This window comes from Amycolatopsis sp. NPDC049688, assembly GCF_040674975.1.
Taxonomy (GTDB): Bacteria; Actinomycetota; Actinomycetes; order Mycobacteriales; family Pseudonocardiaceae; genus Amycolatopsis.
Genome location: NZ_JBFANY010000016.1, coordinates 107,868 through 162,409 on the forward strand (window position 1 = coordinate 107,868; position 54,542 = coordinate 162,409).

Genomic DNA, 54,542 nt, shown 5'->3' on the forward strand with positions numbered 1-54,542 from the left:
CTCGTGGGCGGGCACCCGGACCGGCGCGGCCTCGACCGCGCCGCGCCGGGCATGCTCGTGCGGCTGAAGCACACGTCCGGGCACATGACCGTGGTCAACACGGCCGTGCTCGACCAGCTCGATCTGGCGCACGTCCCGGTCGGCGGCGACGTCGTGCTCGACGACGGCGGCGCGCCGACCGGCCTGCTGCGCGAGCAGGCCCAGCTGCTGCTGCGGCCGCTGACCTACCCGACGCCGGTCGACCGGGTCGTGCGCGGGCTCGAGCGGGCGTCCGAGCGGTACCTGGCCGAGGGCATCACCAGCGTCCAAGAGGCCGGCATCGGCGGCGGCCTGGTCGGCGAGACGCCCGCGGAGCTGGCCGCCTACCAGCAGGCGCGCGACACCGGCGTGCTGCGCGTGCGCAGCACGGTGATGGTCGCCGCGAGCGTCCTGCACGACCTGCCCGACGACGCCGGCTTCGGCCTCGACCTCGGCCTGCGCACCGGCCTCGGCGACGAGTGGCTGCGCGTCGGCCCGATGAAGTTGTTCGCCGACGGCTCCCTGGTCGGACGCACGTGCGCGATGCACGAGCCCTTCGACGGAGAGCCGGACAACCGCGGCTACTTCCAAGTGCCCGAGGACGAGCTGGCCCGCACGATCCGCCGCGCCCACGAGGCGGGCTGGCAGATCGCGACGCACGCGATCGGCGACCGCGCGATCACCGTCGTCCTCGACGCCTACGAAGCCGCGTTGGCCGCGTCGCCGCGCACGGACCACCGGCACCGCATCGAGCACTGCGCGGTGCTCCAGCCCGCAGAGCTCGCCCGGCTGGCCTCGCTCGGCATCATCCCGTCGCCGCAGGGCCGGTTCGTCAACGAGCTCGGCGACGGCATGCGCGCCGCGCTCGGCGAGTCACGCGTGCCCTGGTGCTACCGGCTGCGAAGCGTCCTCGACGCCGGTTGCGTGGTTCCGGCGTCCTCGGACCGGCCGGTCGTGAACGGCGCGCCGCTGCTTGCGCTGGCCGACATGGTGCGTCGGCGCACGGCGTCAGGCGCGCCCTTCGCACCCGAAGAGGCGCTGACGCCGGAGCAGGCGTTGCGCGCGTACACGTACGGCTCGGCGTACGCGACCTTCGCCGAGCGCGACCTGGGCACGCTCGAACCCGGGAAGCTCGCCGACTTCGCCGTGTTGTCCGGTTCGCCCCTGGACGAGTCCGCTTTGGACGCACTCGGCGTGCAAGGGACCGCCGTCGGCGGTGAACTGCGTTACCAATCCTGATGACTCACTTCCTTCCGACGAACTCGAGTGCTTCTTCGGCCAGGGCGGACCACGGTTGCGGCGACCCGGCGTCCAGGGCCAGCCACTCCTTCATCGGGGTGCCCTTGTTGGCGTCGAACCGCACCCCGTGCCCGCCCTCGACCAGTTCGTCCACCCGGAGCTCGGGCAGCTTCAGCACCAGCTGCCCGCGGACGAACATGGCGAAGATCCGGCCGTGCGTGCGCAGGGCGCTGCGCCCGAACCCGCCGGTCGCCCCGGGTGGCGTGATGCCCGGACGTCCGGTGAACTCGTCGACCAGGACCTCGAACTTCTCCTCTGGTGACATCGACCACCTCCACCCCCGACCGTAACGACCACCACCGACAAAACCGGGAGGCGAGATGCCCGTCCGCGACGCCGTCTTCGAAGACATCGAGGAAATCTGCGCGCTCATCGAGGAGCACGCCGTCTACGAGGACAACCACGACCTGAAGCTGGACCGCGCCGAGATGAGCGGGCACCTGTTCGGGCCGGACCCGAAGGCGTGGGTGCTCATCGCGACCCCGCCCGGCGAGCCCGGGACGGTCGCCGGGTTCGCCTTCTGCAGCTGGAACTTCTCCACCTGGGAGGCCCGGCCGGGGATCTGGCTGGACGACCTGTTCGTCCGGCCCGCGCACCGCCGCTTCGGCCTCGGCAGCGAGCTGCTGGACGAGCTGCGCAACCGCACGAGCGGCCGCGTCGAGTGGGACATGCAGGAGGGCAACGAAAAGGGCGCGGCGTTCTACGCCCAGCTCGGCGCCGAGCCGGTCCCGGGCTGGATCCGCTACCGCTGGCGGCCGTGAACTTTCACGAGAAAGTACGCGGCCCCGTATCGTATGCGGTATGGGAGATGGTTCGGTCCGGAGGTCCTCGTCGGTCGAGGACTACGTCCGGGTGATCTACGGCCTGGTCGAGCGGGGTGAGGCGGTCACCAACACGTCGCTCGCCGGCCGGCTGGAGGTCAGCCCGTCCTCGGCGTCGGGGATGGTCACGAAGCTGTCCCAGCTGGGCCTGGTCACCCACGTGCCGTACCGCGGCATCGAGCTGACGGCCGACGGCAGGCTCCTGGCGCGGTCGGTGCTCCGGCGGCACCGGCTGATCGAGACGTACCTGGTTTCGGAGCTCGGCTACACGTGGGACGAGGTCCACGCGGAGGCGGACGCGCTGGAGCACGCGGTGTCGGACAGGCTGGTCGAGCGCATCGCGGCGAAGCTGGGCAACCCGGTCCGCGACCCCCACGGCGACCCGATCCCGGCGCCCGACGGCAGCGTGGAGGAGCTCCCGGTCCGCATCCTGGACGACCTGCAGCCGGGCGCGGTCGGCGAGATCGTCCGGGTCTGGGACACCGACCCGGAGCTGCTGCGGTACCTGACGGAACACGCGATCAACCTGGGCGAACGCATCGAGGTGGTGGAGCGCCAGCCGTTCGGGGGGCCGATGGTGGTGAAGGTGGGCTCGCCGCCGGACGCGGCCACGCACGCCATCGGCAAGGAGATCGCGCAGGCGTTGTCGGTCACCCTGCGCTGAGAGGCGTACGCGCGGGTGACGTCGTGAAGCGGATGTGGTGACAACCCCCTCCGCAAGACCATGGCCCCATGAAACCCTTCCGCTTCGGCATCGTCGCCGGTTACGCGCCGGACCTCACCTCCTGGACCGCCCAGGCCGAACGGGTCGAGAAGCTCGGCTTCGACACCCTGCTCGCCACCGATCCCGTCGGGACTGCCGATCCCTTCGTGCTGCTCGGGGCCGCCGCCGCGGTCACCATCGACCTCACCGTCGGCACCTTCGTGCTCGCCGATCCCTTCCGCTCCCCGGAAGTGCTCGACTGGCAGGTGCAGACCCTGCACCGGCAGACCCGCGGCCGGTTCGAGCTCGGGCTCGGCGTCGGGCGGCCCGGCGCCGGCGAACACGCGAACGCTCTCGGGCGCGAGTTCCCCTCACCGGGTGAGCGCATCACACGGATGGCCGCCACCGTCGCGCACCTGAAGCGAACAGCCGATCGGCCGCGGCTGATGCTGGCGGGCGGCGGGCCGAAAATGCTCGCGCTCGCCGCGCAAGAAGCCGACATCGTCACCTTCAGCTGGCCGCCGCGGACCACCGAGGCCGAAGCGCAGTCCATTGTGGATCGATTCCGTGCCCTCGCCGGGCCGCGGCTGCCGGAGATCGAGCTCGGGCTGAACCTGATGGCCGTGGGCACCGAACCGTCGCCCGCGATCGAGCGCTGGGCCGGGGTCGACGTGCCCGAACTCGCCGCCGGTGGCGCGGTCACCGTGCTGCCCGTGAATCCCGTGCAGGCCACGGAAACGCTTCTCCGGTGGCGGGAACAGTGGGGGATTTCCTACGTCACGATCAACTCCGGCTACGCGGAACCGTTTGCGGCGATCGCCGACGAGGCACGCAAGGCAGGTGGGTGAGAGCCCTTCCGATCTTGGGAAGCTGCGCCTACGCTCCAATGTTCTGTAAACGGGAGTGCTTCGGAGCGTTGTCATGACCGGTCAGCGAACACGCACCATCGACCGGGGGGAACAGGCGGAGCTGAGCCGGCTGCTGGCAGCCGGACCGTTCGACGTGGCCCTGCGGGCGGCGATCCGGGCCCGCGGCCTCGGCCTCGAGCGGATCCGCTATCGCTTGCGCGGCAGGGGAACCACGGTCAGCCTGGCCACCCTCAGCCACTGGCAGTCCGGGCGGTGCCGGCCCGAGCGGCCGGAATCGTTGGAGGCCCTGCGGAATCTCGAGGACATCCTGAACGTGCCCGACGGCTCGCTCAGCAAGCTCCTGGGCCCGCCGCGGAGCCGGACGAGGTTCCACGCGCTCAATTGAGAGCCGGTTAGGCTCGCGCCATGCGAGCTGTGGTCATGGAGGAGTTCTGCGTCCCGCCCGTCGTGCGGGACGTGCCCGAGCCGGTGGCCGCGCCGGGCGGTGCGGTGATCGAGGTCGACGCCACCGGCGTCTGCCGCAGCGACTGGCACACCTGGCAGGGCCACGACACCGCGGTGACGCTGCCGCACGTCGCCGGGCACGAGCTCGCCGGCCGGGTCGTCGCGCTGGGCGAAGGCGTCCGCGGCTGGGAGCTCGGCGCGCGCGTCACCGTGCCGTTCGTCTGCGCGTGCGGCACCTGCGCCCAGTGCGCCCGCGGTGACCAGCAGATCTGCGACCGCGAGTTCCAGCCCGGCGCCACGCACTGGGGTTCCTTCGCCGAACGCGTCGCCGTCGAGCACGCCGAGACGAACCTGGTCGCCCTGCCGGACTCCCTCGGCGCCGCCGAGGCCGCTGCGCTCGGCTGCCGGTTCGGCACGGCGTTCCGCGCGGTGCTGCGGCAGGGGCGCGTCACCGCGGGCCAGTGGGTGTCGGTGTACGGCTGCGGCGGCGTCGGGATCTCCGCGATCCTGCTGGCCGTCGCGGCGGGCGCGAAGGTCGTGGCGGTCGACGTCTCGCCGGCCGCCCTGCAGCTCGCCGCGAAGTCCGGCGCCGCCGTCACCGTCGATTCCTCGGTCTTCGACGGCCCGGAAGCCGTCGCCGCGCACGTCCGCGAGCTGACCGGTGGCGGCACCCACGTTTCGCTCGACTGCCTCGGCTCGCCGTCCACCTGCGCGGCGTCGGTCGGCAGCCTCCGCAAGCGCGGCCGGCACGTCCAGGCCGGGCTGATGCCGCCCGCGCAGGGCATCGCGCCGATCCCGATGCACCGCGTCATCGGCGGTGAGCTGGAGCTGGTCGGCATCCACGGGCTGCAGGCGCACGAGTACCCGGAGCTGCTGCGCGTGGTCGAGACGGCGGGGATCGACCTCGCCGCGCTGATCGGGCGGCGGATCGGGCTCGACGACGTGCCGGCCGCGCTGGCCGCGATGAACGACCCCGTGCCGGCGCAGGCGGGCGTGACCGTCGTCACGTTCCGCGACTGATCGGCGGCACCGCGGTCAAGTGACCCGTTCGTAGCTGATCCACGCTGGTGCTGTGACATTCGGGTGTGGGAACGTCTACTTCATGGTGGCCCAAGGCGAGGGGATTCGGCCGCAGGAGCCGCCCGTTGGACCATTCGGGCGGCTCCTGCGGCTGTTCACCAGTGCGGGCGTCACGTTCCGCGGTCACCGCGTGGTCCCCTCGACGACCACCGAACGTGCCCGGCGGGAGTCTCCGGCACAATCGAGGTGATGGACGCCCTCCTGCCGCGCCCGCGCGCCGAGATCGCGCCCGGCGCCGTGCACCTGCCCGGCTGGCTCGGTTTCGGCGAACAGCGCGAGCTCGTCGCCGCCTGCCGCGGCTGGTCCGGCTACCGCCACACGCGGCTGCCGAACGGCGGCGTGATGTCGGTGAAGTCCGTCTGCCTCGGCTGGCACTGGTACCCGTACGGCTACTCGCGCACGACCGGCGAAGGCACGCCGGTCCTCCCCTTCCCGGACTGGCTCGGCGACCTCGGCCGCCGCGCGCTGGCGGACGCGTACGGCGAGGCGCGGCCTTACGAGCCGGACATCGCGCTGATCAACTTCTACGACGCCGCCGCGAAGATGGGGCTGCACCAGGACAAGGACGAGCGCAGCCTCGAACCGGTGGTGTCGGTCAGCCTGGGTGACGCCTGCGTGTTCCGCTTCGGCAACACCGAAACCCGCGGCCGGCCGTACACCGACGTCGAGCTGCAGTCGGGTGACGTGTTCGTCTTCGGCGGCCCGTCCCGGCTGGCCTACCACGGCGTCCCGAAGATCTTGCCGGGCACCGCCGACCCGGCGCTCGGCCTGGACGGCCGGTTGAACATCACGCTCCGGGTGTCCGGCCTCTAGTCCTCTGTGGACTCCTCGTCCGGCACCACGATCAGCCGGACGGCCAGCGAACGCGAGCCCTCGGGGTGCTGCCCCGGCTCGGTGACGTACTTCCACACGAGGTTCTGGTACTCCTCGACGAAGGACACGACCTGCTCCTTCGTCAGGTACAGCCCGGCGCGGTAGATCTGGTTCCAGCCCTCGGCGTTCTCGTACCCCGCGTAGGCCCGGGTGACCAGGCCGAGGTCGTGGCTCATCTTGAGCGCGCCGAGCTTGAGCATCGCTTCGCGCTCGTCCGGGGCCAGCTCGAGGCCGGGCGGGGTGTAGATGTCCTTCGAGCGCGACTTCCACCAGCGCTCGCGGCCGTCCCCGCGGTCCGTGAGTTCTTCGATCAGCTCCAGGTCGGCGAGCTTGCGGAGGTGGTAGCTGGTCGTCCCGGTGCTCTCGCCGAGGGCTTTCGCGACGCTCGTCGAGTTCGCCTCGCCGTGTTTTCCCAGGTAGCTGAGGATGTCCCGGCGGACCGGGTTGGCGAGTGCCTTGTAGAAGGCCTTGAGGTCGGCGCCGGTGAGCACGCGCCTCTCGGGACGTTGGACCATGCCGTGAGCCTACTACAGAGATTGTTTGCAAAGAATCTCTGCAGTCCGCTACCTTGGGGGCGGAGAACGGGGGTTCGCATGAAAAAGCTCTTCTGGGCAGCGGGACTCACCCTGCTGCCGTGGATCGCGGTACTGGGGATGACGCTGCCGGACGTCGTGGCCGCGCAGCACTGGCGGCTGGCCTGGACGGGCTTCGACGCGGCCGAGGCGGCCGGCCTGCTGCTCACGGCCTGGCTGCTCGGCCGCGGCGACGCACGGACGCCGCTGGTCGCCACGGCCACGGCGACGCTGCTGCTCGCCGACGCGTGGTTCGACGTCGTGACGGCCGGCGACGACGTGGTGTTTTCGCTGCTCATGGCCGCCCTGGAGGTGCCGCTGGCGCTGGCGTGCCTGTCGGTCGCCGCGCCACGGCCGGTGCCGGCGCATGTCTGAGCTGGACGCGCGCCTGCGCGACGAGATCGACGACCAGGTCGCCGAGGCCCTCGACGTCTACCTGGCCGAACGCCGGCCGCGCCGGGCGCCGCGAGCGTGGCCGCTGGTGGTGACGGTGGCACTGGGGGTCGCCACCACCTGGCTCGCGCCCGGCGTGGCCTGGGCGGCGTGGCTCGCGATCGCGGTCACCAACGCCGCCTGGCTGGTGGCCTGCCGCGGCCGGTCGTGAGTGGGAAACAGTGTTCTAACACTGTTTCTCACTCACAAGGCGGGACGGAAGCGGACGGTCTGGCCGGGGCGCAGCTGGGCCGCGAGGTCGAGGTCGGCCTCCTCGACGACGGCGATCACCGGGTAACCGCCGGTCGTCGGGTGGTCGGCGTGGAACAGGATCGGCCGGCCCGACGGGGGCACCTGGAGGGATCCGGGCACGCACGCCTCCGACGGCAGCTCGTCGTGACGCGCTCGCGAAAGGGCCGGGCCGGTGAACCGGATGCCGACGCGGTCCGAGTCCGGCGAGACCGTGTACACAGTGGACAGCAGCTCGTCCGGGGCGGTGAACCAGTCGCGACGCGGTCCCGGTGTCACGCGCAACACCGGTTCCGCCGGCCACGCCGCCCGGGGCGCGAGGTCCACGACGGGGAAAGCCTGCGGGGCCGGGCCGATCGGCAGCAGCATCCCGGCCGCCAGCGGCGGCGGGCCCAGCTTCCCGAGCGTGTCCGTCGCCCGGGACCCGAGCACCGGCGGCACGTCGATCCCGCCGCGTACCGCGACATAACTCCGCAAACCCGACTCGGCCGTGCCCAGCGACAGCTCCTCGCCGGGCCACAACGTGATCGGCCCGTTCAGCCCGCCTTTCGAAAGCGGACAAAGAGCACCGGTGACCGCCACCGTCGTGACGGCCGACGTGCGCAACACCAGCCCGCCGAGCGTCACCTCCAGCGCCGCCGCTTCCGGCGGGTTGCCGACCAGCCGGTTGGCCAGCCGGAACGACCCGCGGTCGGCGGCGCCCGACCGGCCGACGCCGAGGGCCGCGTGGCCCGGGCGGCCGAGGTCCTGCACCGTCGTCGAAAACCCGGGCCGGACGACTTCGAGCTTCACGACGGCACCGCCGTGAACCGCACGCGCGTGCCCGGCGGCAGCAGGTTCGGCGGATCGCGCTCGACGTCCCACACCGGCGCGTCCGTCCGGCCCAGCAGCCGCCAGCCGCCGGGCGACGCGCTCGGGTAGACCGCGCTGTACTCGCCCGCGACCGCCACCGAGCCCGCCGGGATCCGGGTCCGCGGCGACGACCGGCGCGGCACGTGCAGCACCGGGTCCGACCCCGACAGGTACGCGAAGCCCGGCGCGAACCCGCAGAACGCCGAGACGTACGCGCCCGCGGTGTGCCGCTCGATCACCGAAGCCACGCTGAGCCCCGTCTCCGCGGCGACGTCGGCCAGGTCTTCGCCGTCGTACACCACCGGGATCACCACCTCGCCCGCGTCCGCCACCGCACTGTCCACAGGAGACACCCGGCGCAGCACCCCGCCCAGCCGGCCGGCGTCGGTCACCGCCGGGTCGAACCGGACCAGCAGCGTCCGGGCCGCCGGGACCAGCTCTTCGACGCCGTCGGGCAGCGACTGCGCCAGGGCCGCCTGGAAACCCAGCACGTCGGCGGTCTCCACCAGCACCGCTCGCCGCCCGCACGGCAGCAGCCGGACGGTCATCCGGTGAACGCGGTCAGGGAGACGTCCGCGGTGGCCAGGCCGTCGCGGATGCGCCGGGCCAGCTCCACCGCGCCCGGCGTGTCCCCGTGCACGCAGAGGGAATCCGGGCGCAGGTCGAGCTTGCCGCCGTCGGCCGTCACGACACCGCCGCCGGTCGCCATGCCGACCGCCCGCTCGGCGACCACGTCGGCGTCGTGCAGGACCGCGCCCGGCTGCTTGCGCGACACGAGCTTGCCGTCCGCGGTGTAGGCGCGGTCCGCGAACGCCTCCGCGTACGCCACCACCCCCGCCGCCTCCGCCTGCCGCTGCATCTCCGAGTTGGGCAGGCAGAGCAGCGCCAGCTCCGGGTCGTACCGGCGCAGGCCGTCGACGATCGCCGCGGCCTGCTCGGCGTCCACCGCCGCGGTGTTGTACAACGCGCCGTGCGGCTTCACGTACGTCACGCGGCTCCCGGCCGCGCGGGCGAACGCGTCGAGCGCGCCGATCTGGTACAGCACCTCGTCCGCCAGGTCGTCCGGGGCGATGTCGAGGGCACGCCGGCCGAACCCGGCCAGGTCGCGGTAGCCGACGTGCGCGCCGATCGCGACGCCGCGCCCGGCCGCCAGCTCGCACACCCGCCGCATCACCGACGGGTCGCCCGCGTGGAACCCGCACGCGATGTTCGCGCTGGTCACGATGTCGAGCATGGCTTCGTCGTCGCCCATCTTCCAGGCGCCGAAGCCCTCGCCGAGATCGCTGTTCAGATCCATTTCAGCCCACCCGGTATTCGCTGTCGTACCGATCGGTGATGAACATGTACCCCGGTGCGTGGGTGATCGCAAAGGGAGGCCGCGACGCCATCAGCGCCGCCTGCGGGGTGACGCCGCAGGCCCAGAACACCGGGACGTCGCCGGCTTCGGCGTCCACCGGGTCGCCGAAGTCCGGCCGGGACAGATCGTCGATGCCCAGCGCGCGCGGGTCGCCGATGTGCACCGGGCCGCCGTGCACCGCGGGCATCGCGCGGGTGATCCGGATGGCATCGTCGACGCGGTCTTCCGGGATCTGCCGCATCGACACGACCATCGGCCCGAACAGCCGTCCGGCGGGCTCGCACGGCCGGTTCGTCACGTACATCGCGACGTTGCGGCCCTGGTCGACGTGCCGCAGCGGGATGCCCTCGGCGGCCAGCGCCGTCTCGAACGTGAAGCTGCAGCCGATGGAGAAGGCGACCATGTCGCTGCGCCACAGGCCGGTCGCGTCCGAGACCTCGCCGGCGAGGACGCCGTTCTGCCAGATCCGGTAGCGCGGCAGGTCGGTGCGCAGGTCCGCGCCGTCGGCGAGGCGGGTGGCCGGGTCGCCGGGGTCGGTGACGTCGAGCAGCGGGCACGCCTGCGGGTTGCGGGTGCAGAACAGCAGGACGTCGTAGGCCCAGTCCTCGGGCACGGCGATCAGGTTGGTCTGGGTGAAGCCGTTGGCCCAGCCGGTCGTGGGGTGGGCGGTGCCGGTGCGGAACGCCGCCCGGGCCTGGGCCGGGGTGTAGGTGGCCGGTTCGTCGAAGGTCGTCATTCCGCCCCCTCAGTCCACGAGTTCGATGCCGCGGGTCTCCGGCAGGCCGAGCAGGGCCAGCACCGCGATGCCGTACCCGAGCGCGCCGAACACGATCGCGCCGCCCGCGCCGAGGAAGCCCACGATGGTCGGGAAGATCGCCCCGACCGCGCGCCCGAAGTTGTACGTGAAGCCCTGCCCGGTGCCGCGCAGCGCGGTCGGGTACAGCTCGGCGAGGAACGCGCCGAAGCCGCTGAAGATCGCGGACATCGAGAAGCCGAGCGGGAAGCCGAGCACCAGCACGAGGCCGTTGGCGCCCTTGGGGATCTGCGTGTACGCGACGATCAGCGCGGCCGAGAGCAGCGCGAACGTCAGGAACGTCTTCTTGCGGCCCAGCAGGTCGGTCAGGTAGCCGCCGCAGACGTAACCGACGAAAGCGCCGGTGATGAGGAACGCCAGGTAGCCGCCGGTGCCGATGACCGTCAGCTCGCGCGTCTTCTTCAGGTACGACGGCAGCCACGTCGAGATCGTGTAGTAGCCGCCCTGGACGCCGGTGGCCAGCAGCGCGGCGAAGAACGTGGTGCGCAGGAGTTCGGCCTTGAAGATCTTGCCGAGCGTGCCCTTCGGGCGTTCGGCCTTCAGGCGTTCTTCGGCGCGCGGCGCGTCCTGGACGCTCTTGCGGACCCACAGCACCAGCAGCGCCGGGATGACGCCGGTCCAGAACATGATCCGCCAGGCCACGTCGTCGCTGGCCACGCTGAAGACGACGGTGTAGACGATCACCGACAGGCCCCAGCCGACCGCCCACGCGCTCTGCACGAACGCCACGGTCCGGCCGCGGTACCTGGCCTGCGAGTACTCGGCGACCAGGGCCGCGCCCGCCGCCCACTCGCCGCCGAAGCCCAGGCCCTGCAGCGCGCGGAAGACCAGCAGCGTCTCGAAGTTGGGCGCGAAGCCGCAGAGCACGGTGAAGATCGTGTACATCGCGATGGTGATCTGCAGCGTGCGGACGCGGCCGATCCGGTCGGCCAGCATGCCGGCGCCGACCCCGCCGACGGCCGACACGACCAGCGTCGTCGTGCCGAGCAGGCCGGCTTCGCCGCTCGAGATCCCGAAGTACGCGGTGATCGCGGCCAGGCCGAGCGGCAGGGTCTGGTAGTCGAACGAGTCCAGGCCGTACCCGCCGAACGCGCCGGCGAAGGCGCGCCGCCCGCGTTTACCGAGCGTGCGGAACCAGTCGAACGGCCGGGCCTCGGTGGCGGTAGTGGCAGTCATGGGGCACCTCCTGGCCAGTGTCTCTCATCGTGGCGTGCCTCACACGGTAGGGATTGTTGAACAATTCCACAAGATGGCAATTGGATCGTCCCCCGAGTGGCGGGTAGCCTGGATCACGTGGTCATCGAAGACAGCGGCGCCGCCGGCCTGGAAGCCGACCGGGGCCTGGTCACGCGCAAGAGCACGGCCGAGCGCGTCGCCGGCGTGCTCCGCAAGCGCATCGCGGAGGGCTTCTTCCTGCCCGGCGGCCGGCTGTCGGAGCAGGACATCGGCAACGCGCTCGGCGTCTCCCGCAACACGCTGCGCGAGGCGTTCCGGCTGCTCACGCACGAGCGGCTGCTGGCCCACGAGCTCAACCGCGGCGTCTTCGTCCGCATCCCGAGCGTCGAGGACGTCGTCGACATCTACCGGGTGCGCAAGATCATCGAGTGCGCGGCGGTCCGCGGGGTGACGGCGAAGCCGGCGTCCTTCGCGCGGATCAAGGAGAAGGTCGACATCGGCGACGAGGCCGCGCGCACCGGCAACTGGAAGGACCTCGGCACCGCGAACGTCTGGTTCCACCAGGAGCTGGCCGCGCTGTCGGGCAGCGAGCGCGTCAACGAGCTGGTCGGCCGGCTGACCGCCGAGCTGCGGCTGGTGTTCCACATCATGGCCGAGCCGCGGCGCTTCCACGAGCGCTACCTGCCGCGCAACCACGAGATCCTCGACCGCATCGAAGCCGGCGACGGCCCGGGCGCGGAGCAGCTGCTGATGAAGTACCTCGAGGACGCGGAGGAGCAGCTCGTCGGCGCGTACGCCGACCGCGCGGAAGCGGCCCGGGCGGCCGTCGCGGCGGAGTGACCGGGGGCGTTCGGGCACGCTTGACGGCCGGACGGCCCGAGCGCGAGCCCGGCGCGACATCCGGTCGATAACCTCGGGAGCGTTCCGCCGCCGGAGACCCCCAGCGGCCGGCGGGACCCCTCGCTGCCGGGTCGCCGCTTCCCCAGAGCGCCGCGGCCCGGCAGCCCACGACCCGCGATGGCCCGGCCGGAACCCCGGCCGGGCCAGCGTGGTGCCGGGTCAGCCGGCGTAGCGGGCGAAGATCCGCGTGAAGTCCCACGCCTGCTGCGAGACGCCCGAACAGGTGTCGTTGTTCGGGTAGCCGCCGGGGCAGGGGCGGTCGCGGTTCGCCGACCAGAACGTCAGCCGGGCCAGGTGGTGGGAGTTCGCGTAGCCCAAAATGGTGGTGAAGTCGGCCAGGGTGACCGTCTCGTTGTTGTCGGTGATGCCGTTCATCGACGAGATGCCCATGTGCCGGTAGGCCGTGTCGTCGTCGTAGCCGTACGCGCTCTTGACGACGTTCTTGAGGCCCTCGGCCGCCCGCTGCGTCAGCGTGCCCATGTTCTGGCCCGCGCCGCCGAAGTCGAACGGCATGATCACCCAGCCGTCCACCGTGAGCCCTGCCTGCGCCGCCCGGTTGACCAGGCTGTTGTCCGGTCCCGACTGGCCGGTGCCGAAGGTGACGTACAGCTTGATGCCCGGGTTGTTCGCCCGGACCGTCTTCAGCGCGTCGACCGTGCGCTGCTGCACCGCCGGGTTGCTGTAGGCGTCGGCCTCGATGTCGATGTCGATCGCCTTGAGGCCGTAGGCGCCGATCACCTTCTGGTAGGCCGCCGCCAGCTCGCCCGCGCTGCCGCACGACGACTCCAGCTTGTTCCCGGAGTAGCCGCCGAACGACGGGATGACGTCGCCGCCGCCCGCGCGGACCGTGTTGATGGTGGTCTGGTCCACGCCGCCGGTGAGCGCCCGGCCGCCGTCCCACTGCGGGTTGCAGTAGCCGTTGGACAGGACGAACGCCAGCGTGAACCACTTGACGCCGGTGGCGTTCTGGATCGTCGCCGGGTTGGGCGGGTCGCCCCAGCCGTTGTAGAGGTAGGGCGCGACGGCCATCACGCCCGGCCCGGGCGGCGGGGTGGTGCCGCCGCTGGGCAGCGTCCACTGCTGGTTGGCCGTGCTCGCGCACGTCCAGATCTGCAGCCGCGTCCCGTTGGCGCTGGAGTTGCCGGTGGCGTCGAGGCACTTGCCGGAGCCGGTGTTGACCAGGTTCTTCGCCGCGTTGGCCGTCCACTTCTGGGCATTGGAGCCGTTGCAGTCCCAGAGCTGGACGGTGGTGCCGTTGGCGGTGCCAGCGCTTGTGACGTCCAAGCACTTGCCCAGTGCCTGCAGGGAACCGTCGCTGCCGACCGTCCACTGTTGAGCGTTCGTGGCGTTGCAGTCGTAGAGCTGGATCGCGGTGCCGTTGGCGGTGCTCGCGGCGTTGACGTCGACGCACTTGCCGCCGATGCCGGTGATGGGCCCGGTCGCCGCCTGCGCGACGCCCGGGGCGAGGACCATCGCCGAGGCGGCGATCAGGGCGCCGAATGCTGCTCGTTTTCTCATGCGGGCACGTTCCACTTCTGGTTGGCCGCGCCGGTGCAGGTCCAGATCTGCAGCCGGGTGCCGTTGGCGCTGGAGTTCCCGGTCGCGTCGACGCACTTGTTCGAGCCCGTGCCGACGATGTCCTTGGCCGCGGTGGCGGCCCACCGCTGGTTCGCCGTGCCGCCGCAGTCCCAGAGCTGGAGCTGTGCTCCGTCCGCTGTGGACTGCCCGGTGACGTCGAGGCACTTGCCGAGCGCCTTCAGGGTGCCGTCGGTGCCGACGGTCCACTGCTGGGCGCCCGAGCCGTTGCAGTCGTAGAGCTGGACCGCGGTGCCGTTGGCGCTGCTCGCGCCCGCGACGTCGATGCACTTGCCGCCGAGGCCGGTGATCGGCCCGGTCTTGCCGGTGCCGCCGCCGTTGCCCTGGGTGCCGTTCCACGTGAACGTCGCCGACGTCCGGCCGGGCAGGGTGTAGGTGAACGACGAGTTGCCCCAGTTCACCCGCACACTCTGGTTGCCGGTGCCGGAGTTGTACGCGATCAGCGCCTTCGAGCCGTCCGGGTTCTTCCAGGCGACGTTGCGCACGGCCGAGCTGTCGTTCGAGTCGATCCGGTAGGCGCCCGGTTTCACGAACTTCGTCAGGTGGCCCATGGTGTAGTACTCGACGGTGTAGTCGACCTGCCCGCTGCGCGAGTCTCCGTTGTGGACGGTGATCAGGCCGGTGCAGGTGCCGCAGCCGCCGTTGTGCGGGCCCATGTTCTGGTCGACGCCGAGGCTCCACTTGACGAAGCTCTTCGACCAGTTCCGGGTGTAGTCCACGATGTTGTTCATGTCCTCGGCCTGCTGGTTCGAGATCCAGGTGCCGCCGGAGTGCTCGGTCGAGTAGGCGTTGACGTTCGGGTACTGGTTGTGGACAGTCGTCTGCTGCGCGATGTCACCGCCGTAGCCGTGCCACGCCACGCCGCCGAAGTTCGGGTGGTTCCGGATCGCCGCGTCGTCCATCGTGGGGGCGCCGTAGGAGGCGTAGGTGTCCCAGTTCCAGTCGAGCGCCAGCACCTTTGTGGACAGTCCGGCGTTCTGCAGCGCGGGCAGGAGGTTGTTCTTCGCGAAGTACGCCAGGCCGGCGCCGTTCCAGTTGGTCGACGGGTAGCTCGAGCAGCACGTCGGCTCGTTCTGCATCGAGACGTAGTCGATCGGCACGCCGGCGTCCCGGTAGGCCTGGAGGTACTTGACGAAGTACTGGGCGTAGGCCGGGTAGTACTGCGACTCGACCCAGCCGAGCAGGTAGCTGTCGTTGTCCTTCATCCACGGCGGCGCGCTCCACGGCGACGCCATCACCTTGACCTGCGGGTTGAGCTGCCGGGCCTGCTTGGTCAGCGGCAGCACGTCCGCCTGGTCGTGGGCGATCGAGAAGTGCGCCAGGTTCGGGTCGGTCTGCCCGGCGGGCATGTCGTCGAAGGTGTAGCTGTAGCGGGCCAGGTCCGACGCGCCGAGCGGGTTGCGGATGAAGCTCAGCCCGATGCCGTTGTTCGGGTCGAACAGTTTCCGCATCGTGTCGTCGCGGGTGGCCTGGGACAGCGCGCCGCTGGAGTTCAGCAGCCAGGCTGCGGTGTCCGTGAAGGACGCTCCGCCGCCTTCGAACTGCTGGTAGGTCGTGTTTTCGTTGACGTTGATGGTCACGCCGCCGGTGCCGGTGCCCGCGGCGAACGTCACCGGCGTCTGCTGCTGCAGGCCGCGGGTGACCGTCCGGCCGCCGGCGTCGCTGGTGGTGGTCAGCCAGACGTTGACCGTCTCGCCCGCGGCCTGCGCGGGCGCGGCGAACGTGGCCGCGGCGAGCGCGGTCACGCCCACCAGGGTGAGCAGTTTCCTCATGGGAGCGTCCACTTCTGGTTCGAGCCGGAACCGCAGGTCCAGATCTGCAGCCGGGTGCCGTTGGCGCTGGAGTTGCCGGTGGCGTCGAGGCACTTGCCGGAGCCGGCGTTCACGAGGTTCTTCGCCGCGTTGGCCGTCCACTTCTGGGCGCCCGAGCCGTTGCAGTCCCAGAGCTGGACGGTGGTGCCGTTCGCGGTGCCGGCACTCGTCACGTCGAGGCACTTGCCGAGCGCGCGGACGGAACCGTCCGAATTGACCGTCCACTGTTGAGCGGTGGTGCCGTTGCAGTCGTAGAGCTGGACGGCGGTGCCGTTGGCGTTGTTCGCGCCGGCGACGTCGACGCACTTGCCGCCGATGCCGGTGATCGCGCCGGCGTTTTGCGTCGGGGGTGGGGTCGTGCCGCCCGCGAACTGCGTCGCGACCTGTTCGCCGAGGCTGACGGCGTTGGCGTGGTTCTCGATCGGGTTGACGTGCGTGTTCGGGAACACGATGTACGTCACGGGACCCTCGGTGCCGCCGTTCTTCGGGTCGGGGTTGATGCCGAGGCTGACCGCGGTGGCGTAGGACGCTTCACCGATGATGCTCGTCGGGCCGGTGTCGCCGACCACGGCGTAGGTCACCTGGTTGTTGTAGATCACCGCCACGACCGAACCACCGTCGATCCCGTAGTTGCGGTAGTCCCAGGTGGACGTCGGCTGGGGAAGGACGATGTAGGGCAGCTGCGCCGCGTTGAGCGGCTGGTCGGTCGAGGTGTGGAACGCGGTGTCGGGGTAGAAGCAGCAGTCGGTGTTCTCGTTGCACTGGGTGGTGCGGACGCCGTCGCAGTCGACGTCCATGTCGGCCGTGAAGAACACCGCGCCGTTGCCCTGGCAGACGGGCACGGTGGCGGCGCCGCCTTCGTCGAAGGAATACTTGCCGTTGGAGATCTGTTGGCACGATTGGGTTTTGGCGAGCAGCTGGCTCGCCGACGGACCGGCTTCGACCGCCGCCTGAGCCGAGCCGGTGGTAAGGGAAAGCGCTAACAGGGCACACCCCATTAGCGCGACGAAGATTCGCCGCACTTCGGTTCTCCTTATGGGGTCGTGAGTGCGTAACAGTGTTAGAACACTGTTACGCACTCACGAGGGCGTGGGGTCAGGGAGTGGTCCACTTCTGGTTCGCGCCGCCGGTGCAGGTCCAGATCTGCAGGCGGGTGCCGTTCGCGCTGGAGTTCCCGGTCGCGTCGAGGCACTTGTTCGCGTTGGGGTTCACGATGTCCTTCGCGCCGGTCACGACCCACTGCTGCGCACCGGTTCCGTTGCAGTCGTAGAGCTGCACCGCTGTCCCGTCCGCGGTACCGGCGCCACTCACGTCCATGCACTTGCCGAGGGCGCGGATGGTGCCGTCGGTGCCGACGGTCCAGCTCTGCGCGGCGTTGCCGTTGCAGTCGGTGATCTGGATCGGCGTGCCGTTGGCGCTGTTCGCGCCGGCGACGTCGACGCACTTGCCGCCGATGCCGGTGATGGTCCCGGTCCGGCCGCCACCCTGGCTCGAGGAGTTGGTGACGTGCACGTAGTCGACGACGAGCTGCTGCGGGAACTGCGTGCTGCTGTTGGGATCGCCGGGCCAGTACCCGCCTACGGCCAGGTTGAGGATGACGAAGAAGTTGTGGTCGTACACCCAGCGGTTGCCGTTGAGGTCCGCCGGCGTGCGCGTCTGGTACAGGTTGCCGTCGACGTACCACTTGATCTGGTTGGGCGCCCAGTCGATGGCGTAGGTGTGGAAGTCGTCGGAGAAGTTCGGGCCGTTGTAGGCCGCGCCGATGCCGCCGGAGCCGGAGTAGCCGGGGCCGTGGATGGTGCCGTGCACGGTGTTCGGCTCGAACCCGACGTTCTCCATGATGTCGATTTCGCCGTCGGTGGGCCAGTTCCCGCCACCGAGCATCCAGAACGCCGGCCACATGCCCTGCCCGCGCGGGAGTTTCATGCGCGTCTCGAAGTGGCCGTAGGCCTGGCTGAACTTGCCGGCGGTGTTGAGCCGGGCGGAGGTGTACTCGCAGCGGCCGTACCAGCAGTTGTAGTTGCCGGGGTTTTCCTTCTTGGCCGTGATGACGAGGTGGCCCTGGCCGTCGAGCTGGGCGTTGTTGGTGCCGGAGGTGTAGTACTGCCGTTCGTGGTTGTTGACGTTGTCGCCGGTTTCGAGCTGCCACTTCGACCCGTCGACGGCGGCGCCCGCGGGGCCGTTGAAGTCGTCGGTGAAGGTGGCCGCGGCTTCGGCGGGGGTGGTCGTGAGGGCTTGCTGCCCGAGGACGAGCAGGGCGCAGGCGGCGAGGAGTGCCGCCCAGCGGTTCTTCTTGGAGGTGGACATCGTTGTCGCCTCTCTCACCGTGGGGACCGGCGTTCCGCGCGCAGCACGGAACGCGGGGGAGGGGAGGTGGCCGCGCATGCCGGGGCGGCGGCAGGCGTGACCGTGCGTTCGCCGGGGCCGCGCGGTGGGGCGCGGGGGCGGCGGGGGGTGGTGCGTTTGTTGTGCTTGGCAACAAAGTATGCATGGTCCAGACAAGGCGGGCAACACTCGGGTGGGTCATTTTTTTCAACCCGAATTAAGGGATGGTGGAAGGGAGAAGGAGTCCCGCTCAGTGGGGCACGGGATCCGGCTGCCGGACCTGTGTGCTCTCGCCATGACAGTTGCGTTGGGTTCTTCCGGCACCCCGAAGCCGGCATTGTGACTACGGCCGGCAGCGCCGCGTCAAGGCGGGAAAGCGTGCCTTGACCCGGCGCTGCCGGCCGTGTTCTGGCTTCGGATCGGGGTGCCCGGGGAGGTCTGGGTTCTCGTCGGTGCCGGTTTTCGTGACCGCTTGCGTCGGGCGGTCGGTGGGCGGCTTGCGCCGCCGCTGATCAGGCTGCGTCGGAGTCCGGGGCTCCCGGCTTGGCGATTCTCGACGTCGCTCCCTGCTCCAGCAGGTCCGCTACCGGCAGGGTTGCCGCGCCCGTCGCCACCGCGTCCAGGCCCAATGAGCCCAGCTGGATCGATGTCTGGCTGAACGGGTGGCGCAGGGCGTGCTCGCCTGCCGCCTCGCGGATTCTCGGTAACAGCTGCTCGCCCAGGGCCAGGCCGGCCCAGCCGCCGATCACGATGCGCTCCGGGTTGAACAGGTTGATCAGGTTCGCTATGCCCGCGCCCAGGTAGCCTGCCGTTTCGTCGAGGACGCGCGCGGCCGTCTTCGACTTCGGGGCCGCCGCGAGCAGGGCCGAAAACTGGGCCTGCTCGTCCTCGCCCGGGATCTCCTTGCCGCGGGCCCTCCGGTAGCGGGCCAGGACCGCGCCCGCGCCGATGTACGCCTCCAGGCAGCCGTGCGAGCCGCAGCGGCACTCCTGGCCGCCGTACGCGATCGTCGTGTGGCCCCACTCGCCCGCGCTGCTCGTCGATCCGCGGTACGTCGTCCCGTCCGTCACCACCGCCGCTCCGACACCCGAGCCGAGCAGCGCTATCACCGCGTGGCGCGCTCCGCGGCCGGCGCCGAACCACATCTCCGCCTGGCCCTGCGTCTTCGCGCCGTTGTCCACGAACAGCGGCAGCCCCACCCCCGCGTCCTGCAGCAGCGAGGCGAACGGCACCCCGTCCCAGCCGACCGTCGGGGCGTGGACCAGCACCCGGGACCCCTGCTCGACGGTCCCCGGCACGCCGATGCCGACGCCCAGCACGGCCGATTCGTCGATGCCCGCGCTCGCGAACACCTCACGCAGTCCCGACGTCACCTGCTCGACCGCCGTCGCCGGGTCCGGGGCCTTCGGCAGGGGGTGCTCGACCGTCGCCAGGCGGCTCATCGCCAGGTCGAACAGCTCGACCTTGACCCCCGTCTCGCCGATGTCGACCCCCGCGACGTGCCCGTACGCCGGGTCGACGCGCAGCAGCACGCGCGGCCGCCCGCCGTCCGACTCGACCTGGCCGGCTTCGGTGATCAGGCGTTCTTCGCCCAGTTCGGCGGTCACGTTGCTCACCGTGGCGGCACTCAATCCGGTGAGCTGGCTGAGTTCGTGCCTCGACAGCGGGCCGTCGAAGTACAGTTTCGACAGCAGCAGGGATCGGTTGTGCCGCCGCAGATCACGGACGGTGGTGCGCTTGCTCGCCATGGGCAACCCATCTAACTTCTTACCGGCTTCTGACAGGATGCCTGATCGCCGTAAGTTGTGGCTATGTATTAAGTGGTGAACTAAGTCCCGAACCCATGGTGGCGGGGCCGCGGTCTGGCAGAATCCTCCCGGTGACCCAGGTGGTGCGCCAGACGACCCGTGACCTCAGGCGGCACAACCGCGCGGCACTGCTCTCCTCGCTCTACCTCCGCGGTCCCGTCAGCAGACTGGAACTGGTAGCTGAATCGGGACTGTCGGCCGCCACCGTTACCAACGTCGTCTCCGAACTCATCGCCGACGGCGTCGTGGCCGAGGCCGGATCGGTCGAATCGGACGGCGGGCGCCCCCGGACGCTGCTGGCCGTGCGGCCGGAGTTCGGGCACGTCGTGGGCGTCGACGTCAGCGAGACGCACGTCGAGGTCGGCCTCTTCGACTGCGCGCTCGGCACCCTCGGCACCGTGCGCCACCCGCTCGTCGGCACCCGGCTCGACCCGGACGAGGTGGCCGGACTGGTGCGCACCGGCATCGCCGAAGTGCTCGAAGACGGCGATCCGGACGCGGTGTTCGGCGTCGGCATCGGCGTGCCCGGCGCGGTCCGCGACGGCGGGATCGTGCACGCCCCGACCCTCGGCTGGCAGGGCGTGAACTTCGCCGAGCTGATCCACCCGCACATCCACGCGCCGCTGCACCTCGACAACCGCGCCCGCACGCTCGGCCAGGCCGAGACCTGGCGCGGCGCCGGCCGGGGCGCCGAACGCGCCATCGTCGCCCTGCTCGGCGTGGGGGTCGGGGCCGCGGTCGCGACGGCCGGGCGGTCGCACCCCGGCATCACGACCAGCGAGTGGGGGCACACCGTCGTCAAGGCGGCCGGGGCGGCGTGCCGGTGCGGCTCGCACGGCTGCCTGGAGGCCTACGTCGGCACCGAGGCGATCGTCCGCCACTACGCCGCCCGCGTCGGCAGGGAACCGGTCATCGGGGATGAAAGCGACGGCGAACTGGCCCGGATCGTCGAGGAGGCGGCCACCGGCGGTCCGGCCGCCGACGTGCTCGCCGAGACCGGCGAGTACCTGGGCATCGGCATCGCCAACCTGATCAACCTGCTCAGCCCCGATCGGGTGGTGCTTTCCGGCTCGGCCGGGGCGATCATGGGGCAGGCGATCCTCCCGGCCGTCCGGGACGCCGTCGAGCGGCACGCCCTGGACTACCTGGCCGAGCGCACCGAGGTCGTCCTCGGCCGGCTCGGTCCCGAGGCGGTCGCGCTCGGCGCCGCGACCCTGCCGATCGCCCAGCTGCTGGCGAACGGCGGCCGCAACGGCTGAAACCCTTGCGTCGCAAGGAGTAGTTCGATCAACAGGTCCAGACCGCCAGTTCTTTCAGTACTTAAACTTAGGCACAAAAAGTTACCGCCGTGTTATTGACGTGACCCGAGTCACCCGGGTTGACTTCGGGACGTCGTTCGGTCGCCGGCGGTCGGGGCTCGCTACCAGTCGACAGCAAGTAAGTCGTCGATGACCAGGAGGAACCGATGCGAGTCAAGCGCTCCATCGTCGCAGCGCTCGTTGCCATCACCGCCTTGAGCGGGCTCACGGCGTGCTCGGGCGGGAGCTCCAACGCCGCCCAGAGCAACCCGGACGCCGTGCTCAACGTCGGCAAGCCGGACGGCCCGCAGGCGGAGAACAACAACCCGTTCCTGGAGACCTCCGCCCTGTCGAACATGGGCTACCGGTGGATGATCTACGAGCCCCTCGTCATGCTGAACCGCGTCAAGCCGCAGGAGCCGGGCAAGCCGTGGCTGGCCACCAAGTGGGACTGGTCGGACAACTACAAGAAGCTGGTCCTGACCGTCCGTGACGGCGTCAAGTTCTCCGACGGCCAGCCGATGACCGCCGAGGACGTCGCCTACACCTTCCAGCTGCTGCGCGACAACAAGGCGCTGAACGTCGACGCCGTCCCGTACAAGGACATCACCGCGGCCGGCAACCAGGTCACCCTGGCCTTCGACGGCTCGCAGTTCGTCAACCAGGTCAAGATCCTGCAGACCCTGGTCGTGCCGAAGCACGTCTGGAAGGACGTCAAGGACCCGGCGCTCGACCTGGTGAAGAACCCGATCGGCACCGGCCCGTACACGCTGAAGTCGGCCACCCCGCAGACGATGATCGTCACGCGGCGCGACAGCGGCTACTGGCAGGAAGCGCCGAAGGTCAAGGAGATCCGCTACACCTCCTACACCGACAACAACGCGCAGGTGAACGCGCTGGTCAACGGGGCTTCCGAGTGGAGCTTCGTGTTCATCCCGAACTACAAGGCCGTCTACACCAACAAGGACCCGCAGCACTACAAGCTGTGGTTCCCCGCGCAGCTGGCCGTCCACGGCCTGTGGTTCAACACCGAAAAGGCGCCGTGGAACGACCCGAAGCTGCGCCAGGCGATCAACAAGGTGATCAACCGCGACGACGTCTTCAACCAGGGCGAGGCCGGCTACTTCTACCCGAAGAACGACCAGGTCACCGGCATCCCGACCCCGGCGGGCGACCCGTTCATCGCGCCGCAGTACAAGGGCCAGTCGGTCCAGGTCGACGTCCCGGGCGCGAAGGCGCTGCTGACCGGCGCGGGCTACAAGTTCAACGGCGACAAGCTGGCCGACCCGAGCGGCAAGCCGGTCACCATCAAGCTCACCGTCCCGTCGGGCTGGTCGGACTACATCACCGACCTGGAGATCATCAAGGACAACCTGGCGCAGATCGGCATCACCGCCACGGTCGACAAGATGAACCAGGACGCCTGGATGAAGTCGGTCGACACCGGTGACTTCGAGGGCCTGATGCACTGGACCAACGACGGGTCCACGCCGTACGACATGTACCGCGACGTCATGGACGGCAACCGCTACAAGCCGACCGGCCAGGGCGGCATCAACGGCAACTACGGCCGCTACAAGAACGACGAGGCGACCAAGGCGCTGGAGACCTACGCCAACGCCGAGGACGACGCCGCCCGTACCGCCGCCATGGCGACGCTGCAGAAGATCATGATCGAGCAGCAGCCGATGATCCCGACGTCGGCGGCCAACTCCGGCGGCGAGTACAGCACGAAGAACTGGGTCGGCTGGCCCGACGACGCCAACCCGTACGCGCCGGCCCAGCCGACGCTGCGCAACGCGCTCGACATCGTCCTGCACCTCAAGCCCGCGGCCTGACGATGGCGGACTCACTGATGACCGAACACGGGGACGGCCGCGGCGACGCGGCCTCCCCGGCCCCCTCCGACCCCGTCGCCGTCGGGTCGGAGGGGGACCTCCCCGTGGTCCTCGAAGCCGCGGGCCTGACGAAACACTTCCCGGTCCGCCGCAAGGGGCGGGCGGCGCTGACCGGTCCGCGCCGCGCCATCCAGGCCGTCGACGACGTGAACCTGACGCTCCGGCGGGGCCGCGTCACCGCGCTCGTCGGCGAGTCCGGCTCGGGCAAGTCGACGGTCGCGCGGCTGCTCGCGGGCCTCTACCCGCGCACCGGCGGGGACATCCGCCTGCACGGCGAAACGGTGAACGTCAAGCACGGCAGGGCGTTCCGGGCCTACGCTCGCCGGGTCCAGATGATCTTCCAGGACCCCTTCGCGTCGCTGAACCCGGTGCACACCGTGCGCTACCACCTCACGCGGGCGCTGAAGATCCACGGCCGGGCGGGTGACGACCTCGAGGAGTCCCTGCGCGACCTGCTCTCCCGCGTCCAGCTGACCCCGCCCGAGCGGTACATCGACAAGTTCCCGCACGAGCTGTCCGGCGGTCAGCGCCAGCGTGTCGCGATCGCGCGGGCGCTCGGCGCCGACCCGGAGGCGCTGCTGGCCGACGAACCGGTGTCCATGTTGGACGTCTCGATCCGGCTCGGGGTGCTGAACCTCCTGCGCGACCTGAAGGAACGCCTGCACCTGGCGATCCTGTACATCACCCACGACATCGCGTCCGCGCGCTACTTCGCCGACGAGACCATGGTGATGTACGCGGGCCGGATGGTCGAGGGCGGCGACAGCGAAACCATCACGCAGCGGCCGGCGCACCCGTACACCCGGCTGCTCATCGAATCCGCGCCCGACCCGGACCGGATCGCGGGCGGCGGCGACCCCTCGGAGACGCCGGCCGAACGCGGGTCCGGCGAGCCGCCCAGCCTGATCGACCCGCCGTCCGGCTGCCGGTTCCACCCGCGCTGCCCGGTCGCGATGGCGCGGTGCGAGACCGAGCTGCCGCCGCGGTTCGACGTCGGCGACGCGCCCGGCCACTGGGCCGCGTGCTGGCTCTACGACGGAGCCGCCCGATGAGGTACCTGCTGCAGCGGCTGGGCTTCTACGTCTTCACCGCGTGGGCCGCCGTCACCATCAACTTCTTCATCCCGCGGCTGATCCCGGGCGACCCGGTGCAGTCGCTGATCGCCAAGAACCAGGGCATGATCAGCGCGGACGCCATCGAGTCGCTGTACGTCCTGTTCGGACTCGACAAGAACGAAAGCCTGATCTCCCAGTACTTCGACTACTGGGGCCAGCTGTTCCGTGGCGACCTCGGGATCTCGTTCACGTTCTTCCCGACGCCGGTGTCCGACCTGCTGAGTGACAGTCTGCCGTGGACGATCATCCTGGTCGGCATCACCACCGTCGTCGGCTTCGCGATCGGCACCGGGCTCGGCGTGGTCGCCGGCTGGAAACGCGGCTCGTGGGTCGACGGCCTGCTGCCGGTGACGACGTTCCTGTCGTCCATCCCGTACTTCTGGCTCGGCTTGATCGCCCTGACGATCCTGGCCGGCCCGGGCAGTTTCTTCCCGTCGTCCGGCGGTTACGACCCGGGCACCGTGCCCGGCTGGGACGGCTCGTTCATCGGCAGCGCGATCCAGCACAGCCTGCTGCCCGCGCTCACCATCCTGATCAGCTCGATGGGCAGCTGGATCCTGGGCATGCGCAACATGATGGTCACCGTCGCGTCGGAGGACTACGTGACCGTCGCGCACGCCAAGGGCCTGCCGGAACGCCGGGTGATGGTCGGGTACGCGGCACGCAACGCGCTGCTGCCGAGCGTGTCCGGCTTCGCGCTGGCGCTGGGGTTCATCGTCGGCGGCACGCTGCTGGTGGAGATCGTCTTCTCCTACCCCGGCGTCGGCTACCAGCTGTTCCAGGCCGTCGGCTCGCAGGACTACCCGCTGATGCAGGGCATCTTCCTGATCATCACGCTCTCGGTGCTGGTGGCGAACCTGCTCGCCGACGTCGCTTACCTGGCGCTCGACCCGCGCACCCGGAAGGAGGGCTGACATGGCCGTACCCGCGGCGGACGTCAAGGCCGCCCAAGCCCTCCCGCTCGAAGCGGTCGCCCGCCGGCGCCGCTTCCGGTTCCTCGCCGGCGGGAAGACCGTCACCGGGGTCGCCGTCATCGGCTTCTTCCTGGTGATCGCGGTCATCGGCGACTGGATCGCGCCCTACGACCCGTCGGCGCGCAGCAGCGACCTGCTGGAACCGCCGTCGGGCCGGCACTGGTTCGGCACCACCCACCTCGGCCAGGACATCTTCAGCCAGGTCGTGGTCGGCACCCGCAGCGTCATGCTGGTCGGGCTGGCCGCCGGGATCGTGGCGACGATCCTCGCGGTGATCGTCGGCGTGACGTCCGGCTACCTCGGCGGCACCCCCGGCGAAGGACTCTCGGCACTGTCCAATGTGTTCCTGGTGATCCCGGCCCTGCCGCTGATCATCATCATCGGCAGCGCGGTGCCCACCGGCGGCGACATCCTGGTCGCGGTGATCATCGGCTTCACGTCGTGGGCGTGGGGCGCGCGGGTGCTGCGGGCGCAGACGTTGTCGCTGAGAGGCCGGGAATACGTCGAAGCGGCCCGGGCGACCGGCGAGTCGACGTGGCGGATCATCTTCTTCGAGATCCTGCCGAACCTGACCGCGGTGATCGCGTCCAGCTTCGTCGGCACGGTGATCTTCGCCGTGATGTCGGAGATCACCCTGGCCTTCGTCGGTGTCTCGGGACTGTCCAACTGGAACTGGGGCACGATCCTGTTCTGGGCGCAGAGCCAGCAGGCACTGGCGCAGGGCGCGTGGTGGTGGTTCGTGCCGGCCGGGCTGGCGATCGCCATCCTCGGCACGGCGTTGTCCCTGCTCAACTTCGGCATCGACGAGTTCGTCAGCCCGCGGCTGCGCGGCAGCGGCAAGGCCCGCGTGCGCGGCGCCGACGGGAAGACGCATCGCATGCGGGTGGGCTTCACGCCCGTCCTCGGGCGGGAGGAACGGCCATGATGGACCCGGTGCTGGAGATCAAGGGCCTCGACGTCGACTACGGCGTCGGCGACGAGGCCGTGCGCGCGGTCCGGGACGTGCACCTGACGCTGCACCGCGGCGAGGTCCTCGGCCTGGCCGGGGAAAGCGGCAGCGGGAAGTCCACTTTGGCCTACGGACTGACCCGGCTGCTGGCCCCGCCGGGCGTCATCCGCGGCGGCGAGGTGATCTACCACCCCGCGGACGGCGAGCCGTATGACGTGCTGAAGCTGACGGACAAGCAGCTGCGGGACTTCCGCTGGGCGGAGACGTCCATCGTGTTCCAGGGCGCGATGAACTCGCTGAACCCGGTGCACAAGGTGGTCACGCAGCTGGTCGACGTCATCAAGGCGCACGAACCGCGGACCACGAAGGCGGGCCGCATCGCGCGCGCGAAAGATCTGCTGAAGCTGGTGGGGATTTCGGCCGACCGGCTGGAGGCGTACCCGCACCAGCTGTCCGGTGGCATGCGGCAGCGCGTGATGATCGCGATGGCGCTCGCGCTGGAGCCGCGGATCGTCATCATGGACGAACCCACCACCGCGCTCGACGTCGTGATGCAGCGGCAGATCCTCGGCCAGCTGGTGGAACTGCGGGAACGGCTCGGGTTCTCGGTCCTGTTCATCACGCACGACCTGTCGCTGCTGGTGGAGTTCTCGGACCGGATCGCGATCATGTACGGCGGCCGGATCGTCGAGCAGGCGCCGGCGGCCGACCTCTACCGGGACGCGCTGCACCCGTACAGCCACGGCCTGCTCAACTCGTTCCCCGCGCTGCGCGGGCCGCGGCGCGAGCTGGCCGGGATCCCCGGGTCGCCACCGGACACCCGCGGGATGCCGTCCGGCTGCGCGTTCCACCCTCGGTGTCCCAAGGCTTTCGAGCCGTGCCCCGACCGCGTGCCGCTGCTGGGCACGCCCGGCGACCCCGCGCGCGAAGTGGCGTGCTGGCTGCACCCAGTCGCTCCTTGACCGTCCTGTCCGGTAACCACTGGAGGAGAGCCGCCTTGACCGAGACCACCGCCGCGACCGCCGAGCAGCAGGCGCTGATCGACACCCTGCCGCCGGACTTCCGCTGGGGCGTGGCGACCGCCGCGTACCAGATCGAAGGCGCGGTCGCGGAAGACGGGCGCACCCCGTCCATTTGGGACACCTTCTGCCAGGTGCCGTGGGCGATCGACAACAACGACACCGGGGACGTGGCGTGCGACCACTACCACCGGATGCCGTCCGACATCGAGCTGGTGCGCTCGCTCGGGGCGGACACCTACCGGTTTTCCGTGGCGTGGCCCCGGGTCCAGCCCCGCGGCCGCGGCGGCGTCAACGAAGCGGGCATCGGGTTCTACGACCGGCTCGTCGACGAGACGCTGAGCCGCGGGATCACGCCGTGGCTGACGCTGTACCACTGGGACCTGCCGCAGGAACTCGAGGACGCGGGCGGCTGGCCGGCCCGCGACACGGCGTACCGGTTCGCGGACTACGCGATGCTGGTGTTCGACGCCTTGAAGGACCGCGTCCGCCACTGGACGACGTTGAACGAGCCGTGGTGCTCGGCGATGCACGGGTACGTCCACGGCGTGATGGCGCCGGGCCGCCGCGACTACGCGGCGGGGATGCACGCGGTGCACCACCTGCTGCTCGGCCACGGCCTGGCGGTGCAGCGGATGCGCGAGGCGGCCCCGGCGGACACGCAGTTCGGGATCACGCTCAACATGTGCACGGCCGACCCGGCGACGGACTCCCCGGAGGACGTCCGCGCGGCCCGCCAGGCGGACGGCCTCGGCGTCCGGATCTACCTGGACCCGCTGGTCCACGGCCGTTACCCGGCGGACGTGGTGGACGACCTGGCCGCCCGCGGAGTACGCCTCCCGGTCCAGGACGGCGATCTCTCGGTCATTTCCACCCCGCTGGACTTCCTCGGCGTGAACTACTACTTCGGCCAGCAGTTCTCGGGCGTGGACGAGTCGGGCTCGGCGGTGGACGCGGACGGCGTCCCGGCATCACGGGTGGTCCCGTTCGGCGAGCCGACGACGGCGATGGGCTGGGAAATCCTGCCGGGCAAGTTCACGGAGCTGCTGACCCGGCTGGGCCGGGACTACCCGGGCCTGCCGATGTACATCACGGAGAACGGCTCGGCCTTCGACGACGACCCGGACTCTTCCGGCTTCGTGCGTGACGACGGCAGAACGGCGTACCTGGCTTCGCACATCGCGGCCGTCGCGGCGGCCCGTCAGGCGGGGGCGGACGTTCGCGGGTACTTCGCCTGGTCCCTTTTGGACAATTTCGAGTGGGCGTACGGGTACGCGAAGCGGTTCGGGTTGATCCGGGTGGATTACGAGACGCAGGAGCGGACGATCAAGCAGAGCGGGTACTTCTACCGCGACACGGTCCGCCGGGTCCGCGGCAGCTGAGTCAGACTGGGACGCCGGTCCGGCGCGCGAACGCGGTCAAGCCAGGGAAGTGGCGGGCGTTCGGGTGCCGGATCAGGCTTTCGGTGATCCGGTGGATGGCCGGGCGGTAGCGGACTTCGTCGGGCGACGCCTGTTCGGCGGCCAGCAGAGCGCGGTAGCACGGCTCCGGCTTGCCCCATTGGTGGAAGGCGCGGGCCACGTCCGAGTAGTAGCGGGCGCGCCGCTCGACCACCGGAATCGCGCCTGGATCGATGCGGCGTGCGTGTTCGATCGCGGCGCCGGAATCGCCGAGAACCCGGGCGATGCTGACCTGGTAGAGCCCGACGGCGATGGGGTTGAAGGCGGTCGCATACGGGCCCGCCGCGACTCTCGCCGCGGCGTCGCTCGCTTCGGCGATCAACGACTTCGCGGTGTCCCGGTCGCCGTCCACGGCGGCGGTGTACGCACCGGTTTGGAGGAGCGTCCCGTAGACGGACAGGTGTTCGGGACCGCGGTGCAGGCTGGGCTGAAGGGCCGCGGCGGTGTCGAGGACGAGCTGGCGCGCGGTGTCGGCCTGGCCCGAGCGGCGCAACACGATTCCCCAGCTGCGCCGGGTGGTCGACTGGGTGAGGACGTCGCCGCAGGCGTCCGCGGCCTGCAGCGCCCGGTCCGCCGCTGTCCAGGCGAGCCGGTCGTCGCTGACCTTGATCATGAGTTCCGTGGTCAAGGTGTAGAGCTCGGCCAGGTACCGGTTGGCCATGGCCACGCCGTCCGTGCTGTCGAGTTCCGCGCGAGTGGCCATGGTCCGTGCCAGCACCTTCGGCATCAGCGTGGCCACGTCACCGTATTTCGCCTGCTGGAAACTCGACCGGACCACGGCGACGGCCCGCCGGAGTTCGTCGAGCGAGACCGGCTCCGCGTTCTCGATGGGCGGGTTCAGCAGCGCGGTCCCGAGCGACCGGATCGGATCGGCGGCACCGTACGCCGGGCCGGCACCGGCCAGCGCACCGGCGGCCAACCCGCCCGCCCCGGCGAGCAAAGTGCGACGCCGCATCGGGTCGTCCTCCTCGGGTGTCGTCACCGGAACCGGGCCAACAGTAGGCCACCGGACCGGTGGCGTCCTGCCGGACACACCGTGTGGGTTATCCGGGATGAGTCCGAAGACCTCGATCGGCAAGTCCAGCGCGCCGGCCAAAAGGCGGAGAACCCCGACGTCACGAAGGGGTGACCGGCCGGTTTCCCAGCGGGAGATCTGGCTGGCCGAGCAGCCGCACCGGCGGCCCAACGCCGTCTGCGTCCATCCCGCAGCGGATTGCGCGATCCGCACGACGTCGCCGGGCCGGTGCGGCCGGCCGGGCAGGTGGCCGGCTGCGCCGTCACGACTCATCGTGGCCTCCCCTGAGCGGGGTCGATGCTTTCACGGTAGCCCGGCCTGGGCGGTGACGACCGATTTTGCAGAATTCGCACACGATGTGCACGATCGGTACGGCCGATGGGCCCAGCGCCTCAGCCGCGGTTCGGTGTAACCGTGCGCAGGAAAGGGGAGGCGGATGGACCGTTCATTGGCGGTGGCCGTGTTCGCAGCGGCGGACGCGCATTTGGATCCCTGCGGTGCCACCGCGTTCGCGCAGCGGCTCGGGCGGGAACTCGATGCCGGGCGGATCGTGTTCCCCCGGCCGCTCGTCGTCGGTGGTGGTTGCCCGTACGGGTGTCTCGTGCTCCACCGTTTCCCCGGTGATCTGACCGGGCTGCCCGAAGCGACCCGGATTCTCGCCCGGGGGCTGGCCGATATCGCCGGAGGAAGCTTCCTGATCGGCATTTGCGGTGTTCGCAGCATCACTGTCGTCGACTGCGTCGCGCAGGCCGTGAGGTGTGAGCTGAGAAACCATCGGCGGGGCAGCGGCCCGGTCGGCCGGATCGGCGAGTCGACCGTCTTCGCGATGCTTTGAGCCGGTGGGGTGGGCCCTACCGGGGTTGTGGTGGCCCACCCCATGGCCGGCCCTCCGGGATGTCCCTAGCGTCGATCGGGAGAAGTCCCTGCCCGGCGACTCGGGGGAGAGCCATGACCGTCCGCACGGAAGTCAGACCCGCATCCGTTCAGCCGCAACCGAAGTGGTGGCGGCGGCCATGGGTGGCGCCACTCGCGCTGGTCGTCGCCGCGTTTCTCGCCTATTCGGTGCCGCCCTACCTCACCTTCGATCCGGCGCAGTCGCGTGTTCCCGCGCCCGCCGGTTTTCCCGCGCACTACTGGTTCCTCGTCGGGCACATCCTCTTCGGCAGCGTGGCCATCGTCGGGGTCATCCTGCAGATCTGGCCCTGGCTGCGCCGGACGCATCCGGTCATCCACCGCAGAATCGGCCGGGTCTACGTCTTCGCCGGGGCGATTCCGTCGGCGCTGATGGCGCTGACCATCGGTTTGTTCAGCCCGTTCGGTCCCGCCGCCGGCGCGCTGAACGTCGCCGGCGCGCTGTTGTGGCTCGGGTTCACCATCGCGGGCTGGCGGGCGATCCGGCGGCGCCGGTACGCCGACCACCGGAAATGGATGGTCCGGAGCTTCGCGATGACCATGAACACCCTGCTGAGCCGGGTGTATGCCCCGCTGGCGTTCCTGGGCCTCGGCCCGTGGTACCCGGAGAAGGGCGCGCTCATCCAAGCGGCCTCGACGCTGTCGGGCACGATGAGCCTGCTCACGTTGCTGCTGCTCAGCCAGTGGTGGCTCGACCGGCGCCCGAAGCCAGCCAGCGCGCGATGATCGTCCGCTGGATCTCGGATGCGCCCTCGTAGATCCGGGGCGCCCGGACCTCGCGGTACAGGTGCTCCAGCAGGTGCCCGCGGCGCAACGCGCGGGCGCCGTGCAGCTGGACCGCCGAATCCACGACGAACTGGGCCGCCTCCGTCGCGAACAGCTTCGCCATCGCCGCGCGGCCACCGAGGTTCTGCTCGCCCGCGTCGTAGGCGCCCGCCGCCGCGTACACCAGCAGCCGGGCCGCTTCCGTTCGCGTGGCCATCTCGGCCAGGGTGTGCGCCACCGCCTGCTGCTTGATCAACGGGCCGCCGAACGCTTCCCGCGTGCCGGTGTGGGAAACGGTCGCGTCCAACGCTGCCTGGGCCATCCCGACGGCGAACGCGCCGACACTGGGGCGGAACAGATCCAACGTCCGCATGGCCACGGTGAAACCGCGGTTCTCTTCGCCGAGCAGTTCCTCGCGCCGGACTTCGACGCCGTCGAACGTCAGCGTGCCGATCGGGTGGGGGCTCACCAGGTCCAGGTGCTCGCCGGACAGGCCCGCGCGGTCGCCCGGGACGACGAACGCGCTGACCCCGCGGGAGCCCGCGCCCGGGGTCGTGCGGGCGAACACCGTGTAGAAGTCCGCTTCCGGGGCGTTGGAGATCCACATCTTCGTCCCGGTGAGCCGCCAGCCGTCGCCGTCGGGCTCCGCCGCCAGGGACAGCGCGGCCGCGTCCGAACCCGCGTCCGGTTCGGTCAGGGCGAACGCCGCCACCGCGTCACCCGCCGCCACCGCCGGGAGCCAGCGTGCCACCTGTTCGTCCTGTCCGGACTGCAGCACCGGGTAGCTTCCCAGGCCCTGCAACGCCAGCGCCGTCTCGGCTTCCGTGCTCACCGTGGCGAGGTTCTCGCGCAGGATGCACAGGTCCGTCGCGGCTGCCTGCCTCGACGGCGTGCCCGATGCGACGCCGGGGAAGAGCCGCGCCAGCAGGCCGAGCGCGCCCATCGCCTTGAGGAGCGGGCGGTTCACCGCACCCTCCACACCGGACTCGGCCAGCGGGAGCAGCTGCTCGGCCGCCAGCCGCCGCACGTCGGCGGCGAACGCCTGCTGATCGGCATCGAGGGTGAAGGTCATGACGAAGCTCCCGGTCGCCAGCGGGCATGGGCGGTGCCGGCCGGTCCCGACCGGACGAGGTCGAGCCGTGGCTCCGGCCCGTCGGACCGGCCCGTCTGCGGCTTGCGGCTGCCGGCGGCGAACGGCTTCGGCCACGGCATCGGGTACCCCTGCTCGGCCGCCGCATGCAGAGTCCACTGTGGATCGTAGAGGTGCGTGCGGCCCAGCGCGCAGAGGTCCGCGCGGCCGGCCAAGATCAGCGAGTTGACGTCGTCGTAGGAGGAGATCGCGCCGACCGCGATCACCGCGATCCCGTACTCTTCACCGATTTCGTTGCGGATCCGGTCGGCGTACGGCGTCTGGTAGCTGCGGCCGTACTGCGGGCGCTCCTCGCTGACGACCTGGCCGGTCGAGACGTCGATGCCCGCGGCGCCGTGGGCGGCGAACGCCCGCGCGATCTCGACGGCGTCGTCGGCGTCGAGGCCGCCCTCGCACCAGTCGGTCGCCGAGATCCGGACCGTCATGGGCCGGGAAGCGGGCCACACCGCGCGGACGGCGTCGAAGACCTCGAGGGGGAACCGCAGCCGGTTCTCCAGCGAGCCGCCGTAGGCATCGGTTCGCTGGTTGGTCAGCGGGGACAGGAACGACGACAGCAGATAGCCGTGCGCGCAGTGCAGTTCGAGGACGTCGAACCCGGCGCGAGCGGCCGCCTCGGCGCAGGCGACGAACTGCGAGCGGATCTCCGAAAGCTCCGAAGTGGACAGTTCGCGCGGGACCTGGTTGCGGTCCGAGTACGGCAGGGGTGAAGGTGCGCAGACCTCCCAGTTGCCGGACGGGAGCGGCTCGTCGATGCCGTCCCACATCAGTTTCGTCGACCCCTTGCGCCCGGAGTGTCCCAACTGGACGCCGATGCGCGCGGGTGTCTGCGCGTGCACGAAGTCGACGACCCGCTTCCAGGCCGCTTCCTGTTCCGATGTGTACAGTCCGCCGCAGCCCGGCGTGATCCGGCCTTCGGGGGAAACGCAGACCATCTCGGTCATCACCAGCCCGGCCCCGCCCAGGGCCTTGCTGCCCAGGTGCACCAGGTGGAAGTCGCCCGGCACGCCGTCGGCGGCGGAGTACATGTCCATCGGGGACACGACGATCCGGTTGGGCAGCTCCAGCCCGCCCAGGGAGAACGGCTGGAACATCGGCGGCCGCGACGTCGTCCCGAGCTTGCGCGCGAACCAGTGGTCGAGCTCGGCCGCGAACTCCGGGTCGCGCAGGCGGAGGTTGTCGTAGGTGACGCGGCGGCTGCGCGTCAGGATGTTGAACGCGAACTGCGGCGGCTCCTGGTGGGCGTACTGCGCGATGTTCTCGAACCACTCCAGGCTGGCCTGCGCGGCGCGCTGCGTCGACGTGACGACCGGCCGCCGTTCCAGCTCGTACGCCTTGAGGGCCTCGGCGACGCCGTCGTTCTCGTGCAGGCACGCGGCGAGCGCGAGCGCGTCCTCCATGGCGAGCTTCGTGCCGGAGCCGATCGAGAAGTGCGCGGTGTGCGCGGCATCGCCGAGGAGGACGACGTTCTCGTGCACCCACGTCTCGCAGCGGACCGTCCCGAAGGACACCCACTTCGAGTTGTTCGCCATGACCTGGTGGCCGTCGAGGACGCCGGCGCAGAGTTCGCGGATCAGGGCGATCGACTTTTCGTCGCTCTCGCCCGGCTTCAGCGCGGTCGCCGCGATCGGGCCGAACGTCCGCTGCCAGACGTCCTCCTGGACCTCGAGGATGAAGGTGCTGCCGTCGCGGCCGTAGGGGTAGCCGTGGATCTGCATGATCCCGGCCGGCGTTTCGAGGACGTAGAACTTGAAGGCGTCGAACACCAGGTCCGTGCCCAGCCAGATGTACCGGCACCGGCGCGTCTCGACGCTCGGCCGGAACGTCTCGGCGTACCGCGTGCGCGTCGCCGAGTTGACGCCGTCGGCGGCGACGACCAGGTCGTACCCCGACAGGTCGGCCGGCGCCTCCTCCCGGAAGTGCAGGCCGACGCCGAGTTCGCCGCAGCGGGCCTGCAGGATGCCGAGCAGGCGCTTGCGGCTCATCGCGGCGAAGCCGTGGCCGCCCGAGGTGGTGACCGTGCCGCGGTAGTGCACGTCGATGTCGTCCCACCGGGCGAATTCCGCCTTCATCGCCTCGTGCACGGCCGCGTCGGCGTGCTCGATGCCGCCGAGCGTCTCGTCGGAGAACACCACGCCGAAGCCGAAGGTGTCGTCCGGGGCGTTGCGCTCCCAGACGGTGATTTCGTGGCCGGGACCGAGCTGTTTCGCGAGCGCGGCGAAGTACAGACCCGCCGGGCCGCCACCGATGACCGCGATACGCACGTCCCCAGGGTATGTCGTCACCACTACGACCGTCAATAACGCGAAAGATGGCGTACGGTGGGCGCATGGAACGCATCAACCCGCCGGAGCTGGGCAAGCCGTCCGGGTTCTCGCACGCGGTGGTGGCGGAGGGCCGGGTCGTCTTCCTCGCCGGGCAGACCGCACTGGACGCGTCGAACCGGATCGTCGGCGACGGCGTCGTCGAGCAGTTCGAACGCGCGCTCGGCAATCTCCTGGCGTCCCTGCGCGCGGCGGGCGGCTGCCCATCGGACCTGTGCAGCGTGACGATCTACATCGTCGACATGGCGGACTACCGCGCCCACGCCCGCGAGATCGGCCGGGTCTGGAAGCGGCTCGCGGGCACGGAGTACCCGGCGATGGCGGGCATCGGCGTGGCCCGGCTGTGGGACGAGGAAGCCTTGGTCGAGGTCCAGGGCTTCGCGGTGCTCAGCCGAGGTTGATCGCCTTCGCGACATACGCCCGGGCCGGCGTCTCCAGCTGGGCGTGCAGCTCGAAGAACAGCTCCGCCGCGCGGATTCCGGACCAGTCGCGGGGCAGGAATTCCGCCGGCAGACCGGGATCGAGGTAAGGCATCCGCCGCCAGCCGGTCAGGACCCGGACGTAGTCGGCGAAGGCCTGTTGCTCGGTCACCGGCTTGCGGCGCAACGCCGGGCCGTGCTCGTCGAGGAACGTCGTGTACAGCTCGTCCAGGCGGTCGAGGTCCCACCACTCGCGGACCTTCGCCGCGACGTCGCCGAACGCCAGGTGGTCGGCGCGGAACAGGTCCGCGTACCCGGCCAGGCCGAGCCGGGTCAGCGCCTCCTCGGTCGCGCCGTGGAGGTGGGCCGGCGCGATCCAGACGCCGGAGGCCGCGGTGCCGAAGCCCATCCGGGCCAGCTGGGTGCGCAGCAGGTGGCGCTTGTGGCGTTCGGTCTCCGGCACCGAGAACACCGCGAGCAGCCAGCCGTCGGCCGGGGTCGCGCGGCCGCGGCGGAAGATCCGCTCGTCTCCTTCGCGCAGGATCTCGCGGGCTTCGTCGGACAGCTCGTAGCCCGCCGTCGCGTCGCGGCGCACCGCTTCGAGGATCCCGCGCCGCTTCAGCCGGGAGATGGACGAGCGCACGGCGGGCTCGTCGACGCCGACGGCGGCCAGCAGGTCGATCAGCGACGCGACCGAGAGCCAGCCGCCTTCGGTGCGCGAATAGAGGCCGTACACCGTCACGATCAGCTGACGCGGCTGGGCTGCCCGGCCGGAGCCGTCCAGTTCGGTTGCGTCGGGTACGGCCGTCATCGGGCCACGATAGCAACTCCCGCCCGGATCGCTCCGCTACGATTTCGCCGCGATGCTGCCAGCCACCAAGGGGATCTTCGACCGGCTCACCCGCCGCGGCCGCCTGATGACCAAGCGGGCCTGCGACCGGCAGGGCCATGTGGTGCGTGCCGGTCGCTTCCTCTTCCGCACCCCGACCGCGTGGGAGTACGCCGCCGCGGTCGCCTGCGGCAGCGATCCGGCCGCGCAGCGCTGGCTCGGCTGGCAGCGCGACTCGATCGTCGCCGAGCCGGCGCGGGCGGACGCGCTGCGGGTCGTGCCCGGCACCGGCCCCGACTGGGCGGCGCCGGACCCGCAGTCGGTCGACCTGGTGATGATCGACGTCGAGGCCAACCGCTGCGTCGGGCTGGTCAGCGTGCACACCGGCGAGGACGGCGGCCCGGAGACCGGCGGCTACCTCGCCCCGGACTACCGCGGCCGCGGCCACGGCCGGGTGCTGTTCGCGGCCGGCCTGACCCTGGCGCACGACCACCTGGGCCTGCCGCGGGTCCGGGCGGGCGCCGAGGTGGGGAACGTGGCGAGCGCGCGGTCGCTGCAGGCCGCCGGCCTCGCCCGCGTCGCCGGCCCGCCGACGTACCGGCTGCCGGACGGCCGGGTCACCGAGGCGTGGTGGTTCCAGCACGACGTCCCCCGCGTGACGCGCTGCAATGGCCCGCAGGCGATGTGGTTCCCGGTGTCTTCGGTGCTCTGAGGCTTTTGGGGGTTCCGGGTGGCGGAGCCCCCGGCCCGGGGCGAAGCCCCGGATGTTACTGAGCTTCGGCCGTCGCCGACGTTTCCCGCGGCTAACTTCGCCGGATGACTGCGCTTTCCGCTCCCGTTCCGCCCGTGCCCACCGAAGTTCCGCCGGGCAGCGTCGCCTGGCTGCGCGCGTCCGTCGCCCGGTTCAGCAACGGCCCCGACCACACGCGGCGCCGGGCGCTGGCGGTGGACGCGCTGGCGCCGGTAGACGTGGATACGTTGCAGCACAACGCTTCCGAACGCACGAGCCGGATCATGGCCGGTCTCGACGTCGTCGACGTGATGGCCACGATCGCGCGCCCGGTGCCGGTCGGCGTGCTCGCCGAAGCGCTGGGCCTGCCGGACGTTTCCGCCGACGTGGCACTGGTCGCGGCCGCGTACCACCCGCACATGACGCCCGATGCGGCCGCCGAGGCCGCGTTGACGAGGCTGCTCGCGGCCTGCGGCGGGCCGACCGAAGCCGCGGCGGCTCGGATCGGCCTGCTCGTCCAGGCCTGCGACGCCACCGCGGGCCTGATCGGCAACGGGCTTTTCGCGTCGCTGACCGGAAAACCCGCCGAGCAGCCGGTGCTCGCCACCCGCCGCCGGATCGGCGGCGAGGACGTCACGGTGCCGCTCGCCGGGACGCCGTTCGGCGCCGGGCCGCGCGCCTGCCCGGGCTCGCGGCACGCCGTGGCCCTCGCGACCGGCGTTCTCGCGGCGTTGCGTGGTTTCCGCCTGACAGAACGGGAAACGACGTGGGTGGCGGCGCCGAATCTCCGGATGCCCGCGGTGCTGCGGGTGACCCGCGGCTGACGGTCCGGCGGCCTCTGCTAAGACTTACCGCGTTCATCGACTGGGGGAAGGCCGGGAATTGCTGTACTTGGATGGTCTGCTGGGCATCGTCACGTTCGGGTTGTGGATCTTCTGCCTGGTCGACGTGATCACCACGGACGAGTCGTCCTGCCGCAACCTGCCGAAGGGGCTGTGGCTGCTGCTGGTGCTGGTGGTGCCCCTGGTCGGCTCGATCGTCTGGCTGGTGGCGGGCCGTCCGCAGCCGGTGGCGCGGGCCAGCGGCCGGTACGAGCGCGACGCGCCGGCGTTCCCGGAGTACGACCGCCCGGGCCGGTTCGCGGCCACGAACCCGGACGACGACGAGGAATTCCTGCGCCGGTGCCGGGAACGCGCGGAGGCCCAGCGCAAGCTGGCCCGCGAAAAGCGCGGCGAGGACTAGCAGCCCGGGCCTTCGCAGGTGCCGCGTTCGTAGGCTTCCAGCGTCGTGATCACCAGCCGGCGCTCGGCGGGCGTCAACGGCGTCAGGGCGTCGCTCCACGCCTTGGCGCCGCGGGCCAGCCAGGCGTCGACCGCCGGGCGCTTGTCCGGGGTGATGCTCACGATCGTGCGGCGGCGGTCGGCCGGGTCCTCGTCGCGGTTCAGCACGCCCTGACGGCTGAGGTCGCCGACCATCAGGCTCGCCGTCGTCGGCGCCACCTGGAGGCGGGTCGCCAGCTCGGTCACCGTCATCGGGCCGTCGAAGAGCAGGTACGACAGCAGCGAGAGGTGCCGCGGCGCCAGCGCGCAGCCGTCCAGCTCCGCCGGCACCGGTGTCCGTTTCGCGCGGCCGACCAGCCGGGGCATGAGCAGCAGCAGCTGCCGCACGCCGTCCTCGACACTCGGTCCGGCCTCCGTTGACACCGGTTGCCTCCTCTCGGTAGCTTTGTTTGCAAAGCAAACGCTTCGGCTCGAGCGTACCTCGCGTCCGGTCGAGCGTACCGGCCAGAAACAGGGGATCCCATGACGACGCCTACCGACATGAACGACTTCAACAAGCAGATCGTCGAAGAGTTCCGGGCCAACGAGGGCAAGGTCGGCGGCATGTTCGAGGGCAAGAACGTGCTCTTGCTCACGACGATCGGCGCGAAGAGCGGGGCGGAGCGGCTGTCCCCGCTCGTCTACACCAAGGACGGCGACCGCTACGTGATCGCAGCGTCCATGGGCGGCGCGCCGAAGAACCCGGCCTGGTACCACAACCTGGTCGCCAACCCGAAGGTCACCGTCGAGGTCGGCGCGGAGAAGTTCGAGGCCACGGCGACGGTGATCGCCGACCGTGCGGAGCGGGACCGCCTGTACGCGGGGATGGTCGCGCACGCGGAGGGCTTCGCGGACTACGAGAAGAAGACCGACCGGGTCATCCCGATCGTGGTCCTGGAGCGCTAGGAGCCGATGGGGGCCGGCTCGGCGGGCGACGCCGCCGGGCGGGCCGCCGCCAGCCGCCGCTCCCGCCGCTCCTCCTTGCCGGCGATCACCCGCTTGCCCACGTCGATCAGCGGCTTCTCGACCCAGCGGTGGATCAGGTCCGCGATCGCCAGCCCGACCAGGAACACCACCAGGCCCGAGGTCGTCCGGTTCTCGGCGAGCCCGGGCACCGCCTGCACCACGACGAAGTGCACCGGTCCCTGCAGCAGGTACAGCGAGTACGACCGCTCGCCGACGAAGCGCATCGGGGCCGTGCCGAGCAGCCACTGCAGCGGGCCCGGGCTGACCAGCACGATCAGCAGCAGCATCGTCAGCAGCGCGTACGCCACCAGCCACCACAGGTTCTGCCCCGACGCCGTCCACACCGTGTCCAGGTTCACCTGCAGCAGCCCGAACGCCGCGACGATCGGGATCGCCGCCAGCGGATGGGTCAGCGGCTTCAGCAGCGCGTAGCCGCGGCGGTAGTGCAGCGTGATCGCCAGCAGGCAGCCGCCGGCGAGGATGAAGTAGTGGATGGTCGAGTGGTAGATCGCGACCTTCGAACCCGCCAGGGTCCAGCCGCTGGTCAGCGGGACCGCCGCCAGCAGCACCACCATCGCCGCGGCCACCAGCAGGAACTTGCGCTTCGCCGCGCCGATCCCGATCGCGACCAGCAGGAACGGCCAGACGAGGTAGAACTTCTCCTCGATCCCGAGCGTCCACGAGCCGCTGAAGAAGTTGTCCGCGGCGTGGTCGGCCGTCGACGGGAAGAACTCGTTCATGAACGTCAGGTAGTACTTCAGCGCGCGCGGGAAACCGCGTTCGAGGAACTCGGCGCGCAGCAGGACGAACGCGATGATCCCGCCGAGGATCACCAGGTACGGCGGCAGGATCCGGAACACGCGCCGGAGGTAGAAGTTCGACAGCGAAATCCGGCCGGTCCGGTCCTGTTCACGCAGCAGCAGCGTCGTGATCAGGAAGCCGGACAGCACGAAGAACAGGTAGACGCCGACCCAGCCCGACAGCCACGTCCAGTTCGGCCCGCCGAAGTGGAAGAAGATGACCATCGTCGCGGCGAGCGCGCGCAGGCCGTCGAGGCCGGGGAACCGCCGCATGCCGAGGTAGTCCTCGTGGCTCATCGTGCGCAAGGCGGTCCCCCATCGGTGTGATCGACCGGCCGAGTATATGGCCCCGATTCCGTGGCCATTTCCCCGCCCGGATCCGCATTACCCCGCCCGGAAGACGTTTCCGGCGTCGTAACGGCGGCGGAGCTCCCCGAGCCGGCGCAGGTCCGCGGCCGGGTAAACGCTCTCCGCGACCTCCTCCGGCGTGTGCTCGCCGTACACGAACGGCAGCAGCCGGCCGGTCGTCCACGGCGCCAGCGCGTCGAACAGCTTCGCGTGCGTGCGCCGGACGGCCGCGACGCCGTCGTCGCCGACCATCGACAGCGCCCGGACGACGAACTCGGCCGAGCGGTCCCAGCCCACGCCGGGGAGCTCCGGGGTCCGGGCGAGCGCGCCGCCCAGCCGGTCGACGATCAGCACCGGCGGCGTCGCCGCGCCCGGGCCGGCGTGCTCGAGGACCGCGTCGAGCATGGCGTCGTTCAGCTGGGACACCGTCGCGTTGGTGCCGTGGTAGCCGTGCGGCTGCCGCGGCTCGGCCGCGATCGAGCCGGACTCGGTGAACGGCATGATCCGCAGCGTGTCCGCCAAGGTGGGGGCGACAGCCCGTAGCGGCGCGACGAGGTCGTCGCCGTCCTCGCCGAGGTAGGCGATCCGGACCTGGGCGACGTGCCGGCCGCGCAGGTGCTCCGGCAGCACCGGCAGGTCGGGGTAGCGGATCAGGGCGATCGACGTCGTCAGCGTGTCCGGCGCGGCCGCCGACCAGGTCCGCCACGCCCGCAGCACCGACGGCACGTGCGCGCTGTCGAAGGTGAGGCTGCCGCCGTAGAGCTCGGCCACCGGGACCAGGCCGAACTCGATCGCCGTGACGACGCCGAAGCCGTCACGGCCGCCGCGCAGCGCCCAGAACAGGTCCGAGCCGGGCTCGACGCGCCGGAGCTCGCCGTCGGCCGTCACCACGTCGAGGGCGTTGACGTGGTCGGCGGCCCGGCCGTAGCGGCGGGCCAGCAGCCCGAACCCGCCGCTGAGCGTGTAGCCGACGACGCCGACGTCCGGCGACGAGCCGCTGAGCGGGGCCAGCCCGTGCTTCCCGGCGGCTTCGACGACGGCCTCCCACCGGACCCCGGCCTCGACGCGGGCGGTGCGGGCGGCCGGGTCGATCTCGACACCGGTCATCCGGCGGGTGCTGATCAGGACCCCGTCGGTGCCGGCGGTCAGGCCGTGCCCAGTGGCCTGGACCGCGACCGTCAGCCCGTGTTCCGTGGCGTAGCGCACGGCGGCCACCACGTCTTCGGCGCTCTCGGCGGCGACGACGACCGCGGGCGAGCTCGGCACCGCCGTCTGGAAGCCGGCGACTTCGTCGGCGTAGCCGTCCTGACCTGGGCGGAGGATGTTCATCTCGGCTCCTTTCGTTCGCTGCTTCCAGCTTCGGGTGAACTCGATCAGAAGTCCAAGATCTGGTTTTTCTACGAACTAGAATCAACGCTTATGGAATTGCACCAGCTCGCCTACTTCGTGGCCGTGGCCGAGGAAGGCAACTTCACGCGCGCCGCGGAGCGGCTGCACGTCGCCCAGCCCGGGGTGAGTGCCCAGGTCAAACGCCTGGAGCGAGAGCTGGGGCAGGAGCTACTGGACCGCTCCGGCCGGACGGTCCGGCTCACCGACGTCGGCGCCGCCGCCCTCCCGCACGCCCGCGCCGCGCTCGCGGCGGTGCAAGGTGTGCGCGAAGCCGTCGAAGAGCTGGCCGGGCTGGTCCGCGGGCAGGTCGCGATCGGCGCGGTGACGTCGGCGGGCCCGGTCGGGCTGCCGGACCTCCTCGCCGGCTTCCACGAGCGGTACCCGGCGGTCGAGATCACCCTGTCCGAGGCCAACTCCGACACGATGCTCGCGGCGCTGCGCGCAGGCCGGCTCGACCTCGCCGTCGTCGGCCTCGCGACCGCGCCGCCGCCCGGCATCGCGACGCAGGTGCTGCTCGACGAGCCGTTCCTGGCGGTCACCGCGCCGGACGGCCCCTTGGCCGGCCGGGACGAGGTGACGATCCCCGACCTCGACGGCCTTCCGCTGATGGCCCTGCCCCCGGGGACCGGCCTGCGCACGGCGCTGGACGCGGCCTTCGCGCGGGCAGGGCTGACGCCGCGGATCGCGTTCGAGGCGGCCGACCCGAACGTCCTGGTGCAGCTGGCGACCCGCGGGCTCGGGGTGGCGATCGTGCCGGAGTCCCTGGGCCGGTACCACCAGGCCGAGCTGCAGGTCATCGGCATCGGCGGGCCGGGCCTGCGCGGCGTGCTGGCGCTGGCGTGGCGGGCGGAAGGGCCGCTGAGCCCGGCCGCGCGGGCCTTGATCGCGTTCGCCCGGGCCGCCTACCGCTCTTGACATGCCGTCAACAACGGCGTTCCCTGGGCAGGTGACGGACACCGCCCTTCGCGACGCCGTCGTCGGCGCCGGGCTGCTCGCCGGCAGCGCGAACGTGATCATGCAGCTGTCCCGCGCGCCGGTCGGGTACGGCGTCTTGGAGAGCCGGGTCGACAGCGGCAACCTCTTCCGCCACCCGGTGAAGCGGACCCGCACCACGCTGACCTACCTCGCGGTCGCGACGATGGGCACCGACGCCGAGCGCGCGGCCTACCGCCAGGGCGTCAACCGGGCGCACGCCCGGGTGCACTCGACGGCGGCGAGCCCGGTCGCCTACGACGCCTTCGACACCGAGCTCCAGCTGTGGGTCGCAGCCTGCCTGTACAAAGGCTTCGAGGACGTCCACCGCGCGTTCTTCGGCGGTGAGCCGGGGCGGTTCTACGCCGCCGCCGCGCCGCTGGGCACGACGTTGCAGGTGCGCCCGGAGATGTGGCCCGTGGACCGCGCGGCCTTCGAGGAGTACTGGACCGCCGGGCTGGCGGCGGTCGGCATCGACGACACCGTCCGCCGCTACCTCACCCGGATCGTCGACCTGGAGTTCCTGCCCCGGGTCGTCGCGCGGCCCGGACGGCGGTTCCACCGGTTCGTGACCACCGGGTTCCTGCCGCAGCGCTTCCGCGACGAGATGCGGCTGCCCTGGACCGCCGCCGACCAGCGCCGGTTCGACGCGCTGCTGGCCGGGCTCGGCCGGGTCGTCCGCGTCCTGCCAGGACCGCTGCGGCGGTTCCCGTACAACGTCCTCCTGGCCGACCTGCGGTGGCGGCTGCGCACCGGACGTCCGCCTGTTTGAGAGTTGACCGCTCCGCGCGGGGACGCGAGGGTGGGCCGATGAGCAGCGACGAAATGCGGCACGGCGTCAAGCTGAGCAGTCTCGACCAGGAGGTCTTCCCCGAGGCGGGCGTCACCAAGCGCGAGCTGCTCGACTACCTCGAGGCGGTGTCCGGGCGGATGCTGCCGCAGCTGCACGACCGGCTGCTGACCGTGCTGCGGGTGCTGCGCGGGCAGGGGCCGTTCATGCAGAAGAACCTGCCGAAGTACACCCCGGACTGGGTCGAGCGGGCCACGATGTGGGCCGAGGCGTCCAAACGGGACGTCTCCTACGCGCTGTGCAACGACCTGCGCACGCTGCTGTGGTTCGGCAACCAGCGCGCGATCGAGTACCACACGTCGTTGTTCCTCCGGACACCCGAGAACGGGCCGACGCACCTGATCCTCGACCTCGACCCGCCCCCGGACGCCCCGTTCTCGCTGGCCGTGAACGCCGCGAAGCTGGTGCGAGAGGCGTTGCGCAACGACGGCCTCGACGGCGCGGTGAAGACCAGCGGCTCCAAGGGCGTCCACGTCTTCGTGCCGCTCGCGCCGGGCCAGCCGGTCGAGGACGTCGCGGCCGCGACCCGCGCAGTCGCGGTCCGGGCCGAGCGCATCGACCCGGCCCTGGGCACGACGGAGTTCGTGGTCGAGCGCCGCGAAGGCAAGGTGTTCCTGGACTCCACGCGGTCTCGCGGCGCGACGGTGGTTTCGGTCTACAGCCCGCGCCACCGCCCGGGCATGCCGGTGTCGTTCCCGGTCCGCTGGGCCGACGTCGACAGCGTCAAGCCGGGCGAGTTCACCGTCCACACGGTCCCCGGCCTGCTGTCCGGCGGCGACCCGTGGACCGGGGAGATGCCGGAGCCGTTCGTGCTGCCGGCGGACCTGGTCGAGGAGGGCCACACGATCCCGGTCGCCCGGGTGGCCGCGATGCACGAGGGCAAACGCCGGGCCCGCGCGGCCCGCAACCCGGGCTAGGCGGCCTGGTTGTGGCCGTAGCCGAGGGGGCGGCGCAGGGACGCGCGGGGGAGCGTGATGATCCGGGCCGGCGCGACGCGGTGCCGGGCCAGCCAGCCGACGTCCCGGCCGAACGACCAGGTCAGCGAGGTCAGGGCGAGGGCGACCGCCGCGAAGGCCAGTGAAACCGGCAGCAGCCCGGACACCGCCACCACCAGCACGACCCCCTGCACGGCCGCCACCGTCTTCCGGGCCATGCTCGGGTACAGCGGCGCGGTCAGCCACGGCATGGTCCACGAGGCCGCGACGAAGACGTACCGCATCAGGCCGATCGCCAGCACCCACAGCCCCAGCGTGCGGGACACCTGGATGCACAGCAGGAGGATCAGGAACGCGTCGACCTCCATGTCGAAGCGCGCGCCGAACTCCGACGCCGTGCCGGTGCGGCGGGCCACCTGGCCGTCGAGGCCGTCCAGCAGCAGCGCCACGCCGACCAGCCCGACCAGCCACCCGAGGGAAAAATCACCCTCGGCGATCAGGGCCGCGGCGCAGCCGACGAGGATCGCGCGGGCGAACGTGATCCAGTCCGCGGGCCCGAAGGCGCCGCGCCCGCTGCGGCGCAGGCCCCACTCGGTGAGCAGTACCAGCGCGAGGCCGTAGACGACACCGGTCGCCCAGGCCAGCGGGCCGGCACCGCCCGCGACGACCCCCGCGGCGAGCACCGGCGCCGGGATCACCGAGCGCAGGAGAAGGTCCTGTTTGATCATCGTCGACTCCGCGAATTGCTCATAGGGTGGCGACACAGCCTCCGGTCGCCCGCTGAGGAGAAACACGTGGAACAGGCTTTCTGGGTTCAACGTCCCGGCACGGGACAGCTGCGGGACGAGGTGCTGCCCGACCCCGGGCCGGACGACGTCCTCGTCCGCACGCTGTACTCCGGCGTCAGCCGGGGCACCGAAACGCTCGTCTTCCGCGGCGGCGTCCCGGCGAGCCAGCACGACGTCATGCGCGCGCCCTTCCAGGAGGGCGAGTTCCCCGGCCCGGTGAAGTACGGCTACCTCAACGTCGGCGTCGTCGAACACGGCCCGGCGCACCTGCGCGGCAAGACGGTCTTCTGCCTCTACCCGCACCAGACCGCGTACGTCGTCCCGGCGAGCGCGGTGACGCCGGTGCCGGACGCCGTCCCGCCCGGGCGCGCGATCCTCGCCGGCACGGTGGAGACCGCGGTGAACGCCGTGTGGGACGCGCGGCCGCGGCTCGGCGACCGGATCGCCGTCATCGGCGCCGGGATGGTCGGCGCGAGCGTCGCCAAGCTCCTCAGCGGCTTCCCGGCGACGCGGGTGCAGCTGGTCGACGTCGATCCGGCCCGGGCCGGGATCGCCGCCGCGCTCGGCGTCGATTTTTCGACGCCGGAGCAGGCGCTGGGCGACTGCGACCTCGTCGTGCACGCCAGCGCGTCCGAAGCAGGCCTCGCCCGGGCCCTGGAGCTGCTCGCGCCGGAAGGCGAGGTCGTCGAGATGTCCTGGTACGGCGACCGCCGGATCAGCGTCCCGCTCGGCGAGAACTTCCATTCGCGGCGGCTGGTGATCCGCAGCAGCCAGGTCGGCACGGTCGCGCGGCCGGACCGCAGCTACGCCCAGCGCCTCGCCGTCGCCCTGGATCTGCTGGCCGATCCGGCGTTCGAAGCGCTGGTCAGCGGCGAGTGCACGTTTAAAGATCTTCCGTCCGTGTTACCCCGGCTGGCCGCGGATGAACTTTCCGCCCTGTGCCTCCGTGTCATGTATCAGCCGCAGTGACCACGTCCACCCGAACACATCGGAGGTCTTGGTGTTCAGCATCACCGTCCGTGACCACGTGATGGTCGCCCACAGCTTCCGCGGAGAGGTCTTCGGACCCGCGCAACGCCTGCACGGCGCGACCTTCGTGGTGGACGCGACCTTCCGCCGGGCCGAGCTCGACGAGGACAACATCGTCGTCGACATCGGCAAGGCCACGGAAGAGCTCAAGGCGGTGCTGAGCGACCTGAACTACCGCAACCTCGACGACGAGCCGGAGTTCAAGGGCGTCAACACCTCGACCGAGTTCCTCGCGAAGGTCGTCGCCGACCGCCTCGCCGACGCCGTCCACGCCGGACGCCTCGGCGAAGGCGCCCGCGGCCTCGAGGGGATCGCTGTCTCGCTGAAGGAATCGCACGTCGCCTGGGCGAGTTACGAGCGTGCCCTGTGAACAGTCTTTACGTGATCCTCCCCGGGGACGTCGACGACTCGTCCGTCCCCAGTGGCGGCAACACCTACGACCGCCGGATGTGCGACCGGCTCGCCGCGGCCGGCCTCGACGTGCACGAGATCGCCGTCGCCGGCAGCTGGCCGCGGCCGGACACCGAGGCCCGCGCGGTGCTCGGCCACCTCCTCTCGGCCCTGCCGACCGGCTCGGCCGTGCTGCTCGACGGCCTGGTCGCCTGCGGGGTGCCCGAGGTCGTCGTCCCGCAGGCGCGCCGGCTGTCGGTGTCAGTGCTGGTGCACCTGCCGCTGGCCGACGAGACCGGCCTGCCGCCCGCGCTCGCCGCCGAGCTCGACGCGCTGGAGCGCGAGACGCTGCAGGCGGCCGGCTCGGTCGTCGCGACCAGCGAGTGGGCCGCGCGCCGGCTGATCGCCCACCACGGGCTGGCCCCGCACCGAGTCCACGCGGTGACACCGGGCGTGGACCCCTCACCGCTGGCCATCGGCACCGACGGCGTGTCCCGCCTGGTCTGCGTGGCCAACGTGACCCCGCGCAAGGGCCAGGGCGTGCTCGCCCAGGCCCTCGAAACCGTCGCCGACCTGCGCTGGACCTGCGAATGCGTCGGCGGGATCCGCCGCGAGACGAAGTACGTCGAGCGGCTGCGCGAGCACCGGCTCGGCGACCGCTTCAAGCTGACCGGCCCGCGCACCGGCCGGGCGCTCGAAGCGACCTACCACACCGCCGACCTGCTCGTACTGCCTTCGCGCGCCGAGACCTTCGGAATGGTCGTCACCGAGGCACTGGCCCGCGGCGTGCCCGTGCTGACCACCGACGTCGACGCGCTGCCCGACACGGTCGGCGTCGCGCCGGACGGCACGGTGCCCGGGATGCTCGTCCCCGGCGACGACGTCGAAGCGCTCGGCGCCGCGCTGCGCCGGTGGCTCACCGAGCCGGCCCTGCGGACGCGGCTGCGCGCTTCGGCGAGGCTCCGCCGCGAGACCCTGACCGGCTGGGACGACACCGCCCGCCGGATCGCCGACATCCTCCTGCGGCAGGAGGCGGCGGCATGACCGCGTTCGCCCCGGACTGGCTCTACCTGCGCGAACCCGCGGACGCCGCGGCCCGCGCCACCGAGCTCGTCGACCCGCTCCGCGACTTTCTGGCTGCGACTGCGGGGGTGCAACCCCCGCACCCCGCCCGGGAGGGCTCCGCCCCCCGGACCCCCCGCGATGGCTTCGTCGTCCGCGACCTGGGCTGCGGCACGGGCTCGCTGGGCCGCTGGCTGGCCGCGCGCCTGCCGGGCACCCAGCACTGGATCCTGCACGACCACGACACCGAGCTGCTCGCCCACGCCCAGGCGAGCCTCCCGGACACCGCGCTCGACGGCAGCCCGGTCGACGTCGTCGCCGAGCAGCGCGACATCACCGCGCTGCGGGCCGCCGACCTCGCCGGGACGTCGCTGGTCACCGCGTCCGCGCTGCTCGACCTGCTGACCCGGGACGAGATCACCGCACTGGCCACGGCGGTCGTCGAAGCCGGCTGCGCGGCGCTGTTCATGCTGTCGGTCACCGGCAAGGTGGAGCTCTCGCCCGCCGACCCGCTCGACCCGGCCATCGCGGCCGCGTTCAACGCCCACCAGCGCCGCGTCGCCGAAGACGGCCGCCGGCTGCTCGGCCCGAACGCGGCCGACGTCGCCGCGACCGCGTTCGCCAGGCTCGGCGCCCGGGTCGTCCGGGCGGACAGCGCGTGGCGGCTCGGCCCGGATCAGGCCGAACTGCAGCGGCAGTGGCTCGAAGGCTGGGTCGGCGCCGCCGTCGAGCAGCTGCCGCAGCTGCGCCCGGTCGCCGACGTCTACCTGCAGCGGCGGCTCGAGATGGCGGCGGCCGGCGAGCTGCACGCGGTCATCCACCACGGCGACCTGCTGGTCCTGCCGCCGAGCCTGGAGGCGGCGGCGTGAAGCGCGCACTGGCCTGGCTGCGCATCCTCGGCGCCGTCGGCATCCTCGCCGTCCTCGTCTGGCAGCTCGGCAGCGCCGCCTTCCTCGACGGCCTCGGCCGGATCAGCGTGCCCGGCGTGTCCGCCGCCCTGGTCATCGGCTTCGCGACGACGCTGTTCAGTGCAGGCCGCTGGCAGATCGTCGCCACCCGGCTCGGCCTGCGGCTTTCGCTGCGCACCGCGGTCGGCGACTACTACCGCGCGCTGTTCCTCAACGGCGTGCTGCCCGCGGGCGTCCTCGGCGACGTCCACCGCGCGGTCCAGCACGGCCGCGACAGCGGTGACGTGCCGCGTGGCGTGCGGGCCGTCGTCCTGGAACGCACCGCGGGCCAGGTGGTGCTGATCGCGTCCGCGGTCACCGTGGTGCTGGCGGTGCCGTCGGTCGTGCCCGGGGCGTTCCGCGAGATCGTCGTGGGGGCCGGCGTGGTCGTCGTGCTGGCCGCCGTCGCCGGGCTGGTCGTCGGCCGGCTGCTGGGCGGGCGCTGGATCCACAGCCCGTCGAAGTTCCGCCGCGGCTTCGCCGTCACCCTCGCCGACGTCCGGCTCGGCCTGCTGACCCGCGAGACCTGGCCCAGCGTGGGCTTCCTGTCCGTCGCGACCCTGGCCGGGCACCTGGCGCTGTTCGTCGCCGCCGCCCGCGTCGCCGGGGTGGCCGCGCCGGTGTGGCAGCTCGTGCCGCTGATGGTCCTCGCGCTGCTCGCGATGGGCCTCCCGCTCAACGTCGGCGGCTTCGGCCCGCGCGAGGGCGTCTGCGCCCTGCTCTTCGGCGCGGCCGGACTGGGGGCCGCCCAAGGTGTCACCGTCGCCGTCGTCTACGGCGTGCTCACGCTGGTCGCGAGCCTGCCGGGCGCCGGTGTCCTGCTCGTCCGGAGCGTCGCCGGGTTCCGCGTGACCCGCGCTCCGCACACCGGTGCCGTGCCCGCTCCGCGCGTCGCGGCCGGCACCGGGATCGAAACGGAAGTGGGGTTACAGTCATGACCGTAAGTGAGGTCGTCGGGGATCTGCCGCGCCGGGCCGTGGTCGAGCGAGTGGTCGAAACCCGGCTGCCGACCCGGCACGGGACGTTCCGCGCGGTCGGGTACCTCGACCGCACCGGCACCGAGCAGGTCGCGCTGGTGTACGGCGAGATCTCCCCGCTCGGCACCCTCACCCGGGTGCACAGCGAGTGCCTGACCGGCGACGTCTTCGGCTCGACGCACTGCGAATGCGGCGACCAGCTGGCGGTGGCGCTGGACCGGATCGTCGAGGAGGGCTCGGGCGTGCTGGTGTACGTCCAGGGCCACGAGGGCCGCGGGATCGGCCTGCTCGCGAAGCTCGAGGCGATGCGGCTGCAGCAGGACGAGGGCCTCGACACGGTCGACGCGAACGTCGTGCAGGGCCTCCCGGTCGACGCCCGCGACTACCACGCGGCGGCGGGCATCCTGACCGACCTCGGCATCCGCTCGGTGCGGCTGCTGTCCAACAACCCGAAGAAGGTCGAACAGCTCACCCGCTACGGAATCCGCATCAGCGAGCAGGTGCCCCTGCTGGTTCCGCCGAACCCGGAGAACCTGCGCTACCTGCGGACGAAGGCCGAGCGGATGGCCCACCTGCTCCCGCACCTGAACCAGGCGTTCACCGGCTCGTGAGTGAGAAACAGTGTTCTAACACTGTTTCTCACTCACGAGGACGTGAGCACGTCGAGGACCGCGGCGAAGCGCTGGACCAGCGTGTCCAGCACGACGTGCCCCTTCGCCGCGCTCGCCAGCGAAGGACGGCCGACCACCCCCGACTCCGTGTACGCCCGCAGGCCCAGCGTCAGCAGGTGCTCCCGGTCGGTGACGTGGTCGGCCGTTTCGTGCCCGGGACGCACCAGGTGCGGGTGGGCGTGCAGCAGGATCGACGTCTCCAGCTCGCCCGCGTGCATGTCGTCGTCCAGCGACGTCCGCAGGCCCGCCGCCGTGTGCGCGGCCTGCCAGTCCGCGACCCCGGGGAACAGCGCCATCGCGCCCGCCGCCTCCTGGACCACATTGGACAGTACGTAGTTGCCGCCGTGCCCGTTGACCAGCACGAGCCGCTCCACGCCCGAGGCCCGCAGCGACGCCGCGACGTCGGTGACCACGGCGTGCAGCGTGCGCGCCGAGAGGCTCACCGTGCCCGCCCACCCGGCGTGCTCGTGCGAGCACGAGATCGGGATCGGCGGCAGGTGGAGCACCGGGTAGGCCTCGGCGACGGCCTTCGCCAGCGTCGCCGCGATGATCGTGTCGGTGGCCAGCGGGAGGTGCGCGCCGTGCTGCTCGAAGCTGCCGACCGGCAGCACCGCGACCGGCGCCCGCCGCTCCTGCTCGTCGGCGGTCGTGGCGAGCGGGAACAGATCGGTCATGGTCGCGCCCCTTCTCTAGGGTTGGTGGCATGACCGAGCATGCCGCACTACTGGACGTCGCGCGCGAGGCCGTGGCGAAGGCGACGGAGATCGTCCGGTCGCGCCCGAGTTTTTCCGTTTCCGCGAAAGGCGATCGCGACCTGGTGACCGACGTCGACACCGCGGTGGAGGACGCGCTGCGGGCGTTCCTCGCCGCCGAGACGCCGGAGATCGGCATCCTCGGCGAGGAGCGCGGCCGCAGCGGGGAGCGCGGCGGCCGCTGGTGGGCGCTCGACCCGATCGACGGGACCGCCAACTTCGCCCGCGGAATTCCGCTCTGCGGGATTTCCCTGGCCCTGGTGGACGGCGAGCACAGCACGGTCGCCGCGATCGCGCTGCCGTACCTCGGCGTCACGTACACCGCCGCGCGCGGCGAAGGTGCTTTCGCGAACGGAGAGCGCGTTGGCGCGTCGGCCGCGACGGAACTTCGCGACGCGATGATCGCCGTCGGCGACTTCGCGATCGGTGAACTCGCCGAGGAGAAGAACCGCGCCCGCCTGACGCTGCTGTCGGAGCTCGGTGCGCGGGCGCAGAAGATCAGGATGCTCGGCACCGCCGCGATCGACCTCGCCTGGGTCGCGGACGGAAAGCTCGACGCCGCACTGATCCTTTCCAACAACCCCTGGGACACCATGGCCGGCGTGCTGCTCGTGCGCGAGGCCGGCGGCGTCGTCGTGGACCGCGACGGCAGCGAGCACACGGTCGGTTCCGCGGCCACGATCGCCGTCGGCGCGGGGCTGCGCAAGGAGATCGTGGACGCACTTGATCGCGCGTACGGGGTTGTTCGTTAGGATTCCGGGGTACACGTAAGCGGCGCCACAGCGCTCGTTTGCGCTGTCCGCGCAAGGTTTTCGGCTACGTTGGTACCGGTCGGCCCCCCGGCCTGGCATGCTGACCGGATCTCGTCGGCCACTTCGGAGAATGGTGGATGCTCGTGGAAAGTCGCCGGATCCGCGATCGGTACCGGCTGGTCGAGCCGATCGGCGGCGGCGCGATGGGCACGGTGTGGCGGGCGCAGGACGAAAAGCTCGACCGCACGGTGGCGATCAAGGAACTCCTGCTGCCGCACGACCACGACGAGCAACGCACCCAGGAAGCGAAGAACCGCGCGATGCGCGAGGCGCGGATCGCCGCGCGGCTGCAGCATTCCCACGCGATCACCGTGTTCGCCGTCCTCGAGGAGGAGGACCGGCCGTGGCTGGTGATGGAGTACCTGCCGTCGAAGAGCCTGGCGCTCGTGCTCGGCGAGGAGCCGGCCACGGTGGACGACGCCATCCGCGTCGGCGCGCAGATCAGCTCGGCGCTGGCCGGCGCGCACCGCGCGGGGGTCGTGCACCGCGACGTGAAGCCGGCCAACATCCTGGTCGCCGAGGACGGCACGGCGAAGATCACCGACTTCGGCATCTCCCGCGCGATCGGTGACGTCAAGCTGACGGCCACCGGCGAGATCGCCGGCACGCCCGCGTACCTCGCGCCCGAGGTGGCCCGCGGTGAGGAGGCGGACTTCGCCGCGGACGTCTTCTCGCTCGGCGCCACGCTGTACGCCGCCGTCGAGGGGCAGTCGCCGTACGGCACCGCCGACAACCCGATCGCGTTGCTCTACAAGGCGTCCAGCGGCGAGATCGTGCCGCCGGAGAAGGCGGGCCGGCTGACGCCGCTGCTGCTGCGGATGCTCGCCATGGAGCCGGCCGAGCGGCCGTCGATGGACGAGGTCGAGCAGGAGCTGCGGGCGCTGCTGCCGGACGCCGAGCCCGGCGAGTCGGTGCTCGCGGCGACCGTCCCCGAGACCGAGCCGCCTGCCGTACCGGCCGCGGCCCCCGTGCCCGCGGGCGAGGTCACCGCCGTGTCGCCGGGCGCGCGCAAGGGCCTGATCGCCGTCGGGGCGGGCGCGGCGCTGCTGTGCGTCGCGGTCGTCGTGGCGATCCTGCTGGTCGTGCGGCAGAAGCCGCCGCAGGACACGGCCGCCCCGCCGCCGTCGCAGACCCCGGCCACCTCGGCGTCCGCGACCCCCTCGACGTCATCGCCATCGCCGGCGCCGTCGTCTTCTCCTTCGCCGACGCCGCCGCCCTCGACCGCGCCGAGCTCGCCGACGGTCTCGACGGTGGCCTCGTCGAAGACGGCGGCTCAGGCGCTCAGCGACTACTACTCGCTGCTCCCGGGCAACCCGCAGGCGGCGTGGAACCTGCTCACGGACAAGTTCAAGGCGTCACGTCACCAGACGTACGAAACGTACAAGGGCTTCTGGAGTCAATACCGGAAGGTGGACGCGACCAACGTCAGGGAGGTCGGCCCCAACCGGGTCAGCGCGACCGTCACCTACGACGGCGGGAAGGGCGAGAACGACACCTTCACACTCGTCCAAGAGGGTGGCGTCTGGAAGATCGACTTGCAGAGCCCCTGAACCTCTTCGCGCCGGGGTGCGTGTGACGTATGAGCCGTCACCGCCGTCGACCCACGCTGGAGGTAGCCGTGTCTGTTTCCGAACCCGACCTGCTCCGGCGCGCGCGATGAGGCCCGCCGACCCGATGGTGTTCATCCTCCCGGCCGCGCCGCCGGGCAGCGACACCTACGACAAGCGGATGTGCCAGAACCTGCCCGCGGTCGGCCAGCCGGTGCTGGAGCTGCCGATCGCCGGCGACTGGCCGGAGCCGGACGCGACGTCGAGACGCAGACTGGCGCGGTCCCTCGCCGCGCTGCCGGACCGGACGGTCGTGCTGCTCGACGGCATGATCGCCTCCGGCGTGCCCGAAATCGTCGTCCCGCACGCGCGGCGCCTGCGCCTGGCCGTGCTGGTCCACCAGGCCCTCGCCGACGAGCCCGGCCTCGACCCGGCGCACGCGGCGGAGCTGGATGCGTGCGAACGCGAGACGCTGCGGATGGCCGGGATGGTCGTCGCGACCAGCCCCTGGCTCGCCCGGCTGCTGATCGACCGCCACGACCTGGACCCGAGCCGCGTCTACGTGGCCAAGCCGGGCACCGACGCGGCCCCGCTCGCCGCGGGCGCGGACGGCGTGTCCCGGCTGCTGTGCGTCGGCGACGTCACCCGCCGCAACGGCCACGACCTGCTGGTCCAGGCCCTCGGCGAGGTCGACCACCTGGCCCTGTCGTGCGTCTTCGTCGGCTCCCTGCAGGTGGACCCGGCGTACGTCGACGAGCTCGGCTGGTCGATCGAGCGCCTCGGCCTGGGCAACCGCATCACCCTGGCCGGCGACGCGGTCGACCTCGGCGCGGCCTACAACGCGGCGGACCTCCTGGTGATCCCGGCCCGCGCGGCGACGTCCGGCATGTTCGTGGCCCAGGCACTGGCCCGGGGCATCCCGGTCCTGGCCTCCGAGGTCGGCGGGGTGTACGACGCCCTCGGCGTCGACGCGGACGGCGAGATGCCGGGCCTGCTGGTCGAGCCGGACGACCCGTACGCACTGGCGGACGCCCTGCACCGCTGGTACGCGGACCCGGAGCTACGCCGCTCGTTGCGCACGGCGGCCCTCGGCCGCGGCAGCGCGCTGGAGGAGTGGGACGTGGCGGCCCGGCGG

57 protein-coding genes and 1 pseudogene (2 of these 58 cut by a window edge) are annotated in these 54,542 nt (G+C 71.4%); 36 read left to right on the forward strand and 22 right to left on the reverse strand.

Annotation, left to right across the window (positions count from 1 at the left end):
• Positions 1-1,257: the 3' portion of an amidohydrolase gene (locus AB0J55_RS36310; RefSeq protein WP_364259256.1), read on the forward strand. It extends 330 nt beyond the left edge of the window; the window shows 1,257 of its 1,587 coding nt (coding positions 331-1,587); the start codon falls outside the window, past its left edge; its stop codon occupies positions 1,255-1,257.
• Positions 1,258-1,261: 4 nt separating this feature from the next.
• Here AB0J55_RS36310 and AB0J55_RS36315 read toward each other — a convergent pair whose 3' ends face one another.
• Positions 1,262-1,582 (reverse strand): hypothetical protein, encoded by a 321-nt coding sequence (locus AB0J55_RS36315; RefSeq protein WP_364259259.1) that lies wholly within the window; start codon positions 1,580-1,582, stop codon positions 1,262-1,264.
• 55 nt (positions 1,583-1,637) lie between these two features.
• Between AB0J55_RS36315 and AB0J55_RS36320 the strand changes: the two genes are divergently transcribed.
• The 6 genes from AB0J55_RS36320 (at position 1,638) to AB0J55_RS36345 (ending at position 6,047) form a co-directional block, all read left to right on the forward strand.
• A complete protein-coding gene (locus AB0J55_RS36320) occupies positions 1,638-2,078 on the forward strand; it encodes a GNAT family N-acetyltransferase (RefSeq protein WP_364259262.1) in 441 nt (146 codons plus the stop codon).
• 40 nt (positions 2,079-2,118) lie between these two features.
• Entirely contained in the window at positions 2,119-2,802 is a 684-nt protein-coding gene (locus tag AB0J55_RS36325) for a metal-dependent transcriptional regulator (protein ID WP_033261556.1), read from the forward strand.
• Positions 2,803-2,870: 68 nt separating this feature from the next.
• A complete protein-coding gene (locus AB0J55_RS36330; RefSeq protein WP_364259265.1) occupies positions 2,871-3,689 on the forward strand; it encodes an LLM class flavin-dependent oxidoreductase in 819 nt (272 codons plus the stop codon).
• Positions 3,690-3,762: 73 nt separating this feature from the next.
• A complete protein-coding gene (locus AB0J55_RS36335) occupies positions 3,763-4,095 on the forward strand; it encodes a transcriptional regulator (RefSeq protein ID WP_354826286.1) in 333 nt (110 codons plus the stop codon).
• A 20-nt stretch (positions 4,096-4,115) separates the two neighbouring features.
• Positions 4,116-5,174, forward strand: coding sequence for an alcohol dehydrogenase catalytic domain-containing protein (locus AB0J55_RS36340; protein ID WP_364259268.1), 1,059 nt, complete (start codon positions 4,116-4,118; stop codon positions 5,172-5,174).
• Positions 5,175-5,423: 249 nt separating this feature from the next.
• The gene (locus AB0J55_RS36345; RefSeq protein WP_364259271.1) at positions 5,424-6,047 is read left to right on the forward strand and encodes an alpha-ketoglutarate-dependent dioxygenase AlkB; all 624 of its coding nucleotides are present in this window, start codon (positions 5,424-5,426) and stop codon (positions 6,045-6,047) included.
• On the opposite strand, the gene AB0J55_RS36350 is transcribed toward AB0J55_RS36345, so the two are convergent.
• A complete protein-coding gene (locus AB0J55_RS36350; RefSeq protein ID WP_364259273.1) occupies positions 6,044-6,622 on the reverse strand; it encodes a winged helix-turn-helix domain-containing protein in 579 nt (192 codons plus the stop codon). The two genes, AB0J55_RS36345 and AB0J55_RS36350, sit on opposite strands and share 4 nt — an antisense overlap.
• 78 nt (positions 6,623-6,700) lie before the next feature.
• Between AB0J55_RS36350 and AB0J55_RS36355 the strand changes: the two genes are divergently transcribed.
• On the forward strand, positions 6,701-7,054 hold the full coding sequence (locus AB0J55_RS36355; protein WP_364259276.1) for a hypothetical protein: 354 nt from the start codon (positions 6,701-6,703) through the stop codon (positions 7,052-7,054).
• A complete protein-coding gene (locus tag AB0J55_RS36360; RefSeq protein WP_364259279.1) occupies positions 7,047-7,283 on the forward strand; it encodes a hypothetical protein in 237 nt (78 codons plus the stop codon). Before AB0J55_RS36355 ends, AB0J55_RS36360 begins: the two co-directional genes overlap by 8 nt.
• A 32-nt stretch (positions 7,284-7,315) precedes the next feature.
• On the opposite strand, the gene AB0J55_RS36365 is transcribed toward AB0J55_RS36360, so the two are convergent.
• Genes AB0J55_RS36365 through AB0J55_RS36385 form a run of 5 tightly spaced genes read right to left on the reverse strand, consistent with a single transcriptional unit; the run spans position 7,316 to position 11,559 of the window.
• On the reverse strand, positions 7,316-8,152 hold the full coding sequence (locus AB0J55_RS36365) for a biotin-dependent carboxyltransferase family protein (protein ID WP_364259281.1): 837 nt from the start codon (positions 8,150-8,152) through the stop codon (positions 7,316-7,318).
• Positions 8,149-8,760 carry an allophanate hydrolase subunit 1 gene (locus tag AB0J55_RS36370; RefSeq protein ID WP_364259283.1) on the reverse strand — a complete coding sequence of 204 codons (612 nt, stop codon included), beginning with the start codon at positions 8,758-8,760 and terminating at the stop codon, positions 8,149-8,151. Before AB0J55_RS36370 ends, AB0J55_RS36365 begins: the two co-directional genes overlap by 4 nt.
• Positions 8,757-9,509, reverse strand: coding sequence for a 5-oxoprolinase subunit PxpA (locus AB0J55_RS36375; protein ID WP_364259286.1), 753 nt, complete (start codon positions 9,507-9,509; stop codon positions 8,757-8,759). The genes AB0J55_RS36370 and AB0J55_RS36375 overlap by 4 nt, the downstream gene beginning before the upstream one ends.
• Before the next feature lies 1 nt (position 9,510).
• Positions 9,511-10,305 carry a putative hydro-lyase gene (locus AB0J55_RS36380; protein ID WP_364259289.1) on the reverse strand — a complete coding sequence of 265 codons (795 nt, stop codon included), beginning with the start codon at positions 10,303-10,305 and terminating at the stop codon, positions 9,511-9,513.
• Between the two features lie 9 nt (positions 10,306-10,314).
• Complete coding sequence (locus tag AB0J55_RS36385; RefSeq protein WP_364259292.1) at positions 10,315-11,559, reverse strand: MFS transporter; 1,245 nt, start codon at positions 11,557-11,559, stop codon at positions 10,315-10,317.
• A gap of 117 nt (positions 11,560-11,676) precedes the next feature.
• Between AB0J55_RS36385 and AB0J55_RS36390 the strand changes: the two genes are divergently transcribed.
• Entirely contained in the window at positions 11,677-12,399 is a 723-nt protein-coding gene (locus AB0J55_RS36390) for a GntR family transcriptional regulator (protein ID WP_364259295.1), read from the forward strand.
• Positions 12,400-12,618: 219 nt separating this feature from the next.
• Here the strand turns inward: AB0J55_RS36390 and AB0J55_RS36395 are convergent, their stop codons facing one another.
• From AB0J55_RS36395 to AB0J55_RS36415, 5 genes are all read right to left on the reverse strand, one after another.
• Positions 12,619-13,977 carry a ricin-type beta-trefoil lectin domain protein gene (locus tag AB0J55_RS36395; RefSeq protein WP_364259298.1) on the reverse strand — a complete coding sequence of 453 codons (1,359 nt, stop codon included), beginning with the start codon at positions 13,975-13,977 and terminating at the stop codon, positions 12,619-12,621.
• The gene (locus AB0J55_RS36400; RefSeq protein WP_364259301.1) at positions 13,974-15,827 is read right to left on the reverse strand and encodes a ricin-type beta-trefoil lectin domain protein; all 1,854 of its coding nucleotides are present in this window, start codon (positions 15,825-15,827) and stop codon (positions 13,974-13,976) included. Before AB0J55_RS36400 ends, AB0J55_RS36395 begins: the two co-directional genes overlap by 4 nt.
• A complete protein-coding gene (locus AB0J55_RS36405) occupies positions 15,824-16,888 on the reverse strand; it encodes a ricin-type beta-trefoil lectin domain protein (protein ID WP_364259304.1) in 1,065 nt (354 codons plus the stop codon). Before AB0J55_RS36405 ends, AB0J55_RS36400 begins: the two co-directional genes overlap by 4 nt.
• A gap of 73 nt (positions 16,889-16,961) precedes the next feature.
• Positions 16,962-18,173 carry a family 16 glycosylhydrolase gene (locus AB0J55_RS36410; RefSeq protein WP_364259306.1) on the reverse strand — a complete coding sequence of 404 codons (1,212 nt, stop codon included), beginning with the start codon at positions 18,171-18,173 and terminating at the stop codon, positions 16,962-16,964.
• Positions 18,174-18,703: 530 nt separating this feature from the next.
• Positions 18,704-19,939, reverse strand: coding sequence for an ROK family transcriptional regulator (locus tag AB0J55_RS36415; RefSeq protein ID WP_364259309.1), 1,236 nt, complete (start codon positions 19,937-19,939; stop codon positions 18,704-18,706).
• Between the two features lie 131 nt (positions 19,940-20,070).
• Between AB0J55_RS36415 and AB0J55_RS36420 the strand changes: the two genes are divergently transcribed.
• From AB0J55_RS36420 to AB0J55_RS36450, 7 genes are all read left to right on the forward strand, one after another.
• A complete protein-coding gene (locus tag AB0J55_RS36420; RefSeq protein WP_364259312.1) occupies positions 20,071-21,258 on the forward strand; it encodes an ROK family transcriptional regulator in 1,188 nt (395 codons plus the stop codon).
• Between the two features lie 206 nt (positions 21,259-21,464).
• Positions 21,465-23,135: an ABC transporter substrate-binding protein gene (locus AB0J55_RS36425; RefSeq protein ID WP_364259315.1), complete on the forward strand. Its 1,671-nt coding sequence runs from the start codon at positions 21,465-21,467 to the stop codon at positions 23,133-23,135.
• 17 nt (positions 23,136-23,152) lie between these two features.
• On the forward strand, positions 23,153-24,247 hold the full coding sequence (locus AB0J55_RS36430) for an ABC transporter ATP-binding protein (protein ID WP_364259318.1): 1,095 nt from the start codon (positions 23,153-23,155) through the stop codon (positions 24,245-24,247).
• The gene (locus tag AB0J55_RS36435; protein WP_364259321.1) at positions 24,244-25,224 is read left to right on the forward strand and encodes an ABC transporter permease; all 981 of its coding nucleotides are present in this window, start codon (positions 24,244-24,246) and stop codon (positions 25,222-25,224) included. The genes AB0J55_RS36430 and AB0J55_RS36435 overlap by 4 nt, the downstream gene beginning before the upstream one ends.
• Before the next feature lies 1 nt (position 25,225).
• The gene (locus tag AB0J55_RS36440) at positions 25,226-26,209 is read left to right on the forward strand and encodes an ABC transporter permease (protein ID WP_364259324.1); all 984 of its coding nucleotides are present in this window, start codon (positions 25,226-25,228) and stop codon (positions 26,207-26,209) included.
• Positions 26,206-27,195, forward strand: a complete 990-nt coding sequence (locus AB0J55_RS36445) for an ABC transporter ATP-binding protein (protein WP_364259327.1) — start codon at positions 26,206-26,208, stop codon at positions 27,193-27,195. The genes AB0J55_RS36440 and AB0J55_RS36445 overlap by 4 nt, the downstream gene beginning before the upstream one ends.
• A gap of 35 nt (positions 27,196-27,230) precedes the next feature.
• On the forward strand, positions 27,231-28,634 hold the full coding sequence (locus tag AB0J55_RS36450) for a GH1 family beta-glucosidase (protein ID WP_364259330.1): 1,404 nt from the start codon (positions 27,231-27,233) through the stop codon (positions 28,632-28,634).
• Position 28,635: 1 nt separating this feature from the next.
• On the opposite strand, the gene AB0J55_RS36455 is transcribed toward AB0J55_RS36450, so the two are convergent.
• Together AB0J55_RS36455 and AB0J55_RS36460 are read right to left on the reverse strand one after the other, a co-directional pair.
• Positions 28,636-29,694, reverse strand: a complete 1,059-nt coding sequence (locus AB0J55_RS36455; protein ID WP_364259578.1) for a hypothetical protein — start codon at positions 29,692-29,694, stop codon at positions 28,636-28,638.
• A gap of 93 nt (positions 29,695-29,787) precedes the next feature.
• Positions 29,788-30,000 (reverse strand): annotated as a pseudogene (locus tag AB0J55_RS36460) (helix-turn-helix transcriptional regulator); the annotation flags it as partial.
• Positions 30,001-30,163: 163 nt separating this feature from the next.
• Here AB0J55_RS36460 and AB0J55_RS36465 point away from each other — a divergent pair.
• Positions 30,164-30,562, forward strand: a complete 399-nt coding sequence (locus AB0J55_RS36465; RefSeq protein ID WP_364259333.1) for a hypothetical protein — start codon at positions 30,164-30,166, stop codon at positions 30,560-30,562.
• 182 nt (positions 30,563-30,744) lie between these two features.
• Positions 30,745-31,365: a DUF2306 domain-containing protein gene (locus tag AB0J55_RS36470; RefSeq protein ID WP_364259336.1), complete on the forward strand. Its 621-nt coding sequence runs from the start codon at positions 30,745-30,747 to the stop codon at positions 31,363-31,365.
• Here the strand turns inward: AB0J55_RS36470 and AB0J55_RS36475 are convergent.
• Both AB0J55_RS36475 and AB0J55_RS36480 read right to left on the reverse strand, forming a co-directional pair.
• Entirely contained in the window at positions 31,316-32,476 is a 1,161-nt protein-coding gene (locus AB0J55_RS36475) for an acyl-CoA dehydrogenase family protein (protein WP_364259339.1), read from the reverse strand. The two genes, AB0J55_RS36470 and AB0J55_RS36475, sit on opposite strands and share 50 nt — an antisense overlap.
• The gene (locus tag AB0J55_RS36480) at positions 32,473-34,815 is read right to left on the reverse strand and encodes a bifunctional salicylyl-CoA 5-hydroxylase/oxidoreductase (RefSeq protein ID WP_364259342.1); all 2,343 of its coding nucleotides are present in this window, start codon (positions 34,813-34,815) and stop codon (positions 32,473-32,475) included. Before AB0J55_RS36480 ends, AB0J55_RS36475 begins: the two co-directional genes overlap by 4 nt.
• A 65-nt stretch (positions 34,816-34,880) precedes the next feature.
• Here AB0J55_RS36480 and AB0J55_RS36485 point away from each other — a divergent pair, with 65 nt between their 5' ends.
• Complete coding sequence (locus AB0J55_RS36485; protein WP_364259345.1) at positions 34,881-35,276, forward strand: RidA family protein; 396 nt, start codon at positions 34,881-34,883, stop codon at positions 35,274-35,276.
• Here AB0J55_RS36485 and AB0J55_RS36490 read toward each other — a convergent pair.
• Entirely contained in the window at positions 35,263-36,105 is an 843-nt protein-coding gene (locus AB0J55_RS36490; protein WP_364259348.1) for a PaaX family transcriptional regulator C-terminal domain-containing protein, read from the reverse strand. The two genes, AB0J55_RS36485 and AB0J55_RS36490, sit on opposite strands and share 14 nt — an antisense overlap.
• Positions 36,106-36,157: 52 nt before the next feature.
• On the opposite strand from AB0J55_RS36490, the gene AB0J55_RS36495 reads away from it, so the two are divergent.
• The 3 genes from AB0J55_RS36495 to AB0J55_RS36505 all read left to right on the forward strand — a co-directional run bounded on the left by AB0J55_RS36495 (position 36,158) and on the right by AB0J55_RS36505 (position 38,095).
• On the forward strand, positions 36,158-36,835 hold the full coding sequence (locus AB0J55_RS36495; RefSeq protein ID WP_364259351.1) for a GNAT family protein: 678 nt from the start codon (positions 36,158-36,160) through the stop codon (positions 36,833-36,835).
• A gap of 104 nt (positions 36,836-36,939) precedes the next feature.
• Complete coding sequence (locus AB0J55_RS36500; RefSeq protein WP_364259354.1) at positions 36,940-37,677, forward strand: hypothetical protein; 738 nt, start codon at positions 36,940-36,942, stop codon at positions 37,675-37,677.
• Positions 37,678-37,735: 58 nt separating this feature from the next.
• On the forward strand, positions 37,736-38,095 hold the full coding sequence (locus AB0J55_RS36505) for a PLDc N-terminal domain-containing protein (RefSeq protein ID WP_364259357.1): 360 nt from the start codon (positions 37,736-37,738) through the stop codon (positions 38,093-38,095).
• Here the strand turns inward: AB0J55_RS36505 and AB0J55_RS36510 are convergent.
• A complete protein-coding gene (locus AB0J55_RS36510; protein ID WP_364259360.1) occupies positions 38,092-38,556 on the reverse strand; it encodes a MarR family winged helix-turn-helix transcriptional regulator in 465 nt (154 codons plus the stop codon). The genes AB0J55_RS36505 and AB0J55_RS36510 overlap by 4 nt on opposite strands.
• A 99-nt stretch (positions 38,557-38,655) precedes the next feature.
• On the opposite strand from AB0J55_RS36510, the gene AB0J55_RS36515 reads away from it, so the two are divergent.
• Positions 38,656-39,078: a nitroreductase family deazaflavin-dependent oxidoreductase gene (locus AB0J55_RS36515; protein WP_364259363.1), complete on the forward strand. Its 423-nt coding sequence runs from the start codon at positions 38,656-38,658 to the stop codon at positions 39,076-39,078.
• Here AB0J55_RS36515 and AB0J55_RS36520 read toward each other — a convergent pair.
• Positions 39,075-40,235, reverse strand: a complete 1,161-nt coding sequence (locus AB0J55_RS36520) for an acyltransferase (protein WP_364259366.1) — start codon at positions 40,233-40,235, stop codon at positions 39,075-39,077. The genes AB0J55_RS36515 and AB0J55_RS36520 overlap by 4 nt on opposite strands.
• Positions 40,236-40,322: 87 nt before the next feature.
• On the reverse strand, positions 40,323-41,615 hold the full coding sequence (locus tag AB0J55_RS36525; RefSeq protein ID WP_364259369.1) for an FAD-binding oxidoreductase: 1,293 nt from the start codon (positions 41,613-41,615) through the stop codon (positions 40,323-40,325).
• Between the two features lie 90 nt (positions 41,616-41,705).
• Between AB0J55_RS36525 and AB0J55_RS36530 the strand changes: the two genes are divergently transcribed.
• Genes AB0J55_RS36530 through AB0J55_RS36540 form a run of 3 tightly spaced genes read left to right on the forward strand, consistent with a single transcriptional unit; the run spans position 41,706 to position 44,414 of the window.
• Positions 41,706-42,590, forward strand: a complete 885-nt coding sequence (locus AB0J55_RS36530; RefSeq protein ID WP_364259373.1) for a LysR family transcriptional regulator — start codon at positions 41,706-41,708, stop codon at positions 42,588-42,590.
• A gap of 31 nt (positions 42,591-42,621) precedes the next feature.
• A complete protein-coding gene (locus tag AB0J55_RS36535) occupies positions 42,622-43,419 on the forward strand; it encodes an oxygenase MpaB family protein (protein ID WP_364259376.1) in 798 nt (265 codons plus the stop codon).
• Positions 43,420-43,457: 38 nt separating this feature from the next.
• Positions 43,458-44,414: an ATP-dependent DNA ligase gene (locus AB0J55_RS36540; RefSeq protein WP_364259379.1), complete on the forward strand. Its 957-nt coding sequence runs from the start codon at positions 43,458-43,460 to the stop codon at positions 44,412-44,414.
• Here AB0J55_RS36540 and AB0J55_RS36545 read toward each other — a convergent pair.
• On the reverse strand, positions 44,411-45,160 hold the full coding sequence (locus tag AB0J55_RS36545; RefSeq protein ID WP_364259382.1) for a CDP-alcohol phosphatidyltransferase family protein: 750 nt from the start codon (positions 45,158-45,160) through the stop codon (positions 44,411-44,413). The two genes, AB0J55_RS36540 and AB0J55_RS36545, sit on opposite strands and share 4 nt — an antisense overlap.
• A gap of 66 nt (positions 45,161-45,226) precedes the next feature.
• On the opposite strand from AB0J55_RS36545, the gene AB0J55_RS36550 reads away from it, so the two are divergent.
• Genes AB0J55_RS36550 through ribA form a run of 6 tightly spaced genes read left to right on the forward strand, consistent with a single transcriptional unit; the run spans position 45,227 to position 50,236 of the window.
• The gene (locus AB0J55_RS36550) at positions 45,227-46,189 is read left to right on the forward strand and encodes a zinc-binding alcohol dehydrogenase (RefSeq protein WP_364259385.1); all 963 of its coding nucleotides are present in this window, start codon (positions 45,227-45,229) and stop codon (positions 46,187-46,189) included.
• A 31-nt stretch (positions 46,190-46,220) separates the two neighbouring features.
• Positions 46,221-46,619 (forward strand): 6-carboxytetrahydropterin synthase, encoded by a 399-nt coding sequence (locus tag AB0J55_RS36555; RefSeq protein ID WP_003105095.1) that lies wholly within the window; start codon positions 46,221-46,223, stop codon positions 46,617-46,619.
• Entirely contained in the window at positions 46,616-47,683 is a 1,068-nt protein-coding gene (locus AB0J55_RS36560; RefSeq protein ID WP_364259388.1) for a glycosyltransferase family 4 protein, read from the forward strand. Before AB0J55_RS36555 ends, AB0J55_RS36560 begins: the two co-directional genes overlap by 4 nt.
• Positions 47,680-48,570: a class I SAM-dependent methyltransferase gene (locus AB0J55_RS36565; protein ID WP_364259391.1), complete on the forward strand. Its 891-nt coding sequence runs from the start codon at positions 47,680-47,682 to the stop codon at positions 48,568-48,570. The genes AB0J55_RS36560 and AB0J55_RS36565 overlap by 4 nt, the downstream gene beginning before the upstream one ends.
• Positions 48,567-49,586: a lysylphosphatidylglycerol synthase transmembrane domain-containing protein gene (locus AB0J55_RS36570; RefSeq protein ID WP_364259394.1), complete on the forward strand. Its 1,020-nt coding sequence runs from the start codon at positions 48,567-48,569 to the stop codon at positions 49,584-49,586. Before AB0J55_RS36565 ends, AB0J55_RS36570 begins: the two co-directional genes overlap by 4 nt.
• Positions 49,583-50,236, forward strand: coding sequence for a GTP cyclohydrolase II (ribA, locus tag AB0J55_RS36575; RefSeq protein WP_364259397.1), 654 nt, complete (start codon positions 49,583-49,585; stop codon positions 50,234-50,236). Before AB0J55_RS36570 ends, ribA begins: the two co-directional genes overlap by 4 nt.
• Positions 50,237-50,268: 32 nt before the next feature.
• Here the strand turns inward: ribA and AB0J55_RS36580 are convergent, their stop codons facing one another.
• The gene (locus AB0J55_RS36580) at positions 50,269-50,970 is read right to left on the reverse strand and encodes a creatininase family protein (RefSeq protein WP_364259400.1); all 702 of its coding nucleotides are present in this window, start codon (positions 50,968-50,970) and stop codon (positions 50,269-50,271) included.
• 29 nt (positions 50,971-50,999) lie between these two features.
• Here AB0J55_RS36580 and AB0J55_RS36585 point away from each other — a divergent pair, with 29 nt between their 5' ends.
• The 3 genes from AB0J55_RS36585 to AB0J55_RS36595 all read left to right on the forward strand — a co-directional run.
• A complete protein-coding gene (locus tag AB0J55_RS36585) occupies positions 51,000-51,800 on the forward strand; it encodes an inositol monophosphatase family protein (protein ID WP_364259403.1) in 801 nt (266 codons plus the stop codon).
• Between the two features lie 137 nt (positions 51,801-51,937).
• Positions 51,938-53,410: a serine/threonine-protein kinase gene (locus tag AB0J55_RS36590; protein WP_364259406.1), complete on the forward strand. Its 1,473-nt coding sequence runs from the start codon at positions 51,938-51,940 to the stop codon at positions 53,408-53,410.
• A gap of 124 nt (positions 53,411-53,534) precedes the next feature.
• Positions 53,535-54,542: the 5' portion of a glycosyltransferase family 4 protein gene (locus AB0J55_RS36595; RefSeq protein ID WP_364259572.1), read on the forward strand. Its footprint extends 51 nt past the window's final position; 1,008 of the gene's 1,059 nt are visible here — the first part of the coding sequence; it begins with the start codon at positions 53,535-53,537; its stop codon lies off the right edge, out of view.

Bases quoted from the DNA above. Each gene is read 5' to 3' on its own strand.
- AB0J55_RS36315 (WP_364259259.1), bottom strand. From the start codon at position 1,582: ATGTCACCAGAGGAGAAGTTCGAGGTCCTGGTCGACGAGTTCACCGGA.
- AB0J55_RS36320 (WP_364259262.1), top strand. From the start codon at position 1,638: ATGCCCGTCCGCGACGCCGTCTTCGAAGACATCGAGGAAATCTGCGCG.
- AB0J55_RS36325 (WP_033261556.1), top strand. From the start codon at position 2,119: ATGGGAGATGGTTCGGTCCGGAGGTCCTCGTCGGTCGAGGACTACGTC.
- AB0J55_RS36330 (WP_364259265.1), top strand. From the start codon at position 2,871: ATGAAACCCTTCCGCTTCGGCATCGTCGCCGGTTACGCGCCGGACCTC.
- AB0J55_RS36335 (WP_354826286.1), top strand. From the start codon at position 3,763: ATGACCGGTCAGCGAACACGCACCATCGACCGGGGGGAACAGGCGGAG.
- AB0J55_RS36340 (WP_364259268.1), top strand. From the start codon at position 4,116: ATGCGAGCTGTGGTCATGGAGGAGTTCTGCGTCCCGCCCGTCGTGCGG.
- AB0J55_RS36345 (WP_364259271.1), top strand. From the start codon at position 5,424: ATGGACGCCCTCCTGCCGCGCCCGCGCGCCGAGATCGCGCCCGGCGCC.
- AB0J55_RS36350 (WP_364259273.1), bottom strand. From the start codon at position 6,622: ATGGTCCAACGTCCCGAGAGGCGCGTGCTCACCGGCGCCGACCTCAAG.
- AB0J55_RS36355 (WP_364259276.1), top strand. From the start codon at position 6,701: ATGAAAAAGCTCTTCTGGGCAGCGGGACTCACCCTGCTGCCGTGGATC.
- AB0J55_RS36360 (WP_364259279.1), top strand. From the start codon at position 7,047: ATGTCTGAGCTGGACGCGCGCCTGCGCGACGAGATCGACGACCAGGTC.
- AB0J55_RS36370 (WP_364259283.1), bottom strand. From the start codon at position 8,760: ATGACCGTCCGGCTGCTGCCGTGCGGGCGGCGAGCGGTGCTGGTGGAG.
- AB0J55_RS36375 (WP_364259286.1), bottom strand. From the start codon at position 9,509: ATGGATCTGAACAGCGATCTCGGCGAGGGCTTCGGCGCCTGGAAGATG.
- AB0J55_RS36380 (WP_364259289.1), bottom strand. From the start codon at position 10,305: ATGACGACCTTCGACGAACCGGCCACCTACACCCCGGCCCAGGCCCGG.
- AB0J55_RS36385 (WP_364259292.1), bottom strand. From the start codon at position 11,559: ATGACTGCCACTACCGCCACCGAGGCCCGGCCGTTCGACTGGTTCCGC.
- AB0J55_RS36395 (WP_364259298.1), bottom strand. From the start codon at position 13,977: ATGAGAAAACGAGCAGCATTCGGCGCCCTGATCGCCGCCTCGGCGATG.
- AB0J55_RS36400 (WP_364259301.1), bottom strand. From the start codon at position 15,827: ATGAGGAAACTGCTCACCCTGGTGGGCGTGACCGCGCTCGCCGCGGCC.
- AB0J55_RS36410 (WP_364259306.1), bottom strand. From the start codon at position 18,173: ATGTCCACCTCCAAGAAGAACCGCTGGGCGGCACTCCTCGCCGCCTGC.
- AB0J55_RS36415 (WP_364259309.1), bottom strand. From the start codon at position 19,939: ATGGCGAGCAAGCGCACCACCGTCCGTGATCTGCGGCGGCACAACCGA.
- AB0J55_RS36425 (WP_364259315.1), top strand. From the start codon at position 21,465: ATGCGAGTCAAGCGCTCCATCGTCGCAGCGCTCGTTGCCATCACCGCC.
- AB0J55_RS36430 (WP_364259318.1), top strand. From the start codon at position 23,153: ATGACCGAACACGGGGACGGCCGCGGCGACGCGGCCTCCCCGGCCCCC.
- AB0J55_RS36435 (WP_364259321.1), top strand. From the start codon at position 24,244: ATGAGGTACCTGCTGCAGCGGCTGGGCTTCTACGTCTTCACCGCGTGG.
- AB0J55_RS36440 (WP_364259324.1), top strand. From the start codon at position 25,226: ATGGCCGTACCCGCGGCGGACGTCAAGGCCGCCCAAGCCCTCCCGCTC.
- AB0J55_RS36445 (WP_364259327.1), top strand. From the start codon at position 26,206: ATGATGGACCCGGTGCTGGAGATCAAGGGCCTCGACGTCGACTACGGC.
- AB0J55_RS36465 (WP_364259333.1), top strand. From the start codon at position 30,164: ATGGACCGTTCATTGGCGGTGGCCGTGTTCGCAGCGGCGGACGCGCAT.
- AB0J55_RS36475 (WP_364259339.1), bottom strand. From the start codon at position 32,476: ATGACCTTCACCCTCGATGCCGATCAGCAGGCGTTCGCCGCCGACGTG.
- AB0J55_RS36485 (WP_364259345.1), top strand. From the start codon at position 34,881: ATGGAACGCATCAACCCGCCGGAGCTGGGCAAGCCGTCCGGGTTCTCG.
- AB0J55_RS36490 (WP_364259348.1), bottom strand. From the start codon at position 36,105: ATGACGGCCGTACCCGACGCAACCGAACTGGACGGCTCCGGCCGGGCA.
- AB0J55_RS36495 (WP_364259351.1), top strand. From the start codon at position 36,158: ATGCTGCCAGCCACCAAGGGGATCTTCGACCGGCTCACCCGCCGCGGC.
- AB0J55_RS36500 (WP_364259354.1), top strand. From the start codon at position 36,940: ATGACTGCGCTTTCCGCTCCCGTTCCGCCCGTGCCCACCGAAGTTCCG.
- AB0J55_RS36515 (WP_364259363.1), top strand. From the start codon at position 38,656: ATGACGACGCCTACCGACATGAACGACTTCAACAAGCAGATCGTCGAA.
- AB0J55_RS36520 (WP_364259366.1), bottom strand. From the start codon at position 40,235: ATGAGCCACGAGGACTACCTCGGCATGCGGCGGTTCCCCGGCCTCGAC.
- AB0J55_RS36525 (WP_364259369.1), bottom strand. From the start codon at position 41,615: ATGAACATCCTCCGCCCAGGTCAGGACGGCTACGCCGACGAAGTCGCC.
- AB0J55_RS36530 (WP_364259373.1), top strand. From the start codon at position 41,706: ATGGAATTGCACCAGCTCGCCTACTTCGTGGCCGTGGCCGAGGAAGGC.
- AB0J55_RS36540 (WP_364259379.1), top strand. From the start codon at position 43,458: ATGAGCAGCGACGAAATGCGGCACGGCGTCAAGCTGAGCAGTCTCGAC.
- AB0J55_RS36545 (WP_364259382.1), bottom strand. From the start codon at position 45,160: ATGATCAAACAGGACCTTCTCCTGCGCTCGGTGATCCCGGCGCCGGTG.
- AB0J55_RS36565 (WP_364259391.1), top strand. From the start codon at position 47,680: ATGACCGCGTTCGCCCCGGACTGGCTCTACCTGCGCGAACCCGCGGAC.
- ribA (WP_364259397.1), top strand. From the start codon at position 49,583: ATGACCGTAAGTGAGGTCGTCGGGGATCTGCCGCGCCGGGCCGTGGTC.
- AB0J55_RS36580 (WP_364259400.1), bottom strand. From the start codon at position 50,970: ATGACCGATCTGTTCCCGCTCGCCACGACCGCCGACGAGCAGGAGCGG.
- AB0J55_RS36585 (WP_364259403.1), top strand. From the start codon at position 51,000: ATGACCGAGCATGCCGCACTACTGGACGTCGCGCGCGAGGCCGTGGCG.
- AB0J55_RS36590 (WP_364259406.1), top strand. From the start codon at position 51,938: ATGCTCGTGGAAAGTCGCCGGATCCGCGATCGGTACCGGCTGGTCGAG.